The following is a 57,671-nucleotide window of genomic DNA, read 5'->3' as shown; positions in this document are numbered from 1 at the left end:
ACAGCTTGCTGGGCATCCAAAGCTGCCTGCAAGGATTCTAGTGTTGGCGAGTTTTCCATCTTACTATCCTCTTTTTAGTTAAAGTCATTTCCCATTCACCCCTTTTCGGTCAACGTTGTTGTCCAGCAAAAAGCTGGTTTGAACGGCGCTGCTATCAATGATCTTCTCAGTTGAACGATCCTTGATAGCAACCCCAGAACACTGGAGTCTGCGAGCTTCGCTTAGCAGATAGAGACATTTATGTGCAGCCGCAGCATAAGAAAGGCCTGCCAGCCGTACATTGGAAATGCAGTTACGCTTGTCATCGGTCAGGCCTCTTTTGGGCGACCAGGTCAGATATAAGCCAAGGCTGTCAGGTGAACTGAGACCGGGACGTTCACCAATAAGAATCAACACCGCCCGGGCATTCAACGCTTCACCGATATCATCACCAATGGCCACTCGGCCTTGATTGACCAGGCTGATTGGCGCCAGGGAAAAGTCTGGAATTTCTTTCAGCAGTAACGGCAATAAACTGGCAATAAACTTCACCGCATTTTGGTGAATGGCCTTTGCAGATAATCCATCGGCAATCACTAAAGCCAGGTCGTAAGGAGTGTTGGTGTAATGCGGTTTCAAACTGGCAAAACCCGCTTCATCTAGCTGACGGCCATAGTCCGGACGTTGCAAATAAGTCACGCGATCAATGGCTTTGCTGTGTAATACCAGTGATTGTTGTGAATTGATTTGTGGAAATTCTTGCTGCAGTTGTTTTAGCTGTTGTTGTAGGGTTTCGATATCCAGTTCGGTATGCACGGCATCACGCGCCTGAGCATGAGCTAATTGAAATTCGAGGGTTTCACGAGTTGGGGTGCTGACACCGGCTCTGCCAATACCAATTCGAGCAGCCGTAAATTGTCTGAGTTGACGCCATGGGTTATGAGTGATCAGGCTATCGGCTGCCTGTTCGTCATCAACAATCAACATGTTGGTAACTTCAACCATGATAATGTTTCACGGCGGAATGACTCAGTGTGCCAGCAAAGGCGGGGGGGAAATGATTGCTCAAGCAGGCCATCCCGGCATTGCTCATGATCTGCATCTTTTCCAGCCACGCTTCGAATTCCGGCGCAGCACCCAAACCCAAAACACGGCGGGCATACAAAGCATCATGAAAAGATGTTGTCTGATAATTGAGCATGATGTCGTCTGAGCCGGGAATGCCCATCACAAACGAACATCCAGCCGTACCGAGTAAGGTCAGCAGATTATCCATATCATTCTGATCGGCTTCGGCATGATTGGTGTAGCAGACATCGCAGCCCATTGGTAGCCCCAGTAACTTGCCACAGAAATGATCTTCCAGACCCGCACGAATAATCTCCTTTCCATCAAACAAATATTCAGGACCAATAAAGCCGACGACAGTATTGACCAGTAATGGCTTGAATTTACGAGCCACGGCGTAGGCGCGAGCTTCGCAGGTTTGTTGATCCAGACCATGATGGGCATTGGCTGACAGCGAACTGCCTTGTCCGGTTTCGAAATACATGACGTTCTGTCCGACCGTGCCACGATTAAGTGACAAAGCGGCTTGCTGAGCTTCAGCTAATATCGCCAGATTAAAGCCAAAGCTGCTATTGGTTTTTTCGGTACCGCCGATCGATTGAAATACCAGATCCACCGGCGCACCGTTTTCGATGCATTCCAGGGTGTTAGTGACGTGGGTCAAAACGCAGGATTGAGTCGGGATCTCATATAAGGAAATCACTTCATCCATCAAACACATCAAACGAGTGGCCTGAGTCACATTATCAGTTGCCGGATTAATGCCAATAACCGCATCACCAGAACCGTAAAGCAGACCATCCAGCATGCTGGCGGCGATGCCATTGACATCATCCGTCGGATGATTGGGTTGCAGACGGGTAGATAAACGTTTTGGCAGACCAATGGTGTTGCGAAAAGAAGTAACCACCTGACATTTCTGAGCCACCAGAATCAGATCCTGATTACGCATGATTTTGCTGACTGCAGCCGCCATTTCCGGGGTCACACCGGGACTGACCTGATTTAGTTTTTCGGTATCAGTTGCATCGGTCAGTAGCCAGTTACGAAAATCGCCGACAGTCAGATGTGAAATAGTCGAAAACGCCTGGACATCATGTTCATCGATAATTAATCGGGTGATTTCATCCTCTTCATAAGGCACTAAAGTTTCATTCAGAAAGGTTTTCAATGGCACTTCAGCCAACAGTAACTGGGCAACTGCACGTTGCTCTGCTGTTTCCGCAATAACACCCGCCAACCGGTCTCCAGATCGAGCAGGGGATGCCTTAGCCATCAGATCTGCCAGGTTGGCAAATTGATAGGTTTTGCTGCCCAATTGGTAACGATAGCTCTGGCCCATAAATTTCTTTAAATCCAAGTGGATGGAATAAAAATTGCCTGTGAATAAACAAAGTTTACAAATGATTAATGCGATATCTGTACCCAGCGAATATCGAAAATCGGCAAAAAAATATTAGGTTTATATTCAGTTACTTACTTAGCTGCGGGCGGCTTTATTACTAAAACAGGTAAAGCAAATGACAGACGAACTGGCAAAATTTGCACCTAAACAAAGCGGGGTTGTATCGAAATGGTGCGTTCTGGAGGCAACGGATGCGGATGAGCAGGCGCATAATCTGAAAGACTGGCAACAGCAATATGACCAGATGAGTCATGGGCGTTTTTACGGCAGAATTGAAGAAGTACGCTTTGAATCAATACATGCATTTCGTGAGCACACCAGTCAAACGGTGAGGCAACAATGCAATGTCTGGCCAAATGCAATCTGGTTGGGACTGTCAGCAGATGAAAAGTCTTGTCGCATTAACGGTCATCATATTAGTCGGGATCATGTGATGATTCGGCCAGGCAATACGCAGTTTGAACTGGTCACCCCAGAGCAATTTAATATTTTTGGCATTGTAGTCAATCAGGACAACTTGAACGAAGTCGCCTGTGAGAACGGAATAAAACTGGATAACAGCCTGTTTCATTCACCATTAAGGGTATGGCACTCAGCCAAACTTAATTCTCTGCGATATTTGCTTAATGAGGTATTGAAACCTCAGCAGGACAGGCTGAGCAGACATCATCAGGAAGAGATATTAATGATGGCTGTGCTGGAAATTTTGCAACAAAACGAACAGAAGATTCCCCAAAAGCCAAGCTTTGCCAAACGTCGTGCAGTTGTGCAAAAAGTGACGACTTATCTGGAAGAACATCATGACAAACCCATAACGATTACGGATATGTGTCACCTGGCACATGTCAGTCGACGTACTTTGCAATACTGTTTTGAAGATGTAATGGGAATCAGTCCGTTGAAGTGTGTACGAATTTCGCGGCTTAATGCGGTAAGACGAGTTTTGCTGGAGGGGTTACAGAAAGACGAAACCATTTCGATGATCGCGCAGCAACACGGTTTTTTTCATGCTGGTCAGTTTACGCAAGACTACACCAATCTGTTTGGAGAGAATCCATCCGTCACGGCAATGCGTCATCAGCAATTACCGCACATCAAGCTGGTTATTCACGACTAACAAAACCCTGGATTACAGAGTGTTTGGCATAGCTTTCGCTATGCATATCAACCGCCTCAACCGTTAATGTTATTGCCGACAATTTGATATTTTCCAGAGCTTGCAGGATCCCCGCTGTTAGCCGTTGCTTCTGTAGCACTGTACGGCCACTATGCAGCCTGATGGTTACATGAATAAAGTCATGATACTCAACAGCCAGTTGAAAATAATCGTATGCCAGGGCACGCGTTTTGATGTGTGATGTATCAAATAATCCCGAATCCAGCGTAGCCTGATGCACAACATCAACCAGAAGGGACGGCGACAGGGCCGATTCCAAACTGCTGGAATATTCGATGATGCAATGTGGCAACGCTAATTCCTTACCTGAGCAGTAGATAGAGACAAATCAAAATAGCTACTGTCGATAGCCCAAACGATATAAACAGCAGAGTACGATAAGTTGCAACCTGCTTTTTGGCCTGTTCAGCAGCGGTTTCAAATCCGCTAATCGCTTGCTGCATGTTCTCGGCAAGGACATGAATGGATTGGGCATTCTGCGTCGCCGCCTCCTGTAATTCTTCGATCTGCTTTACCAGAACCGGATCAGCCTTAACGGTTTCAGGTTTAGCGGTAAAGGCAGGAATGGCATAGGCCGCAACCTGGGCGACATACGGTGCGACTGCTTTGATAATGGGTAAAAATTGAATGGCCATAAAGCAACCCGTGATTAAGTAAGCGAAACGTGGTTTTTTAATAAGCCGGCAGAAAAATTAACGTTATTCTGATAAATGCCGACATTGTGATTGATCTGTTTATGGAAACTCTATCATGAGTATAGGGATTACTGTCGACATGCGTTCTCTCTCTGCTTCCGGTCAATCGGTTGTGAGTGATAATAAATCAGCTGGCCGTTCGCTAGAGTCCAGAATAGCGGCATTAAAACAAAAACTCGTCGATCTGTTTGAAGAGCTGAAACAGGCGAGTCAGGAAAGAACGCCCAAGACAGTCGATAAGATCAAAATGATTCAAATGCAAATCCAGGTCACCCAGGCCCAGATAATGCAGCTAGAAGCGATGCAGCAGCAAAAATTGCAAAATGAGCAGCGTGCCAAACGTGAAGATAATGCAATCAATCATAAAGTTGCGATTGATAAAGAGCCGACATTCAGTAGAAAATTAGATACCTATATCTAATCACAGCTCATTAAGTGAAAACCGTCATTGAATTACGCTGTTTTGCCCTCATTTGTTAAGCTATCCGACTTAATCATTATCTGCATACCGTATTCCCCTAATGAAAAACGGCATTATAAATTCGATGCACATTGCGATATTGTCGCAAAGCCGTTGTCTATTTAGCTTCCGGTAGCCATCGTTGATAACTGGCATTGCCCATTTTAGATTTTCATCCATCGATCTCATACAAGGAGACATCGTGAATAAGGCACTTATTTCGGTTCTTGGCACTGACCAACCCGGCATTATGGCGGCGGTCGCCACTGTCATCACTGAACATGGCGGTAATATAGAAAACCTCAGTCAAACGTTGCTTCAATCAGTATTCGGCGCGTTATTAATGGTGTCGATGCCCGAAGAAAAACAGTGCGAAGAGCTTCATCAGGCGCTTCAGCAAGTTGGTCAGAAGATGCGACTGTCGATCCATGTCGATCCCTGGGATGAGCAATTAACCCCCTGGCAGGAAAATACACCTGAAGTTCAGCCCTACATCCTGACCGTCATCGGGCCTGATCGTCGTGGACTGGTGGCAGAAGTGTCTACCCATCTGGCGCAACATGGCGTTAATATCACGAATATTCAGGCAATATTTAAGGGCGGCAAAAACCCGATGGATAATCTGATGGTGTTTGAAGTTGATGTACCGCGTTCAACCGTTATGCAGGATCTGCGTGACGCGTTAGAGGAAGTCGGTCAAAGACTGGATATCGAAATCGATACACAGCATCGCAAGATTTTCGAATCCGTGAGCAACATCAGCAATTAAGGAAACCCTCATGCTCAACGAAAAAGATATTATTTCAACCCTGATGATGGTGCGGGAACAAAACCTGGATCTTCGCACCGTGACTGTTGGCATCAACCTGACGGATTGTGTCAGTCATGATCTGGAAACGTTCAAACGTAAAATTTACGACAAAATCACTCGTTACGCTGGCCAATTGGTCGCTTCCTGTAACCGTATCGAAAGACGCTATGGCATTGAAGTTGCCAACAAACGTATTTCCATTAGTCCAATCGGTGTGGTGGGTGCGCCTTTCAGTTCAAAGCAATTAGTGGAGGTGGCCGTTACGCTTGATAAGGCAGCACATGAACTGGGTGTGGATTTTATCGGTGGATTTACTGCGCTGGTAGAGAAGGGCATGAGTAAAGGTGATCAGGCTTTGATCGAAGCGATTCCCCAGGCGCTGACTGAAACGCAACGCATCTGCTCATCAGTCAATGTTGCCAGTACCCGTGCCGGTATCAATATGGATGCCATTCTCAAGATGGGACAAATCATTAAACAGGCTGCAGAACTCACCGCTGATGATGATGGCCTGGCCGCTGCTAAATTAGTGGTGTTTGCCAATATTCCGCAGGATGTACCGTTTATGGCGGGTGCTTATCTAGGTATCGGTGAGGCAGATGCCGTTGTCAGTGTAGGGGTGAGTGGACCGGGCGTAGTGAAAGCCGCTTTGGAAAAAGCCCTGGCTGAAGATGACAATATGGATCTGAGCCGTGCGGCGGACGTGATTAAACAAACGGCTGCCAGATTAACTCGTGCCGGTGAGCTGGTTGGCCGCGAAGTGGCACAATTACTTAATCTGCCATTTGGTATTGTCGACTTGTCTCTGGCACCTACACCGAATCGTAATGACAGTGTTGGCGAAATCTTTGAAGCGATTGGCATACCGGCATTTGGTGCGCCAGGCAGTACCGCGTTTTTATCCATGTTGAATGATGCCGTTAAAAAAGGTGGCGCCTTTGCCAGTTCACATGTGGGCGGATTGAGTGGTGCGTTTATTCCGGTTTGTGAAGATCTGACCATTGCTGAGTCAGCAGCCAATGGCACCTTGAGTCTGGAAAAACTTGAAGCCATGACCGCTGTCTGTTCTGTCGGTCTGGATATGGTGGCAATCCCGGGTGATACCTCAGCTGAAATGATTTCAGCAATCATTGCGGATGAAATGGCCATCGGTGTTATCAATAAGAAAACGACAGCCGCAAGGTTGATTCCTGCGCCTGGCAAAAAAGCTGGTGATATTGTGCGTTTCGGTGGTTTATTGGGTGAAGGCCCGGTGATGGCCGTCAATATGGGCAGTCATGAAAATCGCTTTGTACGATTGGGTGGACGAATTCCTGCGCCGATTCAAAGTCTGGTCAACTAGCGAATGACCCCATACCAGTCAGTCAGCTGGTGTGGGGGATCAACACCCGAATATTCATCATGAAAAAACTGGTTCTGCAAATCATCATTCGGCAGTGGGATAAATCTCAGCTTTCAGAACAACATATTGAACAACGGCAAGCCTTACCCGGGCGATATCCCATTAGTTCTTCGGCACAAATGCTCTTTGATGGGCGGGTGTTGCTGGATCAGCAGGGTGACGATGTGATGGGCAATCGTATTCGTTGTCAGTTGGTGGAAAATGCTGTGTTGATTGACCGTTTCAGGTTTGATCTGGATGTCCAGACAGTCGAGTTTAAAGCCCGACTGCAGGTCGATGAACAGCCCAAATTACTCGCCACACTAAATAACGGATGGATGCAGTTTCAGTACCAATGGCGCTACCGGGTTGAGCAAGGCGGTTTTATTTACTGGCTTTATGAAAACCTGATCATCAATGCCTGTTTTGTTGAAAAAAACGAGGTAACTATTTTTATGAACTCGACACCGAATCAACGGTTTTTTCACCTCTTACCAAACTAGCCTTTAACCTATACTCCCTGAGCAAGGCATAAATATATCGTTGCTAACATGAACATGTTCAGTTGAATACGCTATGCTTAATTTTGCGATGGAGTGCATAGGTTTTTTTGATTAACAGGCTTACAATGCCATTCCATATCTACAGCCCGAAATATTTTTATTTCTTAAGGGGCAGTCTCTATAGTCAGAGAAAACATCCTTTTTTGGGGCAGGAATACCCCTTGTAATAATAGGGGAATATGCCTAATATTTCTTTAAATTTAGGTGTGTGCAGGATGCCTCAACTATTCATTCGATTGCTTTTTAACGGTCTGACCGGATCCAAAAATCTGTATACAAAACCCTTAAATCAATAGTTAAGTTTTAATCAAAGACAAGGTGTTAACCGTATTTTTAATGAATTCCACAGCCAAAATATTTCCAGAAAGATATCTGTGAATAATCGTTTAGCAGATACGTTGCCGGTTGCCATTGTGAAGTTTTGCCTGCAGGCCAGAAATCGGATAGCCATACTCGACAGTACAGCCGGCCTAATTGATATTTTCGGTATTACCCATACCGAGATCATCAAAGATTCCTCTCTGGCCTGGGAGTACGTTCATCCTGATGATCAGGCCAATATACTGCAGGAATTGCATGCCTCGGCACTGACGATGCAACCCGTTAACATACGGTGGCGGGTATTAAATCCTGTAAAAGGCGAGATTCTGGTGGACTGCAAGGCCTTGCCTGAAGCAGATGAAGATACCGAAACGGGTATTGTCTGGCATGGGTATTTTCAGGACATCACCGAGGCTGGACGCAATGAACAGGAACATCAGGCGCATCTGCATTTTCTGGAATCTCTGGATCAAGTCAATCGAGCCATTCAGGGCACCAATAATCTTGAAAAGATGATGAGTGATGTTCTTGAAGCGATTCTCAACTGTTTTGGTTGTGATCGCGCATGGCTCATTTATCCCTGTGATCCGGAGAGTGCTTCGTGGAGTGTGCCCATGGAACAGACTCATCCTGATTACCCTGGCGGTTTTGCGGCAGGGATTGACTACCCCATGACAACGGAATCTGCCGCGGCAATAAATGCGTATCTGAGCTCAAGTGAGCCAGTTACGTTGATTACGGATATCGAAAGTCCTGACTCGCCCGACTTTCTGAGGGATTATCAGGTGCGGTCATTAATTGGCACGGCAATCTATCCCAAAATAGGTAAACCATGGGTGTTTGGCTTACACCAATGTTCGTATCAACGTGTCTGGACCAGTGAAGAAAAACGTTTATTCAGTGAAATCGGTCATCGTTTATCGGATGGGTTGACCAGTTTGCTGATATATCGTGAGCAACGTGAAAGTGATGAGCGTTTTCGCCAGGCGTTTGAATTTGCAGCCATCGGCATGGGAATATTATCGTTAAACGGACAATGGTTGCGTGCCAACCAATCTATCTATGAAATGTTTGGTTATTCTGAAGAAGAATTGCGACAGATGACCTATCAGGAAATGACGCATCCTGACGATTTGCTAAGAGGGAAAGAGGATGTCACCAGACTGATAGCTGGCGAACTTTCCTTTATTCAGCTTGAAAAACGCTATCGACATCAGAACGGTCAGTATTTTTGGGCGAGGCTGACGACCAGTATTGTTCGGGACAGGAATAACCAGCCACTCTATTTTGTATCGCAGATAGAAAATATTGATCAGCATAAAAAGGCCGATCAAAGTATTGCCTTGCTGAACTTTGCCATTAACCAGGTAAAGGAATGTATTTATCTGTTAGACAAGAACGCACGCATTCGTTATGTAAATGATGAGACTTGTCATGCGATGGGTTACAGCCGTGAAGAACTCTTGCAAATGACGGTGCACGATGTTGATCCAGAAACGCCTGAAGATCGCTGGGGCGAGCATTGGGAAGAGCTCAAACAGGAACATTCAATCCGTTTAGAAACAAAACACCGGACAAAGTCAGGCAAAATTATTCCAATCGAAGTAAATGCTAATTATTTTGAATATAACGGCATCGGCTACAATCTTGCGCTGACACATGACATCACGGAAAGAAAGGCCGTTGAAAACGCATTACAGGAACAGGAGGAACGTTTTCGTCAGCTTGCCGAGAATATTGAAGAGGTCGTGTGGCTGTCCGATCTGGCGATGGGTCAAATTCTTTACATTAGCCCGGCTTATGAAGCAATCTGGGGCAGAAGTTGCGAAAGCCTCTACGAAAACCCCGCATCCTGGCTGGAAACCATCCATCCTGAAGATATCGATTATGTCAGACAAGCACTGACTGAAGGCAGAGTCAGTGGGGAATACGATATAGAATTTCGGATTATTCGTCCGGATCATGCCATCAAACATATTCACCAACGGGCCTTTGCGATTGAAAATGAAGCGGGTGAAATTTACCGGGTTGCGGGTACTGCTCAGGACATTACTGAACGTAAGGAACAGGAAGCCCATATAGAATATCTTGCCTATCATGACTCATTGACGGCTTTGCCCAACCGGTTACTGACCATGAATCGTCTTGAGCATGCGATTACCCACACCATCCGTCATTCAAAAACATTAGCCGTTCTGTTTCTGGATTTGGATCGTTTCAAAAACATTAATGACTCTCTGGGTCATCAAACCGGTGATTTATTATTGCAACAGGTCGGTGCCCGTCTGTCTCAGATATTAAGGGAAGAAGATACCATCGGCCGTGTCGGTGGTGATGAGTTCCTGATTCTGCTGCCCAGCCTTGTCGGCCCGGATGATGCGGCACATGTTGCCAGCAAACTGATAAATATACTGTCGCTACCGTTCAGTGTGTTGGGCCGTCAGCTGCATATCAATGCCAGTATTGGTATCAGTCTGTGTCCACGGGATGCCAATAATGCTGACTTATTAGTCAAATATGCAGATACCTCCCTGTATCTGGCCAAAGAGCATGGAAGAGGGATTTTCCGTTTCTTCAGTCCGGAATTGGATCAAAAGGTTCATGCGCGGCTGCAACTGGAAAACGATCTTCGTTTTGCATTAGAGCGAAACCAGCTTTATCTGCATTATCAACCGTTGATGGATCTGGACACGGGGGAATGTATTGGTACAGAAGCGTTATTGAGATGGTCACATCCTGAAATCGGCATCATTTCACCCGCAGACTTTATTCCCGTTGCAGAAGAAACCGGGCTGATCTTACCCATCGGAGATTGGGTTTTACGCACAGCCTGCGCTCAGGCAAAAGCGTGGTTTGATGCCGGAAAAACAAATTTCAGAATGGCGGTCAACCTGTCACGCCGACAACTTGATTCTGTTGGTTTAGCGATTGATGTCAGACAAATCCTCAACGAAACCGGATGCCCGGCCCATTTGCTGGAACTGGAAGTCACTGAATCAAGTGCCATGCAAAACCCGGAACAGGCAATTGTCATATTAAACTCATTACATGAAATGGGAATTTGTCTGGCATTGGATGATTATGGCACCGGTTATTCAAGTCTCGCTTACTTAAAACGCTTTCCGTTTGACCGGCTTAAAATTGATCGCTCATTTATTGATGGTATTCCTGATGATGCGGATGATATGAGTATCGTGCAGACAACAATTGTTCTGGCACGGCAGTTACGCCTTCATGTCATCGCTGAAGGGGTGGAAACGCAGGCTCAATGTGACTTTCTTAAGCAAAATGGATGTGATGAAATTCAGGGATACCTGTATGCCAGACCCATGTCGAGTGAAGATGTGGAAAAGCGTTTTGGGCTGTATAAAACATAGAAAAGAACCGGCGGGCCGAAGCCCGCCCTACACAATTAACGTTCTTTAATTTCACTCACATCCCCAACAGGAATCTGGTTCTCGCGACCATCTTCGTCTTCATATTCAATCATGCCGGTTTCATCATTGACTTCTGGTTTGGTTGCACTATCAATCATGCGGCCATCATTGGTCGCAATAATGTGATCTTTGGCGCAACCTGCCAGGCCGATAAATAAAGTGGCAAATATTACAGTTAAAAAAGACTGCTTCATGGGTACCTCCCGAGTTAGAAAAACAGAAACTGCTTTTGTATGACGACCTCATGGATTTATGGTTGCGAGAGGTTTTTCCTGACTTTCAGGTGAATATTGGACCCTGGATATGGATTTATTCCCAGACTGCGAAATAGAACAATAAGAGAGCTTAACCATGAATATAAGGCGGTTTCGCTTGTCAGATGCCTGTCAACACGTAAGAATATGTCATGGATAAACCTTTTCTTGACTCATTTAGCGAATACGTAGATTTACTGCTCGACGCAATTTGTGCGGTGGATGAAGAAAGTCGCATCATCTATATCAGTAACGGAGCACAGCGTGTCTTTGGTTATCCTCCGGAAGATATGATTGGCAAGCGAATGCTGGATCTGTTGCATCCCGAAGATCACGACAAAACTCAGCAAAGCATCACGACGGTTATGCAGGATAAGCAAGTGCTTGATTTTGAAAACCGTTACATTCGTAATGACGGTCAAGTTGTGCATCTGCTCTGGTCAACCAGCTGGTCAGAAAAACATAAAATGCGTCTGGGTGTGGCCCGTGACATTACCCGCATTAAAGCGGCTGAAGCGATGCAACAATCGCTGATTTCTATCTCGGATACTGCTCACAGAACCAATAACATCAAGCCACTTTGTCAGCAGGTTTTATATCACCTTAATACGCATTTACCGGTGGCGACTTTTGGTATTGCGTTAAAAATGCCGGGGAATGAAACCTGGAAGATGCTGTTTGAAAGCGTAAGGGACTGTTTAAGCCCGCTTAAAGATGAGGTGATGTTCAGAATCGCCAGTCACAGTGATATGGCGCTTGAAACAATTGATGGCAAATTAATGCTGCTGGTCCCATTGCAATTAAATGAGGCAGGTTTTGGCCTCATGGCATTGGCATTAACCGAGCCGGATTTTTCACTGAACGAAAATGACCAGGCTTTGCTGACCTTTACCGCTTCTCAAATTGGTACAGCTGTAGAGCGTCACCAAATGCTTGACCGACTGCAATATCTCGCTTTGTACGATGCTTTGACTGGCTTGCCAAATCGTGAATTGTTTCAGGATCGTATACAACGATCCTTGTTGCGGGCCAAACGCGAACAAACGCATTTTGCCCTGATGTATATGGATCTGGATAAATTCAAAGAGGCCAACGATACCTTTGGCCATGCAGCAGGAGATTGTCTATTAAAGGAAGCCGCGCTCCGCATCACGCAATGTGTTCGTGAAACGGATACAGTAGTGAGGTTTGGCGGCGATGAATTCGTTGTTTTGCTTGATGCCGTTGAAAATCGAAATGGCGCTTTTGGCGTCGCCGAAAAAATTCGGGTGGAACTCGCAAAACCTTATGAATGGCAAGGAAACGAAATAGAACTATCAGTCAGTATCGGCATTTCTGTTTTCCCTCAACAGGGTGAACAAATCACTCAGCTCATTGCAGCTGCCGACGAAGCTATGTACAAAGCCAAAAAGCGCGGTAAAAACTGTATTTGTTGAGTTGAATTAGCCTCGTTATATGGAGTCTGAATGCAGTGATCTGGTTCGAAAATTCCAGCCTTGTATCAAAGTTGTTGAGCTTCATATATCAGCGTCAACCTACTATTGTGACAACATTATTTTGTTGCAAGCCATTGAGAAAAAGACTATTTTCATCTCAACGACTTGGAAGCAATGTGTTTTTTTACCAGAGGTAGGGAGAATGTCATGGCAGCAAAGTTCGAAATCTATGAAGACAAAGCAGGGGAGCATCGTTTCCGGCTCAAAGCCGGTAATGGTGAAATTATTTTGGGCAGTGAAGGTTACTCTTCAAAATCAGCCTGTAATAACGGCATCGAATCAGTCAGAACAAATGCACCGGATGACAGCCGTTATGAAAAGAAAGAATCAGCAGGCGGCAAGTTTTCCTTCACTTTGAAAGCTGCCAATCATCAGGTTATCGGCACCAGTCAAAGTTATAAAACTGCCTCTGGTCGTGATAATGGTATTGAGTCAGTCAAAAAAAATGCGCCTGATGCCAAAATAGATGACCAAACTCAGTAAGAAATATATGGGCCTTCGGGCCCATTTTTTTATATTCCACTCGTTCAAATAAAAGCGAAGTGCTCCTTTCGCTCCAGACTCAGTTCAGAGTGACAAATCATGCTGTAATTTCTATTTGATTGAATACTGTAAATTTCAGCTGACTCGGGTGTTGTTGTTTACAAAAGAAAGGTGTTCAAAGCGCAACCCTTTTGCCGATATTACCGGGAAAGAGCAGTGCACAGCCGCTTTTGATTTAGTCGATTCGACAGACCTGATAACTGATTACAGAGCGATCAAGGCGGTAATTCAGTTAAAAAGGTGTTTATTCTTCTCTGCTGCGCTTTAAGGGCCGTCGCCAATTCAACATCGCGCTGATACACATCCGGCCTGAATTCCACCCGGCCATCTTCATCTGCTGCTGCAGTCCAGTAGTCCATTAATATTGGTACTCTGGCAGGCAAGGGAATATTGCGAGTCTGTCTCCGTTCAATAGCGTCGATTATCGCGTTATGGGTTTGCTGACTTGCGCCAGCGAACAGCTCGTCAGCCAGGTTTCTGGCCCCTTCTACACGTACACAGCCGGAGCTGTAAGTACGTCTGTGACTGGCAAACAGACTCTGACTGGGAGTGTCGTGCAGGTATACAAAAAAGGGATTGGGAAAACGGATCACCACCAAGCCCAGGGCGTTGTTCGGTCCCGGATCCTGGCGTAGCTTAATTGACCCCGGATTTTGCCAGTCAATCGTGGCAGGGTTCAGCTCGCGTCCATCCTGATCCAGCACTCTGAGCCGGTTGGCAGCAAGATACGCTATATTCTTACGGATTTCCGGTAGCTTGTCCTGGCGATAGATGGTGGGTGGCACGGTCCAGTTAGGACTAAAAGTGAGATAGCTTACTGAGGATCTGAGGGCAGGGGTCTGGCGGCGGGCAGTTCCCACCTGCACTTTTCCTTGCCAGATGATCTGACCATCACGAGTATAGGTAACCTGGGCACCGGCGATGTCAACCAGCAACAGTGTGGGCGATATTTCCCGCTCCAGCCAGCGCATACGTTCCAAGTTGATCTTAAACTGCTCCTCGCGAAAATTGCGTGACAGATTGAGCGCATCCAATGTTTCAGGACCCACAATACCATCTACCTTCAGGCGATGCTGGGCCTGAAAATCCTTTACTTTTTCCACTAACGCTGCATCGTAGTGATCATCAGGGTGAGAAGGGCGATTGTCTGGCGCAATGTCGGTGTTGGGGATTTGTATCAATCGTTGGTGCAGAACCGATACCCTGTCATCTTTCATGCCGGGCCTCAACAGCGGGCCATGGGGCACATAAGGCCAGTTTACGTCACGATGTTGTTGATGCCAGATCTTATATGCTGAGCGTAATTGCCGGTAAGCAGAAGATTCTGGCCGGGCATGATCAATCGCGGTAGCGATATTCTGCAGACCTTGGCGAGCCACGATACCAAGGTTTTCAAGCGACACTGCATCGATCCCGTTGTCTTCCTCCTCAACGAGGCGCCAGATGGGAGCGATAACAGAACGATCGAGAAAACCATACTGCAAGTGGTAGAGCGCTGCCAGGTAGGCCGTGGAAGCCAATAAGTCACGACAGGCTAGCGTTTTACCATCAGTGTTCCCAATTATGCGCCATTGTTCCAACTGCAGGATGGCGTACATTTCAGGATCCAGGCCATCCCATTTCAGATCCGTCAGGGCAGCCAGCAGGGCATCATAACGCTTTTGATCGGTCCATAATGGAGCGGAGAAATGGTTACCGTAAAGGCTCTGTAGCCAGTCCGTCTGCGACTTTGATCTGCTGGTATCCGGAACGCGACAACGTTTGTCGTCTGACAGAATCGGAGCAAGATCGCTGGCGAACTGTGTTTGCAAATTGCTCACGGCCAGCACGTGACTGGGTAATACCGAGATGACCAAAAAGCATGCCGTCAAAGCGCACCACTTTTGTAACAAAATGTACAACCTTCTTGCTCCTTTCTTCAAGCCTGCTAGAATCCACCATTGGACTTGCTTAGCTTTCATCTCCGCCGCTGTTGTGAGCTAAACAAGCCCTAACCATAACATTGTTGATTGGCATGCGGATGAATTGTGCAGTCGCACCATTATTCCGGTTCTGGCATATTGACTCGTCCCTGAAAAGGGCACCAGAGCATTACGAGGGGAAAAAACGATGCACCAGTTCACATCCCGGCGCCTGACGGCAGCCTTTGTCTTAAGTTTTCTGCTTGTTCTTTCCATTCCCTCCCATTCCAACGATAACGCCATTAATGCAATAGGTTTCAAGTCAGTACAGCCCTCCCTCAATGAAGACCTGGTTAGGCAGGCCCCAAACCTGAATCGGGCCGTGCTGGACAAGGCCATCGCCGCCATGACGTGTGCCGTCAATCACGGTATTGATCAGGCTTCAAGACTGGCGATTATCGACTTTTCTCTACCATCCTCTGAACCACGCCTGTGGATCTTCGATCTGGACAGTCGGTCACTGATACTTGAAGAGCTGGTAGCCCATGGCCGCAATTCAGGTGACAACGTGGCCAGCAAATTTTCCAATGTAGAGGGTAGTCACAAGTCAAGCATCGGTCTTTTCCGGGCTTCTGAAAGTTATATTGGCCGGCACGGTTATTCCTTGCGGATGGATGGTCTGGAACCCGGCATCAATGATCGCGCCCGGGAACGTGCAATCGTTATCCATGGCGCCGACTATGTGAACAACCAATGGATTAAACAACATGGCCGCATTGGCCGCAGCCATGGATGCCCGGCGGTGAGCCGGGATGTTGCCGATCAGGTGGTAGATATCCTCAAGGATGGTCAATTTGTCTTTTCTTATTATCCAGATGATAAGTGGCTCGCTTCATCCCCCTATCTCAACTGCCAGCCTGAGCGGGTGGCAACTATTGTTGCGCCACTGAAAAATTCGGGTAGTTGATGCACAAGCGTTGCCTTCCCAAAGCAGCCTGTTTGAGCTGTTGATATCAAACAGTCTTGATACCGTACCAACCGCTAATCATAAACGCCTGAAAAAAGCGAATCGGCACGTCAATCCCGGCTTGTTTTAGCAGGTGTGCAGTTTCTGCTGGTGAGATGACGGAAAGCATTTCGCGTAGTTGCATTGGCAGATTCGCCAGTGATTCCGGAGTGGCTCCCATCATCGATTGCACTGCTTCCCAGTTTTTTAACATGAATGGAAATTCGGCTGAGTCCAAATCAAAGCTGATTTCAGTACTAATCAACATGCCATTAGTGCGTAAGCGGCTATACATTGCCTGATAAAAATTCAATCGGTCTTCATGCTTCACGAAGTGAGCAACCAGAATACTTAACACCGCATCAAAGCTGTCACCTTCAGGCACATCGTCAACATATCCATGAATCAGCTCACAACGATCCCGCACGCCAGCTTCGATAAGCCTTTCACGGCAGACATCCAGCATCCCAATAGATGGATCGACGCCAACAAAGGTCCAGTGAGGAAATGATTTGGAAAGGGAAATTATCTCGGCACCAGTACCAACACCCACACTCAGAATACGCGCCTGCTCTGGAGCATTTTTTAAAATAAGCCGAATCAGAAAATGCATATTATCGGCAATAGGAGCCAACTGCCGGTTTCGTTCATCATAAACCATTGCACCATTTGTAAAATGGTCGATCACAGGGGAGTTGGTGTTCATTCTGAAAAGCTCCAGCTAAGTTTTGCCGAGAGATTTGTTTTGATCAGGTTTAAACGTATGCAGAGTAAATAGGGTATAGGATAAGAGTTTTCATTGGTGCATGACAGCTTTGATTCAGATTCTGAGAAATCAAGTAATCGTCGAATTTCAACCGACTCTGACCCCATTGATTGGGTTAGGTTGGGTAGAGCTTGCGAAACCCAACAATTAGATAACGTTGCGTCATTTATGAAGTGTTGGGTTTCATTCTTCAACCCAACCTACGGAATCTGTCACTTTTTATTGTTGATCGTTTGATCTATCTGTCAATTTACGTTCAATACCATGTAACTAATAGCAACATACCGCAGAAATTTACCCGCAGTCACCAATATCAGAAACCACATTAAACGAACCCGCAAAACACCCGCCATAACCGTTAAGGGATCACCGATTATTGGAACCCAGACAAAACACAACGCAAACATGCCGTATTTTACAAATTTCTGTTCTGCCCGCACAAAATCAGCTTCCGACATCCTTAACCACTTTTTTACCACAACCAGACTAGCCCAGTAACCTAGCGCATAGTTGGTGAGTGAACCCAAAACATTACCTGTGGTTGCAGTAATGACTAGCGTAGTGGGGGATAAACCATTCAGCAATAAAGCACTTAAAACAATTTCGGAGCTTAAAGGCAAAATCGTCGCAGCTAAAAATGCAGCGATAAAAAGGCCAATATGGCCCAGCTCTAGAAAATATTCCATTGATGGTTACTGTTTTATTGCAAGGGCAAAGGTTAATGAATGAGGAATTATGTCATTGATTGTGGTGAAGTGAATTTCAATTGATTCTGACACTATTGATTTAATTAATATCATGATCCGATCTGATTGGTGAAATCGGGTAGGTTGGGTTGAGTTTACGAAACCCAACAATCTCCTTTTGCACAAACTGGCTGACCCCTTGATGTTTTGTGTTCACTAGAAATGAGGCTGAGTGTTGCGTAATGCGACAAATTGTCGCATACTTTTAATCAACATTTATTCATCGTATTGATGAAACTAAAACATAGAGATGAAAGGTATTAAATATGGCTACTAGCGTAAGACTGGATGATGAGTTTGTCACGATTGCCAGAGTTCATGCAGAAGCAGAAAGCCGCTCCCTACCTAAGCAAATAGAGTATTGGGCAAAAATTGGCCAAATCATGATCGACAACTCGGACTTGTCGTATGAATTTGTGCGTGAATCTTTACTGGCGACCGAAGAAGTCAAACATGGATTAGTTAAACCTTATGTCAGAAGAACAAAACGAAATTGATGTTTATGAATCGCGACGATTTGAGAAAGCCATTAAAAAGCTGACAAAAGCGCAACTCAAAGTGGTTGAAGATGAGATAGAAAAAATCATTGAAGACCCTGAGATAGGGGAGCAGAAGAAAGGCGATTTAGCTTTTTTGAGAGTGCACAAATTTCAACTTGATAAACAACTGGCACTTTTAGGATACTCTTGGTTGGAAGACAGGCTTGAGATGTATCTGCTACAACTGGGGTCTCACGAAAACTTTTATAAAAAGATGAAAGGGCAACGTAAAGTTGATCAGAAACTGATTAAACCTAAGTAAATAATGTACAGTCAAAAAGGGTAGCGTCCCCTTTAATTCGATTCTCCACCCCTTGATTCCATTTGTGTGTAACGACTTGTTACATGCACTTTATAACAGGTCTCCAAATCTTTTATTCCATTTACGTTCAAGGGGTTTAATGCGCGGTATTAATTTTTCACAAAACGCTTTTAGGCTATCGGCTATTTTAGAATCCGGTTTGGTTGAGGTTTTTAAAACAATGCTTAGAGACAAACCATATATAGCTTTTGCGTTATTGAACCTAAAAGTAGCATACCTCCAGTCAGTAACTTTATTCAATTCAACATGCAATAGAGGCGCAGCAGTTCCGGGACTTGGGTGAACAGCTTTATCCCTAAATCTAAAGTTTTGTTTTAATATCTCTCTCAGGCTTTTACTGCTTGGGGGTTTTAAACGAAATCCCATTCGAAAAACTTCAGATATTTGTTTATATCGCGCGGTACCATTTTCGCGCCATATATTAATAGTTTCCTGTGGAATATCTACATGCTGTTTGATACTTGAATAATAAGCATCCAACGCAATACTAGCAGCCATTATAGATTGCATTCCAGCAATGGATTCTTTCTTAAGGTAACGAGCTATTTTTTCGTTATCTTTTTCTTCCTTTGCAACCATTAACTTTTTATGAGCGGACTCAGTCGCTAGCAAATGTTTATAAGCTATGTCTAACCAATAAGCTGTCATGTCTATTCCAACATTAAGATAAATTGGACTAGCTTCGACTTCACCTTGCTCGTTAACCGACAATGTCAATGATGGAACACTAACAGTGTCTCCTTTAACTAGAAATACTCCTGGGTCAGGTTTTAAATCAGACACTAAACCTCCGTGTGCATGTAACGCTGAAATAAGCGGCGGCCCGACAGGGCCGGAACGTACTTGATTGACTGGTTAAAAGTCACTATCCGTCACTGGGTTGATGATGGTTATCTCCTCAGAATAACGAGAAAAATCATTATCGCGAGTGACCAACGGCACATTCTCAATTTTCGCTATGCATGCATAAACAAGGTCGGCGCCCTTCAACCGGTCGAAACGATTGAACAGGTCTAAGTCCCATGCCTTCTTTGTGAGCTCCGGGCCAACTTCATACGGCACAGCATTTTCCAAATAGATATGCCGGTACGGCTCTCGGGAGTCATTGTCACCGCGATTTCGCCGAGACTGAGTTGCTTGAAACTCAAAGATCGCCAGATTAGGAATGATCCATTTGGCATCTCTATGGTCTTCAGCAAAGGTATAGCATGGCAGATGGAACTCGTGACTGCTCCTGATTGCGGGAACCAAGAAGCTCGCATCTACAAGGAAAGTTTCTGCCATCCAGGACCCCTTTTAACGCCGCTAGCACGCGCGGCTTTGTAGTGAACGCGAAGCCGCAACGGAAAAGCCGTCGCCGTGCCTACCTTGTTAGCATTTTTACGACCACGATTTAATGATGGCACCAAGACAAACCGCCAATATTGTAACTAATGAAGGAAATAGCCACCGCTTCTCCTTCTCACTTTCGATGGCTCTAGAATGTAGATCAACAGCTGTTGATATTAGAGTTGCCGTGTCGCCGTTAGATAACGGAGTACGAGATATTCTTGTGTTTTTTTCTTGCTCGGGAAGGGATTCTATTTGATCTCGAGTAAGTATTTCTTGTCTATCGACATGAAAACTTCTTTGATGACTACGTCTCCACACGAGAGACACTTTATCTTTTTCCTCATTTAGTCGAAAGAACTCCGGGTGCTCAGAAAATACTTTTTCCCAATAGTCAGCATTGCTCTCTGTGCCAGTTATTCGCTTTGACCACCCAGCAAAATCAAGCTTGTAGAACTTATAGGTGCTCATTACTTGGATCGCCGCGATGACATCAGCCAATCTTTGATCCTTTAAATATGGTGATTTACTCACTAGGCCTCCTTGAATGCTAACAGCATGTTAATTAGGCCTTCGGCCTCATAATTATTTTATCGGGCGGCCATCTAATTATTACACCGCCATTGTTGGATTATCCAACTGTTTGAATAATAGTTAAATAATTAATTACAAGGAATCCTAATTAAAATTAAAAGGCCGTTGACCCGAAAAATATGAAATAAAAAGGCCAGTTATAAACTCACTTTTCAAACTGCCGCTTTAACAAAACATACAAAGCCCCAGTCCCGCCATCTTCAATCGTTGCACTGCAAAACGCCAAGACGGCATCACTTTGTCTGAGCCAGTGATTTAGTTTGCTTTTTAAAACTGGTTTGTTATCGCGTGATCCCCAGCCTTTGCCGTGAATGATTCGTACACAACGGATCTTTTCTTGCTGACATTGTTCGAGAAAATGGGAGAGGGTGGGTTCGGCTTTGGCGAGGGTGAGGCCGTGTAAATCGAGTTCTGCTTCGAGATGCACTCTGCCACTTTTGAGTTTGGCGAATTGGCGGTTTTGAATGCCGTCGCCACGGTATTCCAGATATTCCTCATTTCCCACAGTTTCCGGAGCGAATAGACTGGAAAACTCGCTGGTGTCATGGGTGAGTTCGGCTGCGGAGGGTTTTCTGACCCGTGGTGGTGGCGGTGGTTTTCGATGCACCAGACGGTCGTGTTTGATCGGCTCGGCGTCGCTCATTTCATTACGAAACAAGGAAAATTCGTCGTCATCATTTTTATTTTTGTTATCTGCCATGGCCGATGTTGCCTGATTTGATGCCGTTTGATGTGACCCATTGTGCCAGATGATGCTTGTGTAAAAAATGATTTTTAGTTTAGGATGATTTCCACTTGTCGGGGTGCCCCCTCTGAATTATCAGAAAGGGCTGAGATGAAACCCGTTGAACCTGAAGAGGCTAGAACCTCCGTAGGAAACAAGCCGGAATGCCGGTACGTCTGATTGTCTGACTGTAGCCGCCGTGTATCTCCATCACCTTGTTCGCGAAAGCGCAACGTCTTCATTTCCCCGACTTTTTTATTCAAAAAGGGGAAATCAGATGTCAGCAGCCAATCCAAAAGTCATTGATATTAAAGACCGTAGTGGCATTACTACTCAGCCATTACCGGGTTCTGAAAAAATCTATATTACCGGCAGTCGTGATGATCTGCGGGTGCCTTTTCGGCAAATTTCTCTGACTGATACACCGAACCGTGATCCCAGTCTGCCGGGTCAGCCGAATGCGCCGGTGATGGTATATGACACCTCGGGTATTTACACCGATCCCACTGAAACCATCGATCTGGAAAAAGGCTTAACGCCTATTCGTCAGCAATGGATTGAGGAACGCGGCGATACCGAAGTATTACCGGCATTCAGTTCTAACTTTACCCGTGATCAGGATGGGCAGGAATTTGATATTCCGCTGTTCACCAATCGCCGTCTGCCACGCAAAGCTAAACCCGGCAAAAACGTTAGCCAGATGCACTATGCGCGCCAGGGAATCATCACCCCCGAAATGGAATATATCGCCATTCGTGAAAGCATGGGTCGTGGCGCACTGCAAGCCAAAGGCGAATTGCCAGCCTATAAACCCAATCACATCACCCCCGAATTTGTCCGTAAAGAAGTCGCCGAGGGACGAGCAATTATTCCAGCCAATATCAATCACCCTGAAGCTGAGCCGATGATTATCGGCCGTAACTTTCTGGTGAAAATCAACGCTAATATCGGTAACTCTGCCACCACATCATCCATCGAAGAAGAAGTCGAAAAAATGGTCTGGAGCACCCGTTGGGGCGGCGACACGGTAATGGATTTGTCGACTGGTAAACATATTCATCAGACCCGTGAATGGATAATCCGTAATTCACCGGTGCCAATCGGCACCGTGCCGTTGTATCAGGCATTGGAAAAAGTAAACGGTGTGGCCGAAGATCTGACTTGGGAAGTGTTTCGTGACACGTTGATTGAACAGGCCGAGCAGGGCGTCAGTTACTTTACGATTCATGCCGGTATTCGTCTGGCGCATATTCCACTGACCGTAAATCGCACTACCGGCATTGTGTCGCGTGGCGGTTCGATTATGGCGGCCTGGTGTCTGGCACATCATGAAGAAAGCTTTTTGTACACGCACTTTGAAGATATCTGCGAAATCATGAAAGCCTACGATGTGTCGTTCTCGTTGGGTGATGGTTTGCGTCCGGGTTCACAAGCGGATGCCAATGATGAAGCCCAGTTTGCCGAACTGCGTACCCTGGGTGAATTAACCCATATTGCCTGGAAACATGATGTGCAGGTGATGATTGAAGGGCCGGGTCATGTGCCGATGCACAAGATCAAGGAAAACATGGATCTGCAATTGGAAGTCTGCCACGAAGCGCCTTTCTATACCTTAGGGCCGTTGGTCACCGATATTGCACCGGGATATGACCACATTACCTCGGGTATTGGTGCGGCGATGATTGGCTGGTTTGGTACGGCGATGCTGTGTTACGTGACGCCTAAAGAACATCTAGGCTTACCGAATAAAGATGACGTTAAAGTCGGCATTATTACCTACAAAATTGCAGCCCATGCAGCCGATTTGGCCAAAGGCCATCCGGGTGCACATGAACGTGATGATGCGATTTCCAAAGCACGTTTTGAATTCCGTTGGGAAGACCAATTCAATCTTGGTTTGGATCCTGATACCGCGCGAGCTTTCCATGATGAGACCTTGCCGAAACCGAGTGCAAAAGTGGCGCATTTCTGTTCTATGTGTGGACCGAAATTCTGCTCAATGAAGATTTCACATGATGTGAAAGAAGCCTTTGCCGAGAAGTCGGAAGAGTTTAAGGCCGGTGGCAGCAAAATCTATCATCAGGTTTGATTGGACCGGATCTCGATCGCTATGAAGCATTATCTGATTATCGGCAGTGGCCTGATTGGACGCCTGACAAGCTGGCGTCTGATTCAGGCCGGTCATGCCGTGACGATTCTGTCATCAGACGATAAAGCCGGTACTGACAGTGCCGGTTTTATTGCAGCTTCGATGATCGCGCCATTTACCGAAGCAGTAACGGCAGATCGATCGATTCGTGATCTGGGTATTCAAAGTCAGGCGTTGTGGGATAAATGGCTGGCTGAGTTTGATAAGCGAGTGTTTTATCCGAAAACCGGAACACTGGTGGTGGCACATGAAGGTGATAAGGCCGAATTGGCGCGTTATCAGCGTCGCGCTGCTCATATTCTCGATGCCGATGATTATCAGCAGATTGATGCTCAGCAGTTGCAAAACCTGTCACCTGAACTGGCCGAAAACTTTCAGTCAGCATTGTATTTTCCGGAAGAGAGTTGTCTGGATAACCGCCAGTTTTATCAGCAGGTTGGTGAGTTTCTAACCGAACATGCTAACTGGCAAACCATTGAACCGATTGAAACGTTAACTAACGCCACATTGGAACAAGTGTGTCAGCAAACTTTGGGACATTCGCTGGATAAATTTACCTCAGTAATCGATTGTCGGGGAAATGGCAGTAAGTCAGATATTAGTGATTTACGCGGAGTTCGTGGTGAGGTGCTGCGTGTTCATGCACCAGAGGTGAATCTGCAACAGTGCGTGCGGTTAATGCATCCACGTTATCCGCTGTATCTGGCGCCACGACCGGATCAGCAATATGTGATTGGGGCAACGGTGATTGAATCGGAAGATCGATCACCGGTCAGTGTGCGTAGTGCCATGGAATTGCTATCCGCGCTTTACAGTATTCATAAAGGTTTTGCCGAAGCCCGAGTGTTGGAAATGCGGGCGCATTGTCGTCCTGCATTACCTGATCATTTACCGACCATTCGCCAGCAGGAGTGGGGCTATCAAGTCAACGGACTGTATCGGCATGGTTATTTGCTGGGGCCGGTGATGGTCGACCAATTATTGACTAAATTATCAGAACAAACAGATTCGGGAGTGCGTTATGCAAGCTGAGTCGATTCAACCCATCTCACTTATTTTGAATGAACAGCCAGTGGAAACCATAAGCACTAATTTGCAGTTTTTTCTGGCTGAACATGGCTGGATTGAAGGCCGATTTGTGGTGGTGATTAACGACAATATTATCGCCAAGTCGGCACATTCAACTTATCAATTATCAGCAGGCGATCGCATTGATGTGCTGTCGCCGATCAGTGGAGGCTGACATGCAGGCATCTGACTGGACCGTTTACGGTCAAACCCTTAGCAGTCGTTTATTTATCGGCACGGCGCTTTATCCTTCACCGCAGGTTATGTGTGATGCCATTAAAGCATCAGGTGCTCAGGTGATTACTGTATCTCTGCGTCGGCAAAGTGCCGGCCAGGCCAATAGCGGTCAGCAATTCTGGAATATGATTGAAGCGCTGGGCTGTCATTTATTACCCAATACCGCAGGTTGTTACAGTGCCGCCGAGGCGATTAAAACAGCCCATATGGCCCGTGAGTTATTTGAAACTGACTGGATCAAACTGGAAGTATTAGGCGACAGTTTTAATCTGCAACCGGATCCGTTTGCCTTGCTGGAAGCCACCAAAACCCTGATTGCTGATGGTTTTAAGGTGTTTCCCTATTGCACCGATGATTTGGTCCTGTGCCAGAAACTGGCTGATGCCGGTTGTAAAGTCTTAATGCCTTGGGGCGCACCAATCGGTACTGGTCAGGGATTATTGAATCCTTATGCATTGAGAACATTAAGAGAACGTTTACCAGAAATGACTTTACTGGTCGATGCGGGTATCGGTAAACCTTCGGATGCGGTGCAGGCCATGGAACTCGGTTATGACGGGATACTGTTAAATACCGCCGTGGCCGAAGCACTTGAACCGGCATTAATGGCCGAAGCATTTAAACAATCCATCAATGCCGGACGTCTGGCGTTTGAAGCGGGCATTATGCCCAAACGCGATTCTGCCAAACCTAGTACACCCACATTAGACCAACCTATCTGGCAGCAACATGGCTAAACAAAATCAAACCGCGATCTTATTAATAGGTGGACTGGATCCTCAGGGCTGTGCCGGACTGACGGCGGATATTCAAACGGTCAGCCACCATGGTTTTCATCCGGTGCCATTGGTGACCTGTGTGACCGAACAGACCCAAAATGGTATGCGGGCGCTGAATCCGTTATCTGCTGAGAAATTTCTCAAACAATACGAAAGCAGCGTGGCTGACTTTGACATTTCAGCCATCAAAATCGGTTTGATTCCAAACCTTGAAATTGCCCAGGCCATTGAACGGATTCTGACCATTCATGATGTGCCGGTGGTGATGGACCCGGTGATGGCAGCCACAAGTGGTGGAGAACAGGCTGCACCTGAAGTACTTGATTTTGTGCGCAAGTCAGTATTACCAAAGATTACTTTGCTGACGCCGAATCTGCCTGAGATGCAGTACATCTCAGCGAATTCTGATTGCTCAGTGGAGAAACAGGTTCGCCAGTTGATTGAAGAGGGCTTATCAGCCTGTCTGGTCAAAGGTGGCCATGGCGATCAAAGTTTTGTATCAGATTATTTTGCCAATGCGTTTAGTCAATTTTATTGTTATCAGCGACGACTGAATAAAAATGTTCGCGGAACCGGTTGTGTGCTGGCATCCAGTCTGGCGTGTTATCTGGCCCAGGGCGAAGATATTCGTGATGCGGTGATTTTATCGCGTAGTTATATCAATCGCGGGATTCGCGAATCACAGACTCTGGGCCCTTATCAGTTGTTTTTCCACCAACGGCAACCATTCGAACTTCGCGATATCCCCAGGCTGAGTTATACCCCGGATTTGATTGGCAAAAGTTTCAGTTTTCCTGAATGCCCGGAGCGACTGGGGATTTATCCTGTGGTCGATAGTGCGGATTGGGTTAATCGTTTGTTAACCATTGGTATCAAGACCCTCCAATTACGATTAAAACAATCAGATAGCGCTTTTCTTAATGCAGAGATTGCCAGTGCGGTGGATATCGCCGAGCAGCATGGTGAAATTCAGTTTTTTGTGAATGATCACTGGCGTATGGCGATCGATAATGGCGCTTACGGTGTGCATCTGGGGCAGGAAGATTTGCATGATGCTGATTTGCTGGAAATTGAACAGGCCGGATTGCGGCTGGGGATTTCAACCCATTCATATTGGGAACTGGCCAGAGCATTAGCAGTAAATCCCAGCTATATTGCTTTGGGCCCCATTTTTGAAACCGACAGCAAACAGATGCCGTGGCAACCGCAAGGGTTTGATCGGTTAGCAGAATGGATACGCTTATTAGATGGACATACGCCACTGGTTGCCATTGGTGGGATTGATCCGCCGCGTGCCAGTGAATTGCATAAAACTGGTGTGGGTTCAGTGGCGATGATTTCAGCGATTACCAAAGCATCTGATTATCAACAGGTGACCCGTGAATTGCTGGCTTTGTGGGAATAGGTATTTAACGAATCAGCCGTATTTCAGAACGACGATTCTGTGCGCGTCCTGCGGGTGTTTTGTTATTAGCGATGGGTTTGGTATCACGATAGGAGTGCGTTTCGATAATCCCTTCATCAACCTCAGCCTGTTCGATTAAAAAGCTTTTCACAATTTGAGCCCGTTGTTCGGATAACTCAGTATTGAGTTCACGTCGACCAAAGCTGTCGGTATGAGATTCGATAATGATACGTTTGATGCTGTCGTCAATTTTGAGATAGTCAGCCAGTCGTTGCATTTGTCCGGAAGCTTTATTATCAAGAATCGCTTTTTCGGATTCAAAATAAACATTGAAATATTGCAGATCAGTAAAGCTGTCGGGGTGCATCTGATCTGAACAGGTCTGAAATTCACGCATGGCCGGCACGAACTGAACATTGGACAGAATAATACTGACCGGTTGGGTGTTGCCTTGCGTGGCATACTGCAATTGCACAAACTGACCCAATTGTAATGCCGACAAGGCTTTTCTGGCCGCATTACCTTCAATAACAAACTCACGCTGTCCGTAAGTTACCGGCAAGGTCAGCAGTTTTTGACTAACGTCTTCGCTTTGCCACGGGGTATTGGTAATGACTAAATCGACAGTGTTATGTGCAGCCGGGTGGTCTTGTGTGGTAATGGTTAATTTGATGGCCTCGCCATTGTGTCGATGAAAACTGACATGCCCATAATCGGTCACGTCATGGTGTAAGGCACAGGCCAATGCTGATGCTTCAGTTTCCCATTTGGCTTGATGAACCGCCGATTGAAAAACAGTATTAGCGATAGCGGGTGAAGCGAACAGCAAAAAAAGTAAAAATTTCATCAGTATTGAATTACGCTATGAACATTAAAATCGGTTAACAGGGAACGACCATTCAGGGCAGTGATTTCCATCAGAAATGCACAGCCAACCACATTACCACCCAGTAGCTGGATTAATTCACAGCTTGCTTTGGCCGTGACGCCGGTCGCCAGTACATCATCAACGATTAAAATATTGCCATTTTCAGCCACGGCATCAGCGTGAATTTCCAGGCTGTTTTCACCATATTCCAATTGGTATTCGACCTTGTGTGTAATGTGTGGAAGTTTGCCAGGTTTGCGCAGGGGAATAAAACCGACCTCCAACATGGAGGCGGCCAGTGATCCAAAAATAAAGCCCCGTGCTTCCATACCTGCGACGGCGGTAATACCGGAATTTCGATAGGGGGCAATCAGTAATTCGACGGCCTGTCGCAGTAAGACAGGGGATTGCATAAGTGGAGTGATGTCTTTAAATAAAACGCCGGGTTCGGGAAAATCTGCAATATCACGGATCTTGGTTTTTATCTCGTCCATCTGACGCCTAAATTATTTGAGAAGGGATAGTCACCACCAGTATTATAACGACACCAATTACAAGATCTGTAATGCAATTTCCCAGAAATTTTTTCAGGAGTACAACATTTCGTGAGTAACAGATGGCAGAGAGTGCTGGTTATTATTCTGTTCAGCTTTTTAACAGGTTGTTTCGGTTTCGGAGGTTCAGACAAGAAAGCGGAAAATATTGAGCCACGCTTTTATATAGTCGATGTCGATCGCGGCAATGTGGCCGCTCAGTTTGCCCAGGGTCGTGTTTTACGCATAAAGCCCATCCGCATTGCGCCACATTACCGGACAGAAAATATTGTATTTCGTGTTGGCGAAAATGAATACCAACCGCAAGCAGGCCATTTATTACTCACCGATCCACAGGTGATGTTTACTTCTCAATTGCAGCGATGGTTATCCAAAAGTGGTTTATTCAGCGATGTAATTACCGATGATTCGCAACCAGCAGATTTGGTACTGGAAGCCGCCGTGACCAAACTTTATGGTGATGATCGTGCCGAGTATCCGCCGCAAGCAGTTTTAGAAATGCAGTTTTTTATGAGTCCAGGCGATGCTGATCGCAGCAAAATGCTGTTTCAAACCGGTTTTCGTGTTGATGCATCCATTGATAAAACAAGCCCGCAAACCGTTGTAACTGGCTGGCAAAATGCGCTGGAAGAAATTCTCGCGACTTTGGAGCAGGATTTGAGCGATTATTTTGATAAAGCTGGTACACCCTAGCAGTAACTTATAATCGTGCAGGAAATCGCTCAGAGTGGTAGGATTACTGCTTTGATATGCTTGGCGCCTGTTTAGGTTTTCTCAGCAGAGTTTTTTGCCTGAAACTTCAACAAGCTAGGCTTGCTTTTGTTCATTTTGGAAGAATATTAAATGTCTGAGATTGCTCTGGAACTGGACTCGATCAGTATCGAAGATGAAATGAAACAGTCCTACCTCGATTACGCTATGAGCGTTATCGTAGGTCGCGCCTTACCGGATGTCCGGGACGGCCTGAAACCTGTTCACCGTCGCGTCTTGTACGCCATGCGTGAATTAGGAAACAGCTGGAACAGCCCATACAAAAAATCTGCTCGTATTGTCGGTGACGTTATCGGTAAATATCACCCACATGGTGATACAGCGGTATATGACACCATGGTGCGAATGGCTCAGCCATTTTCGATGCGCTACATGTTGGTTGATGGTCAGGGTAACTTCGGTTCGGTCGATGGTGATCCTCCTGCCGCAATGCGTTATACCGAAGTACGCATGGCGAAAATCGCCCACGAAATGCTGGCCGATCTGGACAAGGAAACGGTCGATTTCATTCCCAACTATGATGAATCCGAATCTGAGCCGGCTGTCCTGCCAACCCGTTTTCCGGCGTTATTAGTTAACGGCTCATCCGGTATTGCCGTGGGTATGGCAACCAATATCCCGCCGCATAATCTGACTGAAATTCTCAATGCCTGTATTGCGATTATTGATGAGCCGGGTGTCACTACCCGTGAGTTAATGCAGTATGTACCGGGCCCGGATTTTCCAACCGCCGGTATTATCAATGGTGCCAACGGCATTGCCGAAGCCTATGAAACCGGTCGAGGCCGTGTTTATATGCGTGCCCGCGCTGAGATCGAAACCAATGAAGCGACGGGCCAGCAAAGCATCATCGTTCACGAGCTGCCTTATCAGGTAAACAAAGCCCGCTTGCTGGAAAAAATCGCCGAACTGGTCAAAGAGAAAAAAATTGAAGGTATTTCCGCACTGCGTGATGAGTCTGATAAAGATGGCATGCGGATGGTGGTCGTCATTAAACGTGGTGATGTTCCTGAAGTTATTCTGAACAATCTTTACCAGCAAACCCAGTTACAAACGGTGTTTGGTATCAATATGGTGGCAATCGTTGATGGTCAGCCACGCACACTGGGCCTGAAACCGATTCTTGAAGCCTTTATCCGTCATCGCCGTGAAGTCGTCACGCGTCGTTCGATTTATGAACTGCGTAAAGCCCGTGACCGTGCACATATTTTGGAAGGTCTGGCAACCGCACTTGCCAATATCGATGAAGTTATTGAGCTGATCAAAGCGTCACCAAGCCCGTCTGAAGCCAGAGAAGCCCTGTTATCCCAGGGTTGGCGAAGTGAAATGATTCTGGAAATGCTGGGTGCCGCTGGTGCACAGGCTTCACGTCCGGAAGATTTGGCCGCTGAGTTCGGTCTGGTTGATGGCCAATATTATTTATCACCGGTTCAGGCGCAAGCCATTCTGGATATGCGTTTGCACAGATTGACGGGGCTGGAACAGGACAAAATCCTGCAGGAATACCGTGAGGTTCTGGATCAAATCCGTGACCTGCTGGCGATTCTGAGTGACCCGGATAATCTGATGGCTGTTATTCGTCAGGAATTAGTGGCCATTAACGAAGAATATGGTGATAACCGTCGTACCGAAATTCTGGATACCCATCTGGATTTGACGCTGGAAGATCTGATCACCGAAGAAGAAATGGTGGTGACCTTATCGCATGCCGGTTATGCCAAAACGCAGCAGCTGGATACCTATCAGGCACAACGTCGAGGCGGAAAAGGCAAAGCAGCGACCTCAATGAAAGATGAAGATTTCATTGAACATCTGTTTATTGCCAATACCCATGACACCTTATTGTGCTTCTCCAGTGCCGGTAAGGTTTACTGGAAGAAAGTCTACGAATTGCCGCAAGGCGGTCGTACAGCCCGTGGTAAGCCGATTGTGAACCTGTTACCACTGGATGAAGGCGAACGTATTAATGCGGTATTGCCAATCCGTGAGTTTGAAGCAGATAAGTTTATCTTTATGGCAACGGCGAGCGGTACCGTCAAGAAAACCCCATTAGTCGATTATTCACGCCCAAGAGCTAACGGTATTATCGCCGTGGATCTGAAAGATGATGACCGGCTGGTTGGAGTGGCATTAACCGGTGGTGAATCTGACGTCATGCTGTTCAGCAGCAACGGCAAGGTTATTCGTTTCCCTGAAACCGATGTGCGTTCCATGGGCCGTGTTTCTCGCGGTGTTCGTGGCATGCGTCTGGCCGATGGGGAACAGATTATTTCACTGATTATTGCCCAGCAGGAAGGTGCCATTCTGACCGCAACCGAATTCGGTTACGGTAAACGTACTAACCTGGAAGAATACCGTGTCCAGGGTCGTGGTGGTCAGGGCATTATCTCGATTCAGACCTCTGCCCGTAACGGTCAGGTGGTGGGTGCAGTGCAAGTCTGTGAAGAAGACCAGATCATGTTGATTACCAATGGCGGTACGCTGGTTCGTACCCCGGTTAAACATGTTTCTCTGGTGGGTCGTAACACGCAGGGTGTTCGCCTGATTAATCTCAGTAATGATGAAAAACTGGTGGGTCTGGAACGTGTTATCGAAGACGAAGATGAAGATCTTGATCTGGATGACCTGCCACATACTGACGACTTAACGGAAGAATAAGCACTTTGAGAGCCTATAATTTTAGTGCCGGCCCAGCGATGTTGCCGGACGAAGTGATGCTGATTGCCCAGCAGGAAATGCTGGACTGGCATGGCACAGGCATGTCGGTGATGGAAATGAGTCACCGGGGGCCGGAATATACTTCTATCGCAGAACAAGCCGAAGCTGATTTACGTGATTTGATGGGAATTTCAGACGAGTATGCGGTGCTGTTTTTGCAAGGCGGAGCATCAAGCCAGTTTTCGATGATTCCGATGAATCTGCTTAATGGTAAAAGCCATGCAGATTATTTTAATACCGGGGCATGGTCAGAAAAAGCCATTGCTGAAGCAGGCCGCTATACTAAAGTGAATGTGGTCGCTGATGCCAAGCCATCGCATTATCGAACCATTCCCGATGAAACAGAGTGGCAGTTGTCTGATAATGCGGCTTACGTGCATTACACGCCCAATGAAACTATTCATGGGCTGGAATTTGCTGACATTCCGGAAGTAGGGGATACCCCTTTAATTGCTGATATGTCATCAACCATTCTGTCACGTCCGGTTGATGTCAATCGTTTTGGGCTGATTTACGCTGGTGCACAGAAAAATATCGGTCCGGCCGGTTTGTGTATTGTCATTGTGCGTAAGGATTTGATTGGTAAAACTTTGCCGGGTACACCGACGATGTTTGACTACAAAATTCATGCGGACAATGGCTCAATGTATAACACCCCGGCTACTTACAGCTGGTATCTTGCTGGTTTGGTGTTTCAGTGGCTGAAACAGCAGGGTGGTTTACAGGGCATGGCTGAAATCAATCAGCGTAAAGCGGCCAAATTGTATGCGGCTATTGATGGCAGTGATTTTTATGCCAATCCAGTGGATATACGCTATCGCTCATGGATGAATATTCCGTTTACGCTGGCCAACAGTGATCTGGATAAACAATTTCTGGCAGATGCAGCCAAAGAAGGCTTATTAACGCTTAAGGGACATCGGGATTTGGGTGGAATGCGAGCCAGCATATACAATGCTATGCCTGAAGCCGGTGTTGATAAACTCATCTGGTTTATGTCTGAATTTGAGCGCAGGTTTGGTTAACCATGTCCGAAAAAAAAGCCCTTCAAGCCGTTCGTGAACAGATTGATAAAGTCGACAGGCAGTTACAGGATTTATTAAACGAACGTACGGCTTTAGCGCATCAGGTTGCCGAAATAAAACAGCAGTCCGGCGAGCAAACCGATTTTTATCGGCCTGAGCGCGAAGCGATGATTTTGCGACAGGTAATGGAACGCAATACCGGCCCGTTATCAGATAAAGAAATGGCCAGATTGTTTCGTGAAATTATGTCCGCCTGTCTGGCAGCAGAAAAAACCTTAAAAGTGGCTTACCTAGGCCCTGAAGGTTCGTTTACCCAGGCCGCAGCGTTAAAACATTTTGGTGGTTCCGCTGAGTTACATCCGGTCAGCACCATTGCCAATGTATTTCGGGCCGTTGAAACAGAATACGCTTGTTATGGGGTCGTACCGGTTGAAAACTCCACAGAAGGCATGGTCAACCATACGCTTGACAGATTCGCCAGTTCGCCACTGAAAATCAACGGTGAAGTGACCTTGCGTATTCATCATTACTTATTGAGCAATGCATCGCAATTATCTGATATAAAAAAGGTTTATGCTCATCCTCAGGCCTTGGCACAATGCCGGCAATGGTTGGGTGATCAACTTCCCCAAGTGGAACTGATTCCACTGGACAGCAACTCCGAGGCGGCGAAACGTGTTGCTGAAATGGGTGAGGATTGCGCTGCAATTGCTGCAAGTACGGCCGCTGAAATTTATGGCTTGCAAGTGCTGGCCAGTAACATTGAAGATGAAGCAGGGAATACCACCCGCTTTCTGGTGATCGGTAATCAGGATGTCGGCCCATCAGGCGTGGATAAAACAGCGTTACTGGTTTCGACAAAAAATAAACCGGGTGCGTTACAAAACTTACTCAAACCTTTGGCTGACAAAGGTATTAGTATGAGTCGTATTGAGTCCAGACCTTCACGGAAAGGTATCTGGGAATATGTGTTTTTTATCGACATTGACGGCCATTGTCAGGATCCCGTAGTTGCCAGTGCGTTACAGGAACTGGAGTCGGAATCCTCAGTTTTTCGTGTATTAGGTTCTTATCCAAAGGCAGTGTTGTAAATGGCAAAACTGGTTTTAGCCAATCCTCGGGGGTTTTGTGCTGGAGTGGATCGCGCTATTGAGATTGTAGAGCGTGCTTTGGAGCTATTTGGTGCGCCGATCTATGTACGTCATGAAGTGGTGCATAACCGAACAGTCGTTGAAGACTTGCGTAATAAAGGCGCGATTTTCATTGAAGAATTGTCTGATGTACCCGATAACAGCACATTAATCTTCAGTGCGCATGGTGTTTCCAAAGCGGTGCAGGAAGAGGGTAAACAGCGTGGTCTGAAAGTATTTGATGCGACCTGTCCTTTGGTGACTAAAGTACACCTTGAGGTCGCCAAACATGAAAAAGTGGCTCGTGAATGCATTCTGATTGGGCATGCCGGGCATCCCGAAGTGGAAGGCACGATGGGACAATATACGGCTGATCCCACAGCAATGTATCTGGTCGAGTCACCGGAAGATGTGGCGAAATTAAAAGTCAATGATCCCAATAATCTGTCATTTGTAACCCAAACCACCTTGTCTGTGGATGATACCAAGCTGGTCATCGATGCGTTGCGAGAGCGTTTTCCAAACATCATTGGCCCAGGTAAAGATGATATTTGTTATGCCACACAGAATCGTCAGGATGCCGTAAAACGTTTGGCTGAAAATTGTGATCTGGTACTGGTGGTTGGCTCAATCAATAGTTCAAACTCCAATAGACTCAAAGAGTTAGCTAATAAACTTGGTACAGAGTCTTATCTTATCGATAATGCTGATGAAATACGTCTGGATTGGTTGAAAGACAAACAGAATATTGGTTTGACTGCCGGTGCATCTGCGCCTGAATCATTGGTCCAGGCTGTGGTTGATAAACTCAAAATGCTGGGCGTTGAGGCGGTTACTGAAGATACCGGCCAGATTGAAAATATTGCTTTCTCGTTACCGAAAGCACTTAAAGTGGATATTTCCAGCCTCAGAAAATCAACCTAAGGACAGCCATGCCCTTTCTGCCGGTATTTTTGTGGACCGACATTCTGATTTTCATTCTGCTGACTGTTATAACGGCTGGGATATTCTACCTGCGTAGTAAACCGCATTTACGTGCTCCCTGGATTATGGTGATGCAGCGTAAACGCGGTGTCATTTCCATCATTATCCTATTGAGTTATGTCAGTATCGGTTTTCTCGATTCATTGCATTTTCGAACGGCATTAGCGTCTGAGAGCAATACACAGCAACATTATTCAACTGAAGTGCTTAGTGTACTGGACTGGCTGATAACGCCCATCCGTACTCAGGTTGAAAAAACTTATTCTGCGCCGTTTGCAACCCATTTATTTGTCAAGGAAATGCAAGTCGTGCAGGGCGGGCAGTTGGAATACAACTATCCACGCTTACAGCATTCCGCCCAACACCTGGCAACTGAAACAGAAAAATGGGCTGATGTCAGCAGGATTGTGGCGAAAAGCACGTATACAGCTGTCATCTTCACAGCGCTGCTGATCGTTTTTTATATTCTGTATTGGAAGATACGTTACCGGCATCCCGCTTTTGCTAAGCTCAAACGGCTGCTGCGCGGAGAGTCCGATTATCCGATCCGCACCTTTTATCTGATGATTTTTCTGCTGAGCTGGTTAAGCATTACATTGATAATGCTGAGCCAGTATTACCATGTGTTTGGCACGGATAAAGTCGGGCAAAGTGTCCTGTATCAGGCGCTGAAAAGCATCAGAACAGGGCTGGCGATTGGCACGTTGACTACACTGATAATGTTACCGCTGGCTATTTTCCTGGGTATCAGCGCGGGTTATTTCAAAGGCTGGGTTGACGACGTTATTCAGTATATTTACACTACCTTAAACTCTATTCCCGGCGTGTTATTAATCGCAGCTGCAGTATTAATGTTGCAGGTGTATATGAATACGCATCCAGAAAACTTTGCCACCATTGCCGAAAGGGCAGATATCCGTTTGCTGTTTTTGTGTTTGATACTTGGTGTCACAAGTTGGACAGGCCTGTGCCGTATCCTGCGGGGTGAAACACTCAAATTACGCGAAGCCGAATATGTATTGGCTGCCCGATCATTAGGGGTAAGTAATCTGAATATCCTGCATCGCCATATCCTGCCAAACCTGATGCATATCGTTTTGATTACTGTGGTGCTGGACTTCAGTGGACTGGTGCTGGCTGAAGCTGTGTTGTCGTATGTCGGGGTCGGCGTTGACCCATCAATGATCAGTTGGGGCAATATGATTAACAGTGCACGACTTGAAATGGGCCGTGAACCGGTGGTCTGGTGGTCTTTAACTGCAGCATTTATCTCGATGTTCATGTTGGTACTGGCCGCTAACTTATTTGCCGATGTGGTACGCGATGCCTTTGATCCAAGAATGCAGAGGGCACGATGAGTTCGACGGCATTATTGGAGGTTAAAGGTCTCAAAACCTGGTTTGCCAGTAAAGATCAGCCTTTTAAAGCGGTTGATGGTATCGATTTTACCCTCCAGCAAGGCGAGACCTTTGCCTTACTCGGCGAATCAGGCTGTGGTAAATCCATCAGTGCATTGTCCCTGTTGAGGTTGAATCCTTACCCAGCCAGTCAGATTGTGGCAGGTGAAATCAATTTAAATGGTCAGGATCTGCTCAAACTTTCCGAAGCAGAAATGGAGTCGGTTCGGGGCAGACGGGTCGCTATGATCTTTCAGGAACCACAAAGTTCTCTGAATCCAGTATTGACCATTGGGCAGCAGATCGGTGAAACATTGCGCTGGCATTTCAAATTATCGCCACAGGATATACAGCAGCGCAGTGTGAACTTACTGGATTCTGTTGGTATACCTGATCCTCTGCGACGCCTTAAAGAATACCCACATCAAATGTCTGGTGGCATGAAGCAGCGTGTGATGATCGCCATGGCATTAGCCGGTGAGCCGGAGTTATTGATTGCGGATGAGCCCACCACAGCATTGGACGTCACCATTCAGGCACAGATACTGGATTTACTTAAACAGATTCAGCGTGATACCGGGATGGCGATTTTACTTATAACGCATGATCTTGGTGTGGCAGCCCAGATGGCGGATCACATTGCTGTGATGTATGCCGGACAAATTGTAGAACAGACAGACAGACAGACATTTTTTGAACATCCCCAACACCCGTATTCACAAAAACTCTTTGAAGCTTTGCCCGGTGAACAAAAACGTGAACAACGTTTAACAGTGATTAAAGGCAATGTCCCGCCGTTAAATCAGAATTTTGTTGGCTGCCGGTTTGCTGAGCGTTGTGATCATGCCTGGGAGCATTGTCATCAGCATGAGCCACGATGGATTGAAACGGAACAAACAGGTGTCCGTTGTCATTTATATGACTCTGCGATAGTTTCTTCACGAGCTGAAGCAATCAAACCATTACATGCTTCACACCTATCAGATGTGGTTCCCTCACAGGTGCATGCGCTTGATGTCAGGGGATTAAAAATTCATTTCCCCATTCGCAAAGGTATTTTGCAGCGCACGGTGGGTCACGTTAAAGCGGTGGATGGTGTCAACCTGACATTACATAATGCTGAAACGCTGGCACTGGTGGGCGAATCCGGCTGCGGCAAGACCACGGTGGGTAAAGGCATTTTACAGCTGGTTAAGGTGACTGCTGGTGAAGTGAGTTTTCAGGGGAAAGTGCTAAACCGGCTATCTCAACGTGAATTAAAACCTTACCGGGGTCAGTTGCAGATCATTTTTCAGGATCCATTTTCATCAATGAATCCAAGGATGACCGTTGAGCAGATTATTGAAGAAGCGATAGACAGGTCGAGGTTTCGAAAAGATCCTGATGCCAGATCTGAATATGTTGATTCATTACTTGAACGTGTCGGCCTGCGTGCGGATATCCGACATCGTTACCCCCATGAATTTTCCGGGGGACAACGTCAACGGATTTGTATTGCTCGTGCGCTGGCGACTGAACCTGAAGTCATTATCTGTGATGAGCCTACCAGTGCGCTGGATGTCTCAGTGCAGGCGCAAATTCTGAATTTACTGCGTGATATTCAACATGAGTTTGGGCTGTCGTTTTTATTTATTACGCATAATATCGGTGTAGTGGATTATCTGGCGCATCGGGTGGCTGTAATGTATCTGGGCAGAATTGTCGAACAGGGTACTCGCAAGCAAGTGCTGGATTCGCCTAAACATCCCTATACACAGGCTTTATTAGCCGCTGTACCGGATTTGAATAAGCAACATCTGCAGGTTGCGGTCAGGGGCGAATTACCTTCGCCCGCCAATCCACCTGCAGGGTGTCATTTCCATCAACGCTGTCAGCAGGTGATGCCAATTTGCCATGATCAGTATCCATCCACTACGGTGCTGGAAAATGGCCATCAGGTTAATTGTTTTTTATATGAAGAGGATGAAGATGGACAAACAAACACAAACTGAACTGGAAGCTGCGGCATTTCGCAGATTGGTTGCACATTTACAGGAACGTACTGACGTACAGAATATTGATTTAATGAATCTGGCAGGTTTTTGCCGTAATTGCCTGTCTAAATGGTATCTGGCCGCGGCAGAAGAAAAGGGCGTGGAAATGGATTATGATGCTGCCCGTGAACATGTCTATGGCATGTCTTATGACGAGTGGAAACAAAAGTATCAGAAATAGAGATTATTCAGTGCCAGCAGACATTTATTGTTTGCTGGCGTTTTCCTGAAGATGTTTGGCCATAGCTTTCATTTTGTCGTCAACAATCACCGCATGGGTTGCTGGCAATTGTCGGATACTGAGTATGGTGGTTTTTAACTGACGTACATGGTTTCGGCAGTTATGGCAAAGAAACAAATGTAACTTGAATGCCATGCGTTGCTGAAATGACAAATCTTTATCCAGATAATCACTGGCCATTGCTTCGATGTCACGGCATTTAAGCATATTAACTATTTTCCTGATATTGATGGATTTTTTGCTGTATCGCAGAGCGTGCACGATGCAATAACACTCTTGCATTGGACGCAGAGATATTCAGAATGTTACAGATTTCCTGCATTGACTCACCTTCCAGATCATACATAGTTAATACCGCTTGTTGCTGTGGCGGCAGTTGGGCAAAGGTTTGCTGAATGATTTCCTTGAGCTGATGATTGGCAATGATTGCTTCAGGGGTATCAATATCCCATTGTGAAACTTGCTCTCGCCAGTGATCTTTATGATTAAAACGGTCATCTGTATCAAGCTGTTGCCAGTTTTCATCTAATGACACCTGGCGTTTTTCCCGGCGTAACCTGGTTTTGGCAGCATTTGCTGTAATTTGCACCAGCCAGGTATACAAACTGCTTCGCCCCCCAAAATCTGCCAGTGAGCCGATAGCCGAAATCCACGCATCCTGAGCGATTTCTTCAGCAAAGGCTTCACCAATGATAGCTTTGGCGATCATCACCATTTTGGGATGGTACAACGCTACCGCTATTTCAAATGCCGTTGAGTCACCGGCCAGCATGCCTTTAATTAACGCTGCATCATCGCCAAAGTCTTTCTGGTCAAACTTCTCCGTCATGTTGTTAGATACATAAATAAAAACATGCTTAGCTGCTCGTATAGGATATTTATCTGAGTTTAGACATGTTTACTGGATTTATCTTTACAAAATTCATCGATTGAGAAAAATTTTACTTTAGTTTGTAACAAACGTTTTACTCGTCAGTCTATGCTAACAAGCCCGGGCTATAGAGACGGGCTGATGATGTGATTTAAAACATAAGGAATTTAAGACATGGCTATGAACAAAAAAACCTCTATTGCATTGGCTGCCAGTGCAGCAATGACTGCGGGGCTGGCTTTATCACCAATGGCTGCGGCTGATAGCAACCCATTCCAATCTTCTGAATTAACCAATGGTTACATGCAGTTAGCAAAACATCACGAAGAAGGTAAATGTGGTGAAGCAAAATGCGGTGAAGACAGCAAAAAAGATAAAGAAGGAAAATGCGGCGAAGCCAAATGTGGTGAAGACAGCAAAAAGGATAAAGAAGGTAAATGCGGTGAAGGTAAATGTGGTGGTAACTGATTCAATTTATCGTGATTAACCAAAATAGCAGGGGCGTTAAGCCCCTGTTTTCCTCTGAGAGGTTATAAAAATGGTTAAATTCATCGCTAGTCTACAGCATTTATTGAATACCACTCGAAACGTAGATTTTCTGGCACCCTTGTTATTGAGAGCTTACTTGATACCGGTATTCTGGGTAGCTGCCAATAACAAATGGAACCCCTTTAATCCTGACAGTTCTTTACAGAATACCATTGACTGGTTTGCCAATCCGGATTGGGGCCTGGGTTTACCGTTTCCTGAACTGATGGCCTATCTGGCCTGGGGGGCTGAATATTTTGGTGCCATTCTGTTATTACTGGGTCTGGCAGTGCGCTGGGTCAGTATTCCGTTAATGATAACGATGCTGGTTGCGGCTTTCAGTGTGCATTGGAAGAACGGCTGGCAGGCGATTCACGATCCGATGAGTGCCTTTGCTGCGGAAAATGCTCCGGCGGCAATCGAACGGTTAGATCGTGCGAAATCTATCCTGCAGGAACATGGAAATTATAGCTGGCTGACGGAACATGGCAGTCTGGTTGTACTCAATAATGGTATCGAGTTTGCTGCAACGTACTTTGTTATGTTGCTGACATTATTTTTTATCGGGGCTGGTCGATATATCAGTGTGGATTACTGGTTGGCCAAACGCTTTAAACCCAATGAGGTGAATCATGTGGATTCGTAAAAAACATTCCTGGGATATTCCTGAATCTGAAGTCACTGACTATAAGGTCTATCTGAATCGCCGACAATTTATCAATGGTGCAGCCGGATTGGCAGCAGCAAGCGCCATGCCGCTAAGTTTTGCAGCAAAAGCGCCGACAGGTGAATCTTTTGACAATCTCGGAAAAAGTAGTTTTTCTACTGATGAAAAGCTCACCACCTATGAATCCATTACGACATACAATAATTTTTATGAATTTGGCACCGATAAAGAATCACCATCGGCGTTAGCCGCTGATTTTCCGGATCGCAGTGAGCCTTGGATAGTGACGATTGATGGTGAATGCGACAAGCCGGGAAAATATGACTATAACGAACTGATTCAAGCGCAAAGCCTGGAAGAACGGATTTATCGTCTACGTTGTGTGGAAGGCTGGTCGATGGTCATTCCCTGGGTGGGATTTCCATTAGCGGAGCTTTTAAAACAGGCACAACCCAACTCCAAAGCCAAATTTGTTGAATTTACGACATTGTATGATCCCGAGCAAATGCCGGGTCAGCGTCGCCGGGTTTTAAACTGGCCCTACCTTGAAGGCTTGCGAATTGATGAGGCAATGCATCCGTTGACATTACTTGCCGTGGGGTTATATGGCCGGGAAATGCCTGGTCAGAATGGTGCACCGATTCGTCTGGTCGTGCCCTGGAAATATGGTTTTAAAAGTATCAAATCGATTGTACGAATTCGCTTTGTAGAAGAAATGCCGTTAACGGCCTGGGTGCAGGCTAATGCAGGTGAATACGGTTTTTATTCCAATGTGAACCCGGATGTAAACCATCCACGCTGGAGTCAACGTCGCGAAAGACGTATTGGCGAATTCCTCAAACGTGAAACGCTTATGTTTAACGGTTATGGTGAAGAAGTCGCAGCGTTGTACAACGGCATGGATCTGAAACGCTATTTCTAATGAGAAAGCATGTTGCCGGGCTGAAAATACTGGTTTTCAGTATCTCATTACTACCTTTATTCTGGCTGAGCTATGCACTGATATCGGATCAATTGGGAGCTAACCCCATTGAAGCCATTACCCGTGATACAGGCGTATGGGCATTACGGTTTATTATGGTGACATTATTCATATCACCTTTACGCAAGCTCACAGGAATCAATGAATTTATCCGATTTCGCCGCATGTTGGGTTTGTTTGCGTTCTTTTATGCCAGCCTGCATATGCTGTTGTATTTTGGACTGGATCAGTTTTTTGATCTGCATGAAATATGGCTGGATATTGTCAAGCGTCCCTTCATTACCATCGGGTTTATCAGCTTTATCCTGCTCATTCCATTAACGATAACGTCTACTGATAAGATGATAAAGAGGTTAGGGGGGCGTCGCTGGAAAAAACTGCATTACTTAATTTATCTGATTGTCGTGCTTTCTTGTGTGCATTTTTATATGCTGGTCAAGCAAGATAAAACCGAGCCGTTAATTTATTTATTGATTGCTATCCTGTTGTTGGGTTTCAGAGTGTTTAGCCAGCGTCGGCGTCATCAGGTAGCAGGTTCCTGAAGCCAATTTCATTGGCTTTTACGGCTTTTTTTCAGTATTTAATTTTTCCACAAGGTTTTGATTTTCTTGCCAGAATGGCGCTGTAGCAGGCTTTTGTCCTCGCATCTGAGTGTGAATTAAACAAAAACTGTTACAATGTGCGGCTGTAATTTATCGCGTTGAGATTTAAGAAGGTATATATGACTGATTTTGTCGATCACGATCCACAAGAAACGCAAGAATGGTTGGACGCTCTGGAGTCTGTGCTTGAAGCGGCCGGTGACGAAAAAGCCCATTACATTATTGAAAAACTCATTGATAAGGCCCGCCGTAGTGGTGTCAATCTGCCTTATAGTGCTAATACCGCATACGTAAATACCATTCCGGTGGATCAACAGGAACGCATTCCTGGTGATCAGGCAATGGAGCATAAGCTCAGATCGTATATCCGTTGGAATGCAATGGCGATGGTGGTTAAGGCCAATATGAAACCCGGTGCTGTCGGCGGACATATTGCGAGCTTCTCATCTGCGGCAACACTTTATGATGTAGGGTTTAATCATTTCTACAGAGGTGATAACCATGAAGAAGGCGCCGATATGGTGTTTGTTCAGGGTCACTCTGCACCGGGCATCTATGCTCGATCTTTCCTGGAAGGCCGTCTGACGGAAGAGCAATTGGATAATTTCCGCTTTGAAGTCGATGGTAAGGGGTTGTCTTCCTATCCGCATCCATGGTTAATGCCAGATTACTGGCAGTTCCCCACCGTTTCAATGGGCCTTGGTCCAATTCTTTCCATCTATCAAGCGCGATTCATGAAATACATGCATCATCGCGAAATCGCCAAAACATCAGGTCGCCATGTATGGGCGTATCTGGGCGATGGTGAGATGGATGAGCCGGAATCTTTAGGCGCTATTACACTGGCTGGTCGTGAAAAACTCGATAATCTGATCTTTGTTGTCAACTGCAACCTGCAACGTCTTGACGGTCCGGTTCGTGGTAATGGCAAAATAATCCAGGAACTTGAAGCTTTATTCCGTGGTGCTGGCTGGAATGTATTAAAAGTTATCTGGGGCAGTGGTTGGGATCAATTACTGGCAAGGGATACCAAAGGCTTGTTGCTGAAACGCATGGAAGAAGTCGTCGACGGCGAATACCAGAATTACAAAGCAAAAGATGGTGCTTATGTACGTAAGCATTTCTTTGGTAAATACCCTGAGCTGCTGGATATGGTTTCAGATATGACCGATGAGGATATCTGGCACTTGAGTCGTGGCGGCCACGATCCTCGTAAGATTTATGCCGCTTATAAACGTGCAGTGGACCATCAGGGGCAACCCACTGTTATCCTGGCGAAAACCGTTAAAGGGTATGGACTGGGTCAGGCGGGTGAAGGTCAGAACACGACTCACCAGCAGAAGAAAATGGAACTGGAGCACATGAAACGCTTCCGTGACCGTTTCAATATCCCCATTCCAGATGATGAAATCGAAGAGATTCCATACATCAAACTGGATGACGACAGTGAAGAGAAAAAATATCTGCTGGAACGTCGAAAAGAGCTGGGTGGGTTTATTCCTAAACGCAGCCATAGTGCTCCGGCACTGGAACTTCCGCCATTAAGCATTTTTGATGCAGTACTAAAAGACAGTGGGGATCGTGAGTTATCTACTACGATGGCCTTTGTACGAATAATTACCGCATTAATTCGTGATAAGAAAATCGGCAAAAACATCGTACCAATCGTGCCGGATGAAGCGCGTACCTTTGGTATGGAAGGTCTGTTCCGTTCTATCGGTATTTATTCATCTTCCGGCCAGATGTACGAACCCGAAGATTCCGGAAAAGTCATGTGGTATCGCGAAGATACCAAAGGCCAGATCCTGGAGGAAGGTATTAACGAAGCCGGTTCAATGTCCGAGTGGGTTTCTGCGGCCACGGCGTATTCAAACTACAACGTTAATATGGTGCCGTTCTATATCTATTACTCGATGTTTGGTTTCCAGCGTGTAGGTGATTTGTGCTGGTTGGCCGGTGATATCCAGGCCAAAGGTTTCCTGATCGGTGGTACTGCAGGCCGTACAACACTGAACGGTGAAGGTTTGCAGCATCAGGATGGACACAGTCTGATTCTGGCAAACACCATTCCTAACTGCATCAGCTATGATCCGACCTATGCTTATGAAATGGCTATCATCGTACATGAAGGCATGCGCCGAATGTATGAACAACAGGAAGGCGTGTTTTATTACATCACCGCGATGAATGAAAACTATACCCATCCTGCTATGCCAAAAGGTGTGGAAGAGGGCATTATCAAAGGTCTCTATAAGCTTAAATCAGGTGGCAAACACAAGATTAAAGCGCAGCTTCTCGGTAGCGGCACTATTCTCCGTGAAGTGGAAGCAGCTGCTGAAATGCTGGAAAAAGACTGGAATGTTTCTGCCAATGTGTGGAGTGCGACCAGTGTGAATGAACTGGTTCGGGATGGTATGGATGTGGATCGTTATAACCGTCTGCATCCAACTGCTGAGAAAAAAACCAGCTATATTTCACAATGCCTGGATGACCAGGAGGGCGTTGTAGTGGCTTCCACAGATTACATGCGTCTGTATGCCGAGCAATTACGTCCCTGGATCAAACAGCGTTATGTTGTACTGGGTACCGATGGCTTTGGTCGCAGTGATACCCGTGAAAGATTGCGCAGCTTCTTCGAAGTGGATCGATATCACGTGGTTGTCGCCACCCTCAGTGCATTGGCTGATGAAGGTGCTGTTAAATACGATGTGGTTGCAAAAGCTATTAAGCAGTACAAAATTGATGCTGACGCAACGAATCCAGTTAAGGTTTAAAACATGGCAGATTTAATCGAATTAAAAGTCCCGGACATTGGTGATTTTGATAGCGTTGAAATCATTGAAGTATTAGTTGCTGAAGGTGATTCAATCAATGCTGATCAGGAAGTGATCACCATTGAATCCGATAAAGCGATGATGGAAATTCCATCATCGCTAAGCGGTACAATCAAGGAAATGAAAGTCAAAGTCGGTGATAAGGTCAGTGAAGGTTCAGTTATTGCCTTGATTGAATCTTCTGATGCCGGCGCTGAAGAAAACGAAAAGCCGGCTGAAAAAGCAGCAGAAAGTAAACCAGCAGAGAAAGAAAAACCTGCTGCGGCTGAGAGTAAACCGGCACCGACACCTACAGTAGCGAATCCTGAGCCAGAAAGAACTGAAACATTGCCTTATGCACCGGATACCGGTTCAGCTAAAAAACCTTCACATGCATCACCTTCAGTACGGCAGTTTGCTCGTGAATTAGGTGTGCCTTTGGCTGCGGTTGTCGGTAGTGGACAAAAAGGCCGTATTACCAAAGAAGATGTCCAAAACTTTGTTAAACAGGTCATGAATGCACCAGCACCAAAAGCAGCCGACGGTGCCGGAATCCCATCTGTTCCTGTAGTCAACTTTGAACAGTTCGGTGAAATTGAAAGCAAAGAACTGTCACGCATCAAGAAAATTTCCGGCAAACATCTGCATGCTTGCTGGTTGAATATTCCACATGTAACGCAATTTGATGAAGCCGATATCACTGAGCTGGAAGAATTCCGTCAGGAAAATAAAGAAATGGCTGCCAAGAAGGGTGTCAGTCTGACGCCGTTGGTGTTCATTATGAAAGCAGTTGTCGCCTGCCTGCGACAGTATCCGGAATTTAACGCCTCGTTAAGCGAAGATAAACAAAGCCTGATTTACAAAAAGTATTACAACATCGGTGTAGCAGTAGATACACCCAATGGTTTGATGGTTCCGGTTATTCGGGATGTCGATAAAAAAGGCTTCCTGGAACTGGCCGGTGAACTGGGTGAAATCAGTGTCCGTGCGCGTGAAGGAACCTTAACAGCGAAAGATTTACAGGGTGGGACCTTTTCTATTTCCAGTCTGGGAGGTATTGGCGGTCAATTCTTTACCCCGATTGTCAATGCACCTGAAGTCGCTATTCTGGGGGTGAGTCGCCACCAGATGAAACCGGTGTGGAATGGCAAGGAGTTTGAACCTCGTTTGATGTTGCCACTGTCTATTTCATACGACCATCGGGTGATTGATGGTGCGGCAGGTGCTCGATTCACTGTGATGTTGAATCAGATGTTATCGGATATCAGAAAGGTCTTGTTATGAGTTTGATTGAAGTCAAAGTTCCGGATATCGGCGATTTTGATGCGGTTGAAATTATTGAAATCCTGGTTTCAGAAGGAGAGTCAGTCACCGCGAATCAAGACATTATCACGCTGGAATCTGATAAAGCCGCAATGGAAATCCCTAGCTCTGATGCTGGTGTCATCAAGTCATTGAAAGTCAAAGTGGGTGATAAAGTTGCTCAGGGTGATGTGATTCTGACGCTGGAAACCGAAGCAGATTCCGCCGCAGAAGATAAAGCGGCAGAAACGAAAACTGAAGCTGCTAAACCTGCTGACACGGAAACAGAAAAACCTGCTGAAAAATCCAATGCAGCACCGGTTGCTAAAAAGGACATCCCAACCGATGCCGATATGCATGCCGAAGTCGTTGTACTGGGCTCTGGTCCTGGCGGTTATACCGCGGCATTTCGTGCAGCAGACTTAGGCAAGCAGGTGATATTGATTGAACGTCATCAACGTATTGGCGGTGTGTGTCTGAATGTTGGTTGTATTCCTTCAAAAGCTCTATTGCATACCGCTCACGTTATTAATGAAGCGAGACATATCGCTGATAATGGTGTGACCTTTGGTGCGCCGAAAATTGATATTCGCAAAGTCGCAGATTGGAAAGACGGAATTGTTTCCAAGCTGACTGGTGGATTATCAGCGTTGGCCAAGCAACGTAAAGTGACTGTGGTACATGGTGAAGCACAGTTCTCCAGTACCAATTTAATGCAGGTCAAGACAGAAGGTGGCGATAAAACCATCAGTTTTGAAAATTGTATTATTGCTGCGGGCTCACGTGTAACGAAAATTCCTGTCTTCCCCAATGATGATCCACGGATGATGGATTCCACCGATGCATTGGAATTGGAAGATATTCCCAAAAAACTGCTGGTGATTGGTGGCGGTATTATCGGTCTGGAAATGGCAACGGTATACAACGCTCTGGGTTCTGAAATCAGTGTTGTCGAATTACAGGACAGTCTGATTCCCGGCGCGGATAAGGATCTGGTCAAACCGTTGCATAACCATATTCAGAAACAGTACAAAGCGATTTATCTGAAAACCAAAGTCAGCAAAATTGATGCGCTTAAATCCGGCTTGAAAGTCACGTTTGAAGGTGACAAAGCACCGGAACCGCAAACGTATGACAAAATTCTGGTGGCAGTAGGCCGTTCACCCAACGGTAAATTGATTAATGCAGAAGCTGCTGGTGTGAACGTCGATGATTATGGCTTTATTGAAGTCAATCAGCAGATGCAGACCAATGTGCCGCATATCTATGCAATTGGTGACATTGTCGGCCAACCTATGCTGGCGCATAAAGCGACGCATGAAGGCAAAGTGGCAGCAGAGCATATCGCCGGTAAAAAAGTGGCTTTTGATCCCATGACGATTCCTTCTGTGGCTTATACCGATCCGGAAGTTGCCTGGATGGGATTGAGTGAAGATGACGCTAAAAAGCAGGGCATCGAGTATGTTAAAGGTGCGTTTCCTTGGGCAGCCAGTGGCCGTAGCTTGAGCGTGGATCGTGATGAAGGACTCACCAAAGCCTTGTTTGACAAAGAAACTGGTCGTTTACTTGGTGCCGGTATTGTTGGACCAAATGCCGGTGAGTTAATCGCCGAGGCGGTATTGGCGCTTGAAATGGGCGCTGATGCAGAAGATATTGGCTTGAGCATTCATCCGCATCCTACTTTGTCAGAGACTTTTGCGTTTGCAGCGGAAATGGCAGAGGGCAATATTACCGATCTGATGCCGCCACGCAAAACATTGCATTCCAAGTAATATCAGACTATCCGTTCGGTGCCGATTCAGCTTCCGAACGGATAGATAATCTCAACTCAGCAATCAGTAATGAACTGCTTTTCATGCAGCGGAATCGATCGGTGACAATTCAGCTATGACCAGAGAAGCTTCTTTGCTTAAACCGCCATTGAAATGGGCTGGTGGTAAACGCTGGTTAATTCCCAGATTACGCGATTTGTGGAAACAGTTTCCTGATTATCGTCTGGTAGAACCGTTTTGTGGTGGCTTGTCTGTGGCGTTAGGGCTAAATCCTGATAAGGCATTACTGAATGATTTAAATCCGGCGCTGATCAATTTTTATCAACAATTGCAGCAAGGTTTGACAATCGATTTACCACTGGCAAATGATGAGCAGCTTTATTACCAGTACCGTAAACAGTTCAATGATATTGCAGCACATACCGATGCCGAACGTGCTCAGTTGTTTTATTATCTGAATCGCACTGGTTATAACGGTTTATGCCGTTTTAATAAAAGCGGCGGTTATAACGTACCTTTTGGACGTTATAAAACGATTAATTATGTCAGCGACTTTGCATCTTACCAATCGGTGCTGAATAAATGGGAGTTCAGCAATACGGATTTTGCTCAGATCGACATCAAGCCAAATGATTTCATTTATGCTGATCCACCTTACGATGTACCTTTTCGACAATATTCCCAGCAGGGTTTTGACTGGGATGATCAAGTTCGGTTAGCCGAATGGCTGGCCAATCACAATGGGCCTGTAGTGCTGTCCAATCAGGCTACAGATAACATTAAAAAACTCTACCGTGAACTTGGCTTTACATTGAAATTTCTTGATGCTCCGCGGACTATCAGCTGCAAAGGAGATAAACGTCAGGCGGCAAGAGAAGTGCTTGCTTTACGTGGATTTTGATACAATAACGCATTCTTTTTTACATTCTTCGATACAGGATTTCCCCACTTATGTCTGACATCAAAAAAGTCGTTCTAGCCTATTCAGGTGGTCTGGATACTTCCGTTATTCTTAAATGGCTGCAGGATAAATATCAATGTGAAGTGGTGACCTTTACAGCCGATCTTGGTCAAGGTGAAGAAGTCGAGCCGGCGCGCGCCAAGGCGCAATCTCTGGGCATCAAAGAAATTTATATTGAAGATTTGCGTGAAGAATTTGCCCGTGATTATGTGTTCCCGATGTTCCGTGCCAATGCCATATATGAGGGTGAATACCTGTTAGGTACTTCGATTGCCCGGCCGTTAATTGCTAAACGGCTGGTTGAAATTGCGGCACAAACGGGTGCCGAAGCGGTCTCGCACGGCGCCACAGGTAAAGGCAATGATCAGGTACGTTTTGAATTGGGTGCCTATGGCCTGAATCCAAACATTAAAGTCATCGCCCCTTGGCGTGAATGGGATTTGTTATCGCGTCAAAAACTGCTGGATTATGCCGAAAAGCATGGTATTCCAGTGGAAATGAAACAAGGTAAAAAATCACCTTACTCAATGGATGCCAACTTGCTGCATATCTCCTATGAAGGCGGCATTCTTGAGGATCCATGGGCTGAAGCGGAAGAAAGCATGTGGCGCTGGTCTGTTTCGCCTGAAAATGCACCGGATAAACCGACTTATCTGGAACTCAGCTATGAAAAAGGCGACATCGTTGCCATTAATGGTGAGCGTATGACGCCTGCACAAGTGATGACGTATCTGAATAAGGTTGCTGGTGAAAACGGTGTTGGACGATTAGATATTGTTGAAAATCGTTATGTCGGTATGAAATCCCGCGGTTGCTATGAAACCCCTGCCGGCACAGTCATGTTAAAAGCGCATCGTGCCATCGAATCACTGACGTTGGATCGTGAAGTTGCTCACTTGAAGGATGAATTGATGCCTCGTTATGCCAGTATGATTTATAACGGTTACTGGTGGGCTCCGGAACGTCTGATGATGCAGACAATGATAGATGCATCACAGACTAACGTGAACGGTGATGTCAGAATCAAATTGTATAAAGGGAATGTAATAGTAGTGGGTAGACAATCTGCTACAGACAGTCTGTTTGATGAATCAATTGCTACATTTGAAGATGATGCAGGTGCCTATGATCAGAAAGATGCAGAAGGGTTTATTAAACTGAATGCGCTACGATTGAAAATAGCAGGGAAGAAGAAAAAATAGGCATGCGGACTTTGCCGGAGTAATTATGAAATACAGCGAGCATGATGAGCGAACAGCAGAATGGATGCGATTAGCGCTCTCTAAAATGAAACAATTTGACATTGCTCCGACGCCGGCAAATTATGCGCTATGGTTTGAGTATGTTTCCGGTACCAATCTCGCTTTGACCGAAGCTGTAGATAACGAAATCGGCATGACAGGAAAACTGACTGCTCAACAAAGCCATTTGTTATACGAGCAGTTTTTTGATGACGATAAGGATCGTGCTGCGATGTTTGAAATGCGCCAGGAGCTGGCGCGTTTACTTAAACAGGTGTTGAATTACGTCTACACAGGTGTGACCACTACAGATCGTAGCAACAGTCATTTACAAAGCATGCTGAGTCGCCTGCAACCGGATTTAAACCGGCAGCAACTACATACACTTATCGAAGAAGTACTGATTGAAACCCGGTTGGCTGTTTCTTCAGGTGAATTACTCAATGAGCAGTTAAACGGTGCAATGACCGAAGTTGCTGCATTGAAGAAAGAATTAAGTGATTCCCGACGAGAAGCGATAACCGACAGTTTGACTGGTTTAGCCAATCGTAAGCACTTCGACGAGCTCATCAATAAAATGACTCTGGATGCGGATCAGAATGGCATGGATGTTTCTGTCATTTTTACTGACGTGGACATGTTCAGCGTTATTAACGAAAAACATGGTCAGTTGGTGGGTGATCAAGTGTTAAGAGTAATTGCTGAATTAATGAAGAAATCTTTGAAAGGGCGTGATTTGGTTGCGCGATATGGCGGTGAGGAATTTGCTGTTATTTTGCCAAATACCAGTATGCAAAATGCCCGTAACCTTGCTGAAACGATACGTCAGGATCTTGCCAGTAAACGTATTCAGCGAAAAGATACCCATGAACCACTGGGGATGATAACTATGTCATTCGGGGTGGCTCGTTATGTACGCGGCGAGGGCGTCGACAGCTTTCTGCAACGGGTCGATCGTGCGGTGTATCTGGCTAAACGAAGCGGGCGCAATAATGTGTGTGATGCGCCCCCGCCGGTTATCTGATCTGATTAAAAACTATCGGTAAAAAACACTTCCTCGAGCGGTAATTGTCCTGCTCGGGGGCGTGCATCTTCCAGTTTCTTGCCCACCGTAATCATCATCACAATAATGTGGTCGTGAGGCAGATTGATGATGCGGGCTACTTTATCAAAATCAAAACCATCCATCGGGCAAGTGTCATAACCCATACCCTTTGCCATTAACATGATATTCATTGCCGCGATGCTGGCTGAACGCACGCATTCATCACGTTGGCCCTGATGATGATTGGTGTAGTAATTCTCAATGGCAGGCAAAATGGCTTTCTGTGCGGCTTCAGGCGCATGCTGCCAATAGCGTTCAGGTTGTTTTTCCCATGCATTCAAATCGGCACATAGCACCAGTAACATAGAGGCGTCTACAACCTGCGCCTGTCCCCAGGCGGCTTCCAGAATCTGTTGGCGTTTTTCAGCGTCCTGTACATGGACAAACCGCCAGTGCTGAATATTAAACGCAGTGGGTGACAGGATGGCATGTTCCATCAATTCGTTTATTTCTGCTTCGGTCATTTGATGTGCCGGGTCATAATGTTTGACCGAGCGACGAGTTTGAATCGCTTCTTTTATATCCATTTTTTCGGAAAAGTACTCAGTTAAGTTCGATTTTAAGATACAGCCATTGTTGTTCATCTTGATGACTGCGATAGGTTTTTGCATTTTGTTGCTGACGTTGCTGTTCACCAATCTGGCCGATCAATATCCATTGATTGACCGGACCATTTACTGTGGTTAACAGACTGGTTGAGGTGATATCACCATTACGTTGCATTTCAGAGAACAACGGGAAAATATCGACCCGGGCTTGTTGATTGCCGAGAATATTGACTCTTGCCTGAAAGCCGTTATCCAGCTGAATATACTGAGTCGACTCCTGCACAGCGATTCCACCATGCGGATAAAAAATAAGTTGTTGCTGATTATCGGCAACAGCACGACCCATTTGAATATCGATAGGCTGTCCGGCAATACCACGCGCCTGATATTGCTGATCCCGTTCACGACTGTTTTTGGTTGACCAGCGATTTATCTCTAGCGATGAATTCTTAGGATTTTCTAAATCAATATTTAACTGATCATTGGAAAAACGTTCATCGTTAATTTGTTGCTGGGTTCGCAACACCGTGACAGTCAGACTTTGCACTCTGCTATCCAGCTGCTTGACCAGTTGTTCAATCTCATTAAAACTCTGTGACGAACTTTTTATAATCAACAGATTATCGTGCCCATTAATAGTGGTGTAATTATCTATCATGGGTTCAATCATCGGTAATATTTCTGCTGCAAGACGATGCTGCAGCTGAATCGTTCTGATCTGATCGGCAAAAGCCGGCAATGCCAGACAGATAAAACATATCGACCAGAACATTTTCATAAGTGTAATCGCCTTGTGGTCACATCGGCAGTGCTGTGATCCCAGTATTCCTCAAACTGTTGTTTGAGTTCACGTACCGTCAGGGGATCGTGCAAATTTGCCTGTCCCAGATAACGTTGATTATTAAGACAACGTAAATAGCTGGAATCATCCACCAGTATGACGATATTTTTGGGACGCTGGTGCTTCTCTGACAGGATATTCAGACTGATCGAACTGGTCAGCCTGGAAATAAGTGGCAACAGTCGATGAGAATTCGTCATACTGCTCTGCGTTTCATCCACTAAAAAGCGGATTCGGGTGCGTGCACTTTTAATACAAAGTTTTTTGATGACTTCGATTACAGCTGGCTGATCAAGTAATACTGCTTCCAGATTACTACCCAAAAAACAGATTTCCCGTTGAGCCGATTCCACCAATGTGAGGGCAGCAGCAGCTGCCTCATGTTTACCATCAAACACGATGATTTGATTGGAATGGTCATTAGTGGAATGCTCAGTCATTTAGCAGTTTTTCGCCTGTTCAATGGCATTACCGATGTAGCTCGCTGGTGACATGTCTTTCAATGCAAACTTCACAGCATCTGGTAACTCAAGTGTATCGATAAAATCATGCATTATTTGTTTATTAACTCGCTGTCCACGGGTTAATTCCTTGAGTTTTTCATAAGGATTCTCAATGCCATATCGACGCATAACGGTTTGAATTGGTTCCGCCAGCAATTCCCAGTTAGCATCCAAATCCGCTGCCATCACTTCCGGGGCGGCTTCCAGTTTGCTGATACCTTTAAGTGCCGAGCTGTAAGCCAGCAAGGAGTGGGCAAAACCCACACCGATATTCCGTAAAACGGTTGAATCCGTCAGATCACGCTGCCAGCGTGAAACAGGCAGTTTCATGGCCATATGATCAAAGGTTGCATTGGCTATACCCAGGTTGCCTTCAGCATTCTCAAAATCAATCGGATTAACCTTATGCGGCATGGTCGAAGAACCAATTTCACCTTTTACGGTTCGTTGTTTGAAATAGCCGATTGATATATAGCTCCATACGTCGCGGCAAAAATCAATTAAAACGGTATTAAAACGAATCATCGCCTGGAAAAGTTCGGCGACATAATCATGCGGTTCAATCTGAGTGGTGTATTTGTTCCAGCGCAGTCCCAGTCCAGTGACAAATGCATTCGCCATCATGGGCCAGTCAACATTTGGATAAGCCGCATAGTGGGCATTGTAGTTACCAACCGCACCGTTCATTTTTCCGTATAACAATACGGCAGCGACATGGGTACGCTGCAGCTCCAGGCGTTTTACTACATTCGCTAATTCTTTACCCAGAGTTGTCGGAGAGGCCGGTTGACCATGAGTACGTGACATCATCGGTGTTTCAGCCTGCTCCAGAGCCAGTTTCTTCAGTGCGCCAATCAACGTGTCCATTTCCGGCAGGATAACCTGTTCTCGGGCGTTTTTAAGCATAATGCCATAGGCCGTATTATTGATATCCTCTGAAGTACAGGCAAAATGCACAAACTCATTTACGGCATCCAGTTCGGCATTGTGTTTGAATTTACGTTTGATAAAGTATTCAACGGCTTTGACATCATGGTTGGTTTCCCGCTCGATCGCCTTGATTTCAGCAGCATCCTCAACCGAAAAGTTAGTCATTAAATCGTTAAGAAATTGTTCAGCTGTTTCGCTTAATTTAGGGACTTCATGAATATCAGCATTGGCGCCGAGTAAATGTAACCAACGGCACTCGACCTCAACACGGGCGCGCAGCAAACCATACTCACTGAAATAGGGGCGCAAAGCCTTTGTTTTATCGGCATAACGGCCATCAACCGGTGAGATGGCAGTAAGAGCAGTTAATTCCATGAAAACTCCATTAAAAATAAGCTGAAAATTGGCCGAAATTATAGCAGAACTCGGCCCTGTTTCTGGATTTGATTCAGTTTGATTTGTGAATTTGCGTTAAAATAGCGCCCATCTTAGTTTCAACTTCGGAGCGTTTTCGTGCTGCAAGAATATCAAAAACATGTTGAAGAGCGTGCTGCTGAGGGTTTACCGCCTTTACCGTTGGATGCAAAACAGGTGTCTGACATTATTGAAGGGCTTAAACAACCTCAAAACAGTGATAGAGAAGTATTACTTGAGTTGTTAATTCACCGCGTTCCACCGGGTGTAGACAAATCGGCCTACGTAAAAGCAGGTTTTTTAGCCGCTATTGCCAAGCAGGAAGCCCAATGTGATTTGATAACACCGGTTCATGCCACTGAATTGCTTGGCACAATGATGGGCGGCTATAACATTCAGCCGTTAATCGAATTGCTGGATTTAGATGAAACTGCGGAGGCGGCGCAGTTAGCCTTATCCAAAATTGTCATGGTCTATGACGCTTACCATGATGTTGTGGAAAAGGCAGAAACCAATTCATATGCAAAACGCATTCTGCAATCCTGGGCTGAGGCCGAATGGTTTCTTTCCAAACCCATTCTCCCCGAATCGATAACCCTCACTGTATTTAAGGTTCCGGGTGAAACTAACACCGATGATTTATCACCTGCGACTGAGGCATGGAGTCGTCCGGATATTCCCTTGCATGCCAAAGCCATGCTGGTCAGCAAAATGCCCGGCGCATTAGAGAACATTATTACTCTGAAAGAAAAAGGCTATCCACTGGCTTATGTCGGCGATGTCGTCGGAACGGGTTCATCACGTAAATCTGCCATTAATTCTGTGCTCTGGCATATGGGCCACGATGTACCATTTGTGCCTAATAAACGTCAGGGTGGTGTCATTTTAGGAAATAATATTGCGCCAATATTCTTTAACACGGCAGAAGATTCGGGTGCTTTGCCGATCGAATGTAATGTCGATAAGTTAGAGATGGGGGATGTCATTACCATCAAACCTTATGAAGGCAAAATTTATAATGAAGCCGGTGACGTGATTTCTGAGTTCACTTTACGGCCGACCACTATTGCTGATGAAGTGCGTGCCGGTGGTCGTATTCCTTTGATTATTGGTCGTGGTTTAACCGATAAAGCCCGCGAAACATTGGGAATGCCTCCCTCAGAGGTCTTCAAACGTCCCGTTGAACCTGTCCACAGTGACAAAGGTTTTACACTGGCGCAGAAGATGGTTGGTGTTGCCTGTGGTGTGGAAGGTGTGCGTCCCGGTGCTTACTGTGAACCCAAAGTCACCACTGTTGGCTCCCAGGATACAACGGGTGCCATGACCCGTGATGAGTTGAAAGAATTAGCCTGTCTTGGATTTTCGTCTGATTTGGTGATGCAGTCTTTCTGTCATACCGCAGCTTATCCAAAACCGGTGGATATAAAACTGCAACACGAATTACCAGAGTTTATCAGTACCCGTGGCGGCGTTTCACTGCGTCCCGGTGATGGCGTTATACATTCTTGGTTAAACCGGATGATTTTGCCTGATACCGTCGGCACCGGTGGTGACTCACACACCCGTTTCCCGATCGGTATCAGTTTTCCGGCTGGTTCAGGTTTGGTGGCATTTGCTGCAGCACTGGGTGTTATGCCCTTAGATATGCCGGAATCCGTTTTGGTACGTTTTAAAGGTGAAATGCAACCGGGAATTACCTTACGTGACCTGGTTAATGCCATTCCTTATGCAGCGATTCAGGAAGGTTTGCTGACGGTTGAGAAGAAAGGTAAGAAAAATATCTTTAATGGCCGAGTACTGGAAATTGAAGGCCTACCGGATTTGAAAGTTGAGCAGGCGTTTGAGTTATCAGATGCCTCTGCTGAACGTAGTGCCAACGGTTGTACCGTAAGATTGAATAAAGAACCGATCATCGAGTTTTTAACTTCCAATATTTCTTTAATGGAATGGATGATTGCCGAAGGTTATGAAGATGCCAGAACCCTGCAACGTCGGATTGATGCCATGAAAGTCTGGCTGGCTGATCCTCAGCTGCTTGAACCGGATGCTGATGCGGAATATGCGGCAGTTATCGAGATTGATTTAAATGACATTAAAGAACCATTACTGGCTTGCCCGAATGATCCGGATGATATCAAACCGTTATCTGAAGTGGCGGGAGCCAACATTGATGAAGTGTTTATCGGTTCCTGCATGACCAATATCGGTCATTACCGTGCGGCTGGAAAAGTACTGGAAAAAATGGGTAATTTACCGGTCAAACTATGGGTCGCTCCACCGACCAAAATGGATCAGCATCAACTGACCGAAGAGGGGATTTACAGCATTTTCGGCCGGGTGGGTGCTCGTACTGAAACACCGGGTTGTTCATTGTGTATGGGGAATCAGGCGCGTGTTGCTGATAATGCCACTGTAGTGTCAACTTCAACCAGAAACTTCCCGAACCGACTGGGTAATGGTGCTGATGTGTATTTATCCTCAGCTGAACTGGCGGCAGTGGTTGCCAGTCTCGGAAGAATCCCAACGGTTGCAGAGTATCTTGAAAAAGTTGCCGGCATTCAGCCAATGGCAAAAGAGATATACCGTTATCTGAACTTTAATGAGCTGGAACACTATCAGCGTGCTAAAGCCAGTTAATCTGGTAAAGTGCAGAAACAAAAAAAGGGCTGTTATGACAGCCCTTTTTTATATGGGTGACCCGTCCTAAATAAGGTT

At 45.9% G+C, this 57,671-nt stretch carries 56 protein-coding genes and 1 riboswitch (1 of these 57 running past the window's edge); of the genes, 35 read left to right on the top strand and 21 right to left on the bottom strand.

The window, feature by feature from the left end; genetic code table 11:
- The 3 genes in view from B2W60_RS13425 to B2W60_RS13415 are tightly spaced (at most 25 nt apart) and all read right to left on the bottom strand, a layout consistent with a single transcriptional unit that may run on beyond the window.
- Positions 1–59: the 5' end (the start) of an ammonium transporter gene (locus B2W60_RS13425; RefSeq protein ID WP_292359200.1), read on the bottom strand. Its footprint begins 1,309 nt before the window's first position; 59 of the gene's 1,368 nt are visible here — the first part of the coding sequence; the start codon lies at positions 57–59; its stop codon lies beyond the left edge, outside the window.
- Positions 60–84: 25 nt separating this feature from the next.
- Positions 85–984: an ethanolamine ammonia-lyase subunit EutC gene (eutC, locus tag B2W60_RS13420; RefSeq protein WP_292359202.1), complete on the bottom strand. Its 900-nt coding sequence runs from the start codon at positions 982–984 to the stop codon at positions 85–87.
- Positions 977–2,389 carry an ethanolamine ammonia-lyase subunit EutB gene (locus B2W60_RS13415; RefSeq protein ID WP_292359204.1) on the bottom strand — a complete coding sequence of 471 codons (1,413 nt, stop codon included), beginning with the start codon at positions 2,387–2,389 and terminating at the stop codon, positions 977–979. Before B2W60_RS13415 ends, eutC begins: the two co-directional genes overlap by 8 nt.
- Before the next feature lie 178 nt (positions 2,390–2,567).
- Here B2W60_RS13415 and B2W60_RS13410 point away from each other — a divergent pair, with 178 nt between their 5' ends.
- Positions 2,568–3,569, top strand: a complete 1,002-nt coding sequence (locus B2W60_RS13410; protein ID WP_292359205.1) for a helix-turn-helix domain-containing protein — start codon at positions 2,568–2,570, stop codon at positions 3,567–3,569.
- Here B2W60_RS13410 and B2W60_RS13405 read toward each other — a convergent pair.
- Together B2W60_RS13405 and B2W60_RS13400 are read right to left on the bottom strand one after the other, a co-directional pair.
- Complete coding sequence (locus B2W60_RS13405; protein ID WP_292359207.1) at positions 3,556–3,921, bottom strand: 5-carboxymethyl-2-hydroxymuconate Delta-isomerase; 366 nt, start codon at positions 3,919–3,921, stop codon at positions 3,556–3,558. The two genes, B2W60_RS13410 and B2W60_RS13405, sit on opposite strands and share 14 nt — an antisense overlap.
- 10 nt (positions 3,922–3,931) lie before the next feature.
- A complete protein-coding gene (locus tag B2W60_RS13400) occupies positions 3,932–4,264 on the bottom strand; it encodes a hypothetical protein (RefSeq protein ID WP_292359209.1) in 333 nt (110 codons plus the stop codon).
- 115 nt (positions 4,265–4,379) lie between these two features.
- Here B2W60_RS13400 and B2W60_RS13395 point away from each other — a divergent pair, with 115 nt between their 5' ends.
- The 5 genes from B2W60_RS13395 to B2W60_RS13375 all read left to right on the top strand — a co-directional run bounded on the left by B2W60_RS13395 (position 4,380) and on the right by B2W60_RS13375 (position 11,237).
- Positions 4,380–4,745 (top strand): FlxA-like family protein, encoded by a 366-nt coding sequence (locus B2W60_RS13395; protein WP_292359211.1) that lies wholly within the window; start codon positions 4,380–4,382, stop codon positions 4,743–4,745.
- A 241-nt stretch (positions 4,746–4,986) separates the two neighbouring features.
- Positions 4,987–5,553 carry a glycine cleavage system protein R gene (locus B2W60_RS13390; protein ID WP_292359212.1) on the top strand — a complete coding sequence of 189 codons (567 nt, stop codon included), beginning with the start codon at positions 4,987–4,989 and terminating at the stop codon, positions 5,551–5,553.
- 10 nt (positions 5,554–5,563) lie between these two features.
- Positions 5,564–6,937 carry a PFL family protein gene (locus tag B2W60_RS13385; RefSeq protein ID WP_292359214.1) on the top strand — a complete coding sequence of 458 codons (1,374 nt, stop codon included), beginning with the start codon at positions 5,564–5,566 and terminating at the stop codon, positions 6,935–6,937.
- A gap of 59 nt (positions 6,938–6,996) precedes the next feature.
- Positions 6,997–7,479 (top strand): hypothetical protein, encoded by a 483-nt coding sequence (locus tag B2W60_RS13380; protein ID WP_292359217.1) that lies wholly within the window; start codon positions 6,997–6,999, stop codon positions 7,477–7,479.
- Positions 7,480–7,913: 434 nt separating this feature from the next.
- Positions 7,914–11,237 (top strand): EAL domain-containing protein, encoded by a 3,324-nt coding sequence (locus B2W60_RS13375; RefSeq protein ID WP_292359219.1) that lies wholly within the window; start codon positions 7,914–7,916, stop codon positions 11,235–11,237.
- A gap of 35 nt (positions 11,238–11,272) precedes the next feature.
- Here B2W60_RS13375 and B2W60_RS13370 read toward each other — a convergent pair whose 3' ends face one another.
- Positions 11,273–11,491, bottom strand: coding sequence for a YgdI/YgdR family lipoprotein (locus B2W60_RS13370; protein ID WP_292359221.1), 219 nt, complete (start codon positions 11,489–11,491; stop codon positions 11,273–11,275).
- 212 nt (positions 11,492–11,703) lie between these two features.
- Here B2W60_RS13370 and B2W60_RS13365 point away from each other — a divergent pair, with 212 nt between their 5' ends.
- Entirely contained in the window at positions 11,704–12,987 is a 1,284-nt protein-coding gene (locus B2W60_RS13365; RefSeq protein WP_292359223.1) for a GGDEF domain-containing protein, read from the top strand.
- A 207-nt stretch (positions 12,988–13,194) separates the two neighbouring features.
- Positions 13,195–13,530: a YegP family protein gene (locus B2W60_RS13360; protein ID WP_292359225.1), complete on the top strand. Its 336-nt coding sequence runs from the start codon at positions 13,195–13,197 to the stop codon at positions 13,528–13,530.
- Positions 13,531–13,805: 275 nt separating this feature from the next.
- On the opposite strand, the gene B2W60_RS13355 is transcribed toward B2W60_RS13360, so the two are convergent.
- Positions 13,806–15,491: a L,D-transpeptidase family protein gene (locus tag B2W60_RS13355; protein ID WP_292359226.1), complete on the bottom strand. Its 1,686-nt coding sequence runs from the start codon at positions 15,489–15,491 to the stop codon at positions 13,806–13,808.
- A 208-nt stretch (positions 15,492–15,699) separates the two neighbouring features.
- Between B2W60_RS13355 and B2W60_RS13350 the strand changes: the two genes are divergently transcribed.
- Complete coding sequence (locus tag B2W60_RS13350) at positions 15,700–16,458, top strand: murein L,D-transpeptidase catalytic domain family protein (protein WP_292359228.1); 759 nt, start codon at positions 15,700–15,702, stop codon at positions 16,456–16,458.
- Between the two features lie 46 nt (positions 16,459–16,504).
- On the opposite strand, the gene B2W60_RS13345 is transcribed toward B2W60_RS13350, so the two are convergent.
- Together B2W60_RS13345 and B2W60_RS13340 are read right to left on the bottom strand one after the other, a co-directional pair.
- Positions 16,505–17,203 (bottom strand): class I SAM-dependent methyltransferase, encoded by a 699-nt coding sequence (locus tag B2W60_RS13345; RefSeq protein ID WP_292359230.1) that lies wholly within the window; start codon positions 17,201–17,203, stop codon positions 16,505–16,507.
- A gap of 305 nt (positions 17,204–17,508) precedes the next feature.
- Positions 17,509–17,949, bottom strand: coding sequence for a YqaA family protein (locus B2W60_RS13340; RefSeq protein ID WP_292359231.1), 441 nt, complete (start codon positions 17,947–17,949; stop codon positions 17,509–17,511).
- A 326-nt stretch (positions 17,950–18,275) separates the two neighbouring features.
- On the opposite strand from B2W60_RS13340, the gene B2W60_RS13335 reads away from it, so the two are divergent.
- On the top strand, positions 18,276–18,506 hold the full coding sequence (locus tag B2W60_RS13335; protein WP_292359233.1) for a TA system antitoxin ParD family protein: 231 nt from the start codon (positions 18,276–18,278) through the stop codon (positions 18,504–18,506).
- On the top strand, positions 18,481–18,810 hold the full coding sequence (locus B2W60_RS13330; protein WP_292359235.1) for a type II toxin-antitoxin system RelE/ParE family toxin: 330 nt from the start codon (positions 18,481–18,483) through the stop codon (positions 18,808–18,810). The genes B2W60_RS13335 and B2W60_RS13330 overlap by 26 nt, the downstream gene beginning before the upstream one ends.
- A gap of 90 nt (positions 18,811–18,900) precedes the next feature.
- On the opposite strand, the gene B2W60_RS13325 is transcribed toward B2W60_RS13330, so the two are convergent.
- The 4 genes from B2W60_RS13325 to B2W60_RS13310 form a co-directional block, all read right to left on the bottom strand.
- On the bottom strand, positions 18,901–19,653 hold the full coding sequence (locus tag B2W60_RS13325; RefSeq protein WP_292359237.1) for a hypothetical protein: 753 nt from the start codon (positions 19,651–19,653) through the stop codon (positions 18,901–18,903).
- Positions 19,654–19,725: 72 nt separating this feature from the next.
- A complete protein-coding gene (locus B2W60_RS13320; protein WP_292359239.1) occupies positions 19,726–20,154 on the bottom strand; it encodes a PIN domain-containing protein in 429 nt (142 codons plus the stop codon).
- 96 nt (positions 20,155–20,250) lie between these two features.
- A complete protein-coding gene (locus B2W60_RS13315) occupies positions 20,251–20,733 on the bottom strand; it encodes a hypothetical protein (protein ID WP_292359241.1) in 483 nt (160 codons plus the stop codon).
- A 205-nt stretch (positions 20,734–20,938) separates the two neighbouring features.
- Positions 20,939–21,493 (bottom strand): Smr/MutS family protein, encoded by a 555-nt coding sequence (locus tag B2W60_RS13310; protein ID WP_292359242.1) that lies wholly within the window; start codon positions 21,491–21,493, stop codon positions 20,939–20,941.
- An 89-nt stretch (positions 21,494–21,582) separates the two neighbouring features.
- Positions 21,583–21,688: riboswitch (TPP riboswitch) on the top strand.
- A gap of 106 nt (positions 21,689–21,794) precedes the next feature.
- Between B2W60_RS13310 and thiC the strand changes: the two genes are divergently transcribed.
- From thiC to thiE, 5 genes are read left to right on the top strand one after another with little or no spacing between them, the layout of a single operon-like run.
- Entirely contained in the window at positions 21,795–23,606 is a 1,812-nt protein-coding gene (gene thiC / locus B2W60_RS13305; RefSeq protein ID WP_292359244.1) for a phosphomethylpyrimidine synthase ThiC, read from the top strand.
- 21 nt (positions 23,607–23,627) lie between these two features.
- Positions 23,628–24,698, top strand: a complete 1,071-nt coding sequence (locus tag B2W60_RS13300; RefSeq protein WP_292359246.1) for an NAD(P)/FAD-dependent oxidoreductase — start codon at positions 23,628–23,630, stop codon at positions 24,696–24,698.
- The gene (thiS, locus tag B2W60_RS13295; RefSeq protein ID WP_292359248.1) at positions 24,688–24,909 is read left to right on the top strand and encodes a sulfur carrier protein ThiS; all 222 of its coding nucleotides are present in this window, start codon (positions 24,688–24,690) and stop codon (positions 24,907–24,909) included. Before B2W60_RS13300 ends, thiS begins: the two co-directional genes overlap by 11 nt.
- A gap of 1 nt (position 24,910) precedes the next feature.
- Entirely contained in the window at positions 24,911–25,708 is a 798-nt protein-coding gene (locus tag B2W60_RS13290; protein ID WP_292359249.1) for a thiazole synthase, read from the top strand.
- Positions 25,701–27,155, top strand: a complete 1,455-nt coding sequence (thiE, locus tag B2W60_RS13285; RefSeq protein WP_292359250.1) for a thiamine phosphate synthase — start codon at positions 25,701–25,703, stop codon at positions 27,153–27,155. The genes B2W60_RS13290 and thiE overlap by 8 nt, the downstream gene beginning before the upstream one ends.
- A gap of 4 nt (positions 27,156–27,159) precedes the next feature.
- Here the strand turns inward: thiE and B2W60_RS13280 are convergent, their stop codons facing one another.
- Both B2W60_RS13280 and B2W60_RS13275 read right to left on the bottom strand, forming a co-directional pair.
- Positions 27,160–28,002: an OmpA family protein gene (locus B2W60_RS13280; RefSeq protein WP_292359252.1), complete on the bottom strand. Its 843-nt coding sequence runs from the start codon at positions 28,000–28,002 to the stop codon at positions 27,160–27,162.
- On the bottom strand, positions 28,002–28,517 hold the full coding sequence (locus tag B2W60_RS13275; RefSeq protein ID WP_292359253.1) for an adenine phosphoribosyltransferase: 516 nt from the start codon (positions 28,515–28,517) through the stop codon (positions 28,002–28,004). The genes B2W60_RS13280 and B2W60_RS13275 overlap by 1 nt, the downstream gene beginning before the upstream one ends.
- 111 nt (positions 28,518–28,628) lie before the next feature.
- Here B2W60_RS13275 and B2W60_RS13270 point away from each other — a divergent pair, with 111 nt between their 5' ends.
- The 8 genes from B2W60_RS13270 to B2W60_RS13235 all read left to right on the top strand — a co-directional run bounded on the left by B2W60_RS13270 (position 28,629) and on the right by B2W60_RS13235 (position 38,816).
- Positions 28,629–29,270, top strand: a complete 642-nt coding sequence (locus B2W60_RS13270; protein WP_292359254.1) for an ABC-type transport auxiliary lipoprotein family protein — start codon at positions 28,629–28,631, stop codon at positions 29,268–29,270.
- Positions 29,271–29,420: 150 nt separating this feature from the next.
- Positions 29,421–32,006, top strand: coding sequence for a DNA gyrase subunit A (gene gyrA / locus B2W60_RS13265; protein ID WP_292359256.1), 2,586 nt, complete (start codon positions 29,421–29,423; stop codon positions 32,004–32,006).
- A 5-nt stretch (positions 32,007–32,011) separates the two neighbouring features.
- On the top strand, positions 32,012–33,091 hold the full coding sequence (serC, locus tag B2W60_RS13260; protein ID WP_292359257.1) for a 3-phosphoserine/phosphohydroxythreonine transaminase: 1,080 nt from the start codon (positions 32,012–32,014) through the stop codon (positions 33,089–33,091).
- 2 nt (positions 33,092–33,093) lie between these two features.
- Entirely contained in the window at positions 33,094–34,182 is a 1,089-nt protein-coding gene (pheA, locus tag B2W60_RS13255) for a prephenate dehydratase (protein ID WP_292359258.1), read from the top strand.
- Positions 34,183–35,145: a 4-hydroxy-3-methylbut-2-enyl diphosphate reductase gene (ispH, locus tag B2W60_RS13250; RefSeq protein ID WP_292359259.1), complete on the top strand. Its 963-nt coding sequence runs from the start codon at positions 34,183–34,185 to the stop codon at positions 35,143–35,145.
- Between the two features lie 8 nt (positions 35,146–35,153).
- Positions 35,154–36,563, top strand: coding sequence for an ABC transporter permease (locus tag B2W60_RS13245; RefSeq protein WP_292359260.1), 1,410 nt, complete (start codon positions 35,154–35,156; stop codon positions 36,561–36,563).
- Positions 36,560–38,593 carry an ABC transporter ATP-binding protein gene (locus tag B2W60_RS13240; RefSeq protein WP_292359261.1) on the top strand — a complete coding sequence of 678 codons (2,034 nt, stop codon included), beginning with the start codon at positions 36,560–36,562 and terminating at the stop codon, positions 38,591–38,593. Before B2W60_RS13245 ends, B2W60_RS13240 begins: the two co-directional genes overlap by 4 nt.
- Positions 38,571–38,816, top strand: coding sequence for a DUF1244 domain-containing protein (locus B2W60_RS13235; protein WP_292359263.1), 246 nt, complete (start codon positions 38,571–38,573; stop codon positions 38,814–38,816). The genes B2W60_RS13240 and B2W60_RS13235 overlap by 23 nt, the downstream gene beginning before the upstream one ends.
- A 24-nt stretch (positions 38,817–38,840) precedes the next feature.
- Here the strand turns inward: B2W60_RS13235 and B2W60_RS13230 are convergent, their stop codons facing one another.
- Entirely contained in the window at positions 38,841–39,083 is a 243-nt protein-coding gene (locus B2W60_RS13230) for a zf-HC2 domain-containing protein (protein ID WP_292359264.1), read from the bottom strand.
- 1 nt (position 39,084) lies between these two features.
- Positions 39,085–39,705 (bottom strand): RNA polymerase sigma factor, encoded by a 621-nt coding sequence (locus B2W60_RS13225; protein ID WP_292359266.1) that lies wholly within the window; start codon positions 39,703–39,705, stop codon positions 39,085–39,087.
- 216 nt (positions 39,706–39,921) lie between these two features.
- Between B2W60_RS13225 and B2W60_RS13220 the strand changes: the two genes are divergently transcribed.
- The 10 genes from B2W60_RS13220 to B2W60_RS13175 all read left to right on the top strand — a co-directional run bounded on the left by B2W60_RS13220 (position 39,922) and on the right by B2W60_RS13175 (position 51,639).
- Positions 39,922–40,215, top strand: a complete 294-nt coding sequence (locus tag B2W60_RS13220) for a low-complexity protein (protein ID WP_292359267.1) — start codon at positions 39,922–39,924, stop codon at positions 40,213–40,215.
- Positions 40,216–40,285: 70 nt separating this feature from the next.
- Positions 40,286–40,921, top strand: a complete 636-nt coding sequence (locus B2W60_RS13215) for a DoxX family protein (RefSeq protein WP_292359268.1) — start codon at positions 40,286–40,288, stop codon at positions 40,919–40,921.
- Positions 40,908–41,864 (top strand): protein-methionine-sulfoxide reductase catalytic subunit MsrP, encoded by a 957-nt coding sequence (msrP, locus tag B2W60_RS13210; protein ID WP_292359270.1) that lies wholly within the window; start codon positions 40,908–40,910, stop codon positions 41,862–41,864. Before B2W60_RS13215 ends, msrP begins: the two co-directional genes overlap by 14 nt.
- Positions 41,864–42,466, top strand: a complete 603-nt coding sequence (locus B2W60_RS13205; protein ID WP_292359271.1) for a sulfite oxidase heme-binding subunit YedZ — start codon at positions 41,864–41,866, stop codon at positions 42,464–42,466. The genes msrP and B2W60_RS13205 overlap by 1 nt, the downstream gene beginning before the upstream one ends.
- Positions 42,467–42,645: 179 nt before the next feature.
- Positions 42,646–45,300 (top strand): pyruvate dehydrogenase (acetyl-transferring), homodimeric type, encoded by a 2,655-nt coding sequence (aceE, locus tag B2W60_RS13200; RefSeq protein WP_292359272.1) that lies wholly within the window; start codon positions 42,646–42,648, stop codon positions 45,298–45,300.
- A 3-nt stretch (positions 45,301–45,303) separates the two neighbouring features.
- Positions 45,304–46,623 (top strand): dihydrolipoyllysine-residue acetyltransferase, encoded by a 1,320-nt coding sequence (gene aceF / locus B2W60_RS13195; protein ID WP_292359273.1) that lies wholly within the window; start codon positions 45,304–45,306, stop codon positions 46,621–46,623.
- The gene (gene lpdA / locus B2W60_RS13190) at positions 46,620–48,413 is read left to right on the top strand and encodes a dihydrolipoyl dehydrogenase (RefSeq protein ID WP_292359274.1); all 1,794 of its coding nucleotides are present in this window, start codon (positions 46,620–46,622) and stop codon (positions 48,411–48,413) included. The genes aceF and lpdA overlap by 4 nt, the downstream gene beginning before the upstream one ends.
- A gap of 115 nt (positions 48,414–48,528) precedes the next feature.
- Positions 48,529–49,314, top strand: a complete 786-nt coding sequence (locus B2W60_RS13185; protein ID WP_292359275.1) for a DNA adenine methylase — start codon at positions 48,529–48,531, stop codon at positions 49,312–49,314.
- A gap of 50 nt (positions 49,315–49,364) precedes the next feature.
- Entirely contained in the window at positions 49,365–50,576 is a 1,212-nt protein-coding gene (locus tag B2W60_RS13180; RefSeq protein ID WP_292359276.1) for an argininosuccinate synthase, read from the top strand.
- Positions 50,577–50,601: 25 nt separating this feature from the next.
- Complete coding sequence (locus tag B2W60_RS13175) at positions 50,602–51,639, top strand: GGDEF domain-containing protein (protein WP_292359277.1); 1,038 nt, start codon at positions 50,602–50,604, stop codon at positions 51,637–51,639.
- A 5-nt stretch (positions 51,640–51,644) separates the two neighbouring features.
- Here B2W60_RS13175 and B2W60_RS13170 read toward each other — a convergent pair whose 3' ends face one another.
- From B2W60_RS13170 to purB, 4 genes are read right to left on the bottom strand one after another with little or no spacing between them, the layout of a single operon-like run.
- Entirely contained in the window at positions 51,645–52,247 is a 603-nt protein-coding gene (locus B2W60_RS13170) for a nitroreductase family protein (protein WP_292359279.1), read from the bottom strand.
- A 16-nt stretch (positions 52,248–52,263) separates the two neighbouring features.
- On the bottom strand, positions 52,264–53,046 hold the full coding sequence (locus tag B2W60_RS13165) for a secretin N-terminal domain-containing protein (RefSeq protein ID WP_292359280.1): 783 nt from the start codon (positions 53,044–53,046) through the stop codon (positions 52,264–52,266).
- A complete protein-coding gene (locus tag B2W60_RS13160; RefSeq protein ID WP_292359282.1) occupies positions 53,043–53,549 on the bottom strand; it encodes a hypothetical protein in 507 nt (168 codons plus the stop codon). Before B2W60_RS13160 ends, B2W60_RS13165 begins: the two co-directional genes overlap by 4 nt.
- Positions 53,550–54,917, bottom strand: a complete 1,368-nt coding sequence (purB, locus tag B2W60_RS13155; protein WP_292359283.1) for an adenylosuccinate lyase — start codon at positions 54,915–54,917, stop codon at positions 53,550–53,552. It lies immediately after the preceding gene.
- Between the two features lie 138 nt (positions 54,918–55,055).
- Between purB and acnB the strand changes: the two genes are divergently transcribed.
- Complete coding sequence (gene acnB, locus B2W60_RS13150) at positions 55,056–57,593, top strand: bifunctional aconitate hydratase 2/2-methylisocitrate dehydratase (RefSeq protein ID WP_292359284.1); 2,538 nt, start codon at positions 55,056–55,058, stop codon at positions 57,591–57,593.
- Positions 57,594–57,671 lie beyond the last annotated feature (78 nt).

The organism is Methylophaga sp. UBA2496 (genome assembly GCF_002341635.1).
In the GTDB taxonomy this organism is placed as follows: Bacteria; Pseudomonadota; Gammaproteobacteria; order Nitrosococcales; family Methylophagaceae; genus Methylophaga.
This window is presented reverse-complemented; position numbering and strand designations above follow the sequence as displayed.

Excerpts from the sequence above, each read along its gene's own strand:
- B2W60_RS13320 (WP_292359239.1), bottom strand. The coding sequence starts at position 20,154 with ATGGCAGAAACTTTCCTTGTAGATGCGAGCTTCTTGGTTCCCGCAATC.
- thiS (WP_292359248.1), top strand. The coding sequence starts at position 24,688 with ATGCAAGCTGAGTCGATTCAACCCATCTCACTTATTTTGAATGAACAG.
- B2W60_RS13205 (WP_292359271.1), top strand. The coding sequence starts at position 41,864 with ATGAGAAAGCATGTTGCCGGGCTGAAAATACTGGTTTTCAGTATCTCA.
- B2W60_RS13165 (WP_292359280.1), bottom strand. The coding sequence starts at position 53,046 with ATGAAAATGTTCTGGTCGATATGTTTTATCTGTCTGGCATTGCCGGCT.
- B2W60_RS13350 (WP_292359228.1), top strand. The coding sequence starts at position 15,700 with ATGCACCAGTTCACATCCCGGCGCCTGACGGCAGCCTTTGTCTTAAGT.
- B2W60_RS13175 (WP_292359277.1), top strand. The coding sequence starts at position 50,602 with ATGAAATACAGCGAGCATGATGAGCGAACAGCAGAATGGATGCGATTA.
- B2W60_RS13240 (WP_292359261.1), top strand. The coding sequence starts at position 36,560 with ATGAGTTCGACGGCATTATTGGAGGTTAAAGGTCTCAAAACCTGGTTT.
- B2W60_RS13380 (WP_292359217.1), top strand. The coding sequence starts at position 6,997 with ATGAAAAAACTGGTTCTGCAAATCATCATTCGGCAGTGGGATAAATCT.
- B2W60_RS13225 (WP_292359266.1), bottom strand. The coding sequence starts at position 39,705 with ATGACGGAGAAGTTTGACCAGAAAGACTTTGGCGATGATGCAGCGTTA.
- B2W60_RS13220 (WP_292359267.1), top strand. The coding sequence starts at position 39,922 with ATGGCTATGAACAAAAAAACCTCTATTGCATTGGCTGCCAGTGCAGCA.
- gyrA (WP_292359256.1), top strand. The coding sequence starts at position 29,421 with ATGTCTGAGATTGCTCTGGAACTGGACTCGATCAGTATCGAAGATGAA.
- B2W60_RS13360 (WP_292359225.1), top strand. The coding sequence starts at position 13,195 with ATGGCAGCAAAGTTCGAAATCTATGAAGACAAAGCAGGGGAGCATCGT.
- B2W60_RS13415 (WP_292359204.1), bottom strand. The coding sequence starts at position 2,389 with ATGGGCCAGAGCTATCGTTACCAATTGGGCAGCAAAACCTATCAATTT.
- B2W60_RS13180 (WP_292359276.1), top strand. The coding sequence starts at position 49,365 with ATGTCTGACATCAAAAAAGTCGTTCTAGCCTATTCAGGTGGTCTGGAT.
- B2W60_RS13275 (WP_292359253.1), bottom strand. The coding sequence starts at position 28,517 with ATGGACGAGATAAAAACCAAGATCCGTGATATTGCAGATTTTCCCGAA.
- B2W60_RS13385 (WP_292359214.1), top strand. The coding sequence starts at position 5,564 with ATGCTCAACGAAAAAGATATTATTTCAACCCTGATGATGGTGCGGGAA.
- B2W60_RS13340 (WP_292359231.1), bottom strand. The coding sequence starts at position 17,949 with ATGGAATATTTTCTAGAGCTGGGCCATATTGGCCTTTTTATCGCTGCA.
- B2W60_RS13310 (WP_292359242.1), bottom strand. The coding sequence starts at position 21,493 with ATGGCAGATAACAAAAATAAAAATGATGACGACGAATTTTCCTTGTTT.
- B2W60_RS13410 (WP_292359205.1), top strand. The coding sequence starts at position 2,568 with ATGACAGACGAACTGGCAAAATTTGCACCTAAACAAAGCGGGGTTGTA.
- B2W60_RS13230 (WP_292359264.1), bottom strand. The coding sequence starts at position 39,083 with ATGCTTAAATGCCGTGACATCGAAGCAATGGCCAGTGATTATCTGGAT.
- B2W60_RS13395 (WP_292359211.1), top strand. The coding sequence starts at position 4,380 with ATGAGTATAGGGATTACTGTCGACATGCGTTCTCTCTCTGCTTCCGGT.
- B2W60_RS13335 (WP_292359233.1), top strand. The coding sequence starts at position 18,276 with ATGGCTACTAGCGTAAGACTGGATGATGAGTTTGTCACGATTGCCAGA.
- purB (WP_292359283.1), bottom strand. The coding sequence starts at position 54,917 with ATGGAATTAACTGCTCTTACTGCCATCTCACCGGTTGATGGCCGTTAT.
- aceE (WP_292359272.1), top strand. The coding sequence starts at position 42,646 with ATGACTGATTTTGTCGATCACGATCCACAAGAAACGCAAGAATGGTTG.
- B2W60_RS13160 (WP_292359282.1), bottom strand. The coding sequence starts at position 53,549 with ATGACTGAGCATTCCACTAATGACCATTCCAATCAAATCATCGTGTTT.
- B2W60_RS13400 (WP_292359209.1), bottom strand. The coding sequence starts at position 4,264 with ATGGCCATTCAATTTTTACCCATTATCAAAGCAGTCGCACCGTATGTC.
- B2W60_RS13365 (WP_292359223.1), top strand. The coding sequence starts at position 11,704 with ATGGATAAACCTTTTCTTGACTCATTTAGCGAATACGTAGATTTACTG.
- B2W60_RS13370 (WP_292359221.1), bottom strand. The coding sequence starts at position 11,491 with ATGAAGCAGTCTTTTTTAACTGTAATATTTGCCACTTTATTTATCGGC.
- B2W60_RS13330 (WP_292359235.1), top strand. The coding sequence starts at position 18,481 with ATGTCAGAAGAACAAAACGAAATTGATGTTTATGAATCGCGACGATTT.
- pheA (WP_292359258.1), top strand. The coding sequence starts at position 33,094 with ATGTCCGAAAAAAAAGCCCTTCAAGCCGTTCGTGAACAGATTGATAAA.
- B2W60_RS13345 (WP_292359230.1), bottom strand. The coding sequence starts at position 17,203 with ATGAACACCAACTCCCCTGTGATCGACCATTTTACAAATGGTGCAATG.
- B2W60_RS13290 (WP_292359249.1), top strand. The coding sequence starts at position 24,911 with ATGCAGGCATCTGACTGGACCGTTTACGGTCAAACCCTTAGCAGTCGT.
- B2W60_RS13185 (WP_292359275.1), top strand. The coding sequence starts at position 48,529 with ATGACCAGAGAAGCTTCTTTGCTTAAACCGCCATTGAAATGGGCTGGT.
- B2W60_RS13245 (WP_292359260.1), top strand. The coding sequence starts at position 35,154 with ATGCCCTTTCTGCCGGTATTTTTGTGGACCGACATTCTGATTTTCATT.
- lpdA (WP_292359274.1), top strand. The coding sequence starts at position 46,620 with ATGAGTTTGATTGAAGTCAAAGTTCCGGATATCGGCGATTTTGATGCG.
- thiE (WP_292359250.1), top strand. The coding sequence starts at position 25,701 with ATGGCTAAACAAAATCAAACCGCGATCTTATTAATAGGTGGACTGGAT.
- msrP (WP_292359270.1), top strand. The coding sequence starts at position 40,908 with ATGTGGATTCGTAAAAAACATTCCTGGGATATTCCTGAATCTGAAGTC.
- B2W60_RS13300 (WP_292359246.1), top strand. The coding sequence starts at position 23,628 with ATGAAGCATTATCTGATTATCGGCAGTGGCCTGATTGGACGCCTGACA.
- B2W60_RS13235 (WP_292359263.1), top strand. The coding sequence starts at position 38,571 with ATGGACAAACAAACACAAACTGAACTGGAAGCTGCGGCATTTCGCAGA.
- aceF (WP_292359273.1), top strand. The coding sequence starts at position 45,304 with ATGGCAGATTTAATCGAATTAAAAGTCCCGGACATTGGTGATTTTGAT.
- B2W60_RS13280 (WP_292359252.1), bottom strand. The coding sequence starts at position 28,002 with ATGAAATTTTTACTTTTTTTGCTGTTCGCTTCACCCGCTATCGCTAAT.
- eutC (WP_292359202.1), bottom strand. The coding sequence starts at position 984 with ATGGTTGAAGTTACCAACATGTTGATTGTTGATGACGAACAGGCAGCC.
- ispH (WP_292359259.1), top strand. The coding sequence starts at position 34,183 with ATGGCAAAACTGGTTTTAGCCAATCCTCGGGGGTTTTGTGCTGGAGTG.
- thiC (WP_292359244.1), top strand. The coding sequence starts at position 21,795 with ATGTCAGCAGCCAATCCAAAAGTCATTGATATTAAAGACCGTAGTGGC.
- B2W60_RS13170 (WP_292359279.1), bottom strand. The coding sequence starts at position 52,247 with ATGGATATAAAAGAAGCGATTCAAACTCGTCGCTCGGTCAAACATTAT.
- B2W60_RS13215 (WP_292359268.1), top strand. The coding sequence starts at position 40,286 with ATGGTTAAATTCATCGCTAGTCTACAGCATTTATTGAATACCACTCGA.